A 57287-nucleotide genomic window follows, 5' to 3' on the forward strand; every position below is an offset into this window, starting at 1 on the left:
TCGGTGGAAGGATAATATTGCCGGAATGGCTTGCTTATGCTTCCAATTAACTTCGGCAAAATTATACTTCTAATCCTAAGCATAGGTTGTACTCAGTTGCCAAATGTGTTAATCATAGCCAAGAGACTGCCGAATTTCACGTAAGTAAGACCTCACCCAAAGGTTACGCATCACTCCCGGCTTGGTAAGAAGTTGAGTAACCCGACGTTGTGTAGGTTTTTGTCCTTGTGAATGAAGCAATTGAGCAACATTTTGTATTTCTTGGCATACAAGTTCTCTTTTTTTCTTACCAATTGCATTATTGTATTCTTGGTAACGCTTGGAGATAGAACGAGAAAGTTCAGGAAAATATCTGTATAAATAGCTGTTATTTTTGTAACCTAGTCGTCGAGAAATTTCTAGGAATGAAGGAGGTGGAAATTCTTGAAGTGCTAATTCGAGAATAGGTTGAATTTTTTTGCTGTCTACTCACGCTTTTATAATCAGCGTGTCTAACTTTTATTATTTGACATAATTCGGGAAAATGATTCTGTAAACAAAGCGGATAATGTTTTAGACGAAACGCGACATCTTCTAAAGAAGGTGGTGGGTACTCATTAATTACTTCTTGAAGAACTATATTTAAAACTTGCTTTCTCTCGGAATTGATTCTTTTATAGGACTTTCTTGGTTGTTCGGCTTGATTTGTTGATGAGCCACAAGCAATATTATCAAAAAATAAAATATCTGTTGTTAAAAAAATCAAGCAATTTGATTCTCATCTGATGACTTAGTAGCAAAAGTTTATCTATTTGAGGTATTACTTTTCCTTTACACCATGAACCAATTGTTGCTTGATTTACTGAAATAGCGCGAGATAAAGCAGCTTGATTTGATTGAAATGCTTGATTAATAAAATTAGAAATTGTCTGACTAATCCGATTTGAATCAATCGGAGATATGATAGTGGGTGCAGATGCGATTAATTCTCCCAATTCGTGATTCACATAAAGTTGCCAAGCAATTTCATCCGCTTTTTCATTTGGTTGACTCCACCACTTTTGTATCGGTAACTCCCCAGCCATTTACCGCATTTATTACAGTGTCCGGTCTGAGAATCACCAGAAAGTACAAGTTGTTGATTCAAACAATGGGGACACACTGATAAAAAAGGATGGTGGTGGATTGGACAAATCTGAACTACATTAATACACCAAAGAAGTGGCTCATAAATACTTTTGTTAGTATCACGCCATTCTTGGTAACAAGAAGGACACCAAACACGCTCATGGCGAAGTAAATCCCTTTTAGAAAGCACCTTTTCCCAAGGTCTAAGGGTAAGAAAATATAAGTCTGTTCGTTTCGTCAGGATGGACATTGCACGTACTAAATTAGTTGCCATTAAGCCCGTTCCATTAGTTGCTGTTCTATCTCTATTAACTCCAAGTATTTTGCCGATACTTTCATTTCTTTCATTTCTTAAGTTTGATAATTTCGGTTCTCTACCCATAAATGGGGCAATTTCCTTTATCAGTAGCCTTCTAGTAGTGATGCAATGTTGTTCAGCTAGTCTAATGACATAGCTTGTTAAACTTTCTACATAAGGAGTCCCTATACCAATTGGCTCTAGATTATACAAACGGCTTCTTGGTGGAATCGGAGATTTTTGCGTATCCCACGATGGGTAAAGTTTTAGGGTTAATGTGGACATATCACTCAAGTTCCTACTTGACGACGCTTAGGTAATGGTTGTCCGACTTTAGACTGCACTTTTCTCAAAGTTGAGTTACTCTGTTGTGGTTGAATCTCAACTTGTTTAATGTCGTTATCAATTAGCGCAGATTTTATTGGTAAGCCCAATTCCGCACGCAGTTGCTGAACTTCTCCCTCAATTTGTGCCTGATTATTCTCTCCTTCTTTAATTTTTTTGAGGATGTTTCGACATTGGGCAACCGATAAGGCGCGACGTTCTAGATGTTTAAGCTCAACAGAGTCAGATCCTTCATTAATTGCATCGAACAATGCGTTCTGAAACCAGTTTTTAAGAATGCCTACACAACCCAAACTTCGCTCATAACAGTAATCCCAATGTGATACTAAATCAGGCTCTTGCTGTAATGGCATCCTTAGTTGAAAACCCCAAACCACACTTTGGAATACTTCTCTGTCTTGTTCTATATCAGCATGGTAACGGGGAAAATGTAAGTAAACACTACGTCGGCTTAACTGGTCGCCAACATCATGTAGGGTCAATAATTCGTATGTGCCTACTAGACCATGTACAACTCCAGTTCTGTTAGCTAATGACTTTATAGCTTCAGGTAAATCTGTTAGCTTGCGTCCAGAGGCTACCATTAGCATATGATGAGCTTCATCAATAAAAAAATATTTTGGGTTTGCGATGTTTAAGAGCTTGCTCTAACGCCCATCCTAAATCTGTTTCAATAACTTTTGACTCAATCACAATTTGCCCCGAATTGTTCCGATAAATACCTCGTGTGCCGTAGTCTATCTTATGTTCAATTAATGGTTCATTAAGGGCAAATAAGCAGCGCTTAATATGGTCTTTCGAGTTAAATACCCCTGATTTTTGAACCACTGCCTCAACTGATGCGAATGGTAAGCAACCTGGGTCAATTTCGAGTTGCGGTAAATTCGACTCAACTAACCACTTTTCAATTAGTAAACGTAGGGTAGTTTTGCCAACCCCTGTTGGACCATAAATAAAGATAATTCGTGATTCCGAAGAATTACTAACCGCCAGTTTGAGAAAATTGAAGGCTTCTTCTAGCCGAGGGTGTGCCATTGTATAATTGTCGAAGTACAATAGCTTTTCCGTCGTTGATTGTGTCAGTAATGCTGTGGGAAAATGCTTTTGATTAGACATGATTAATAAGAATCAAAAATTTGGAGTTTAGTAGGTATTTGAGTAACGCTTTCTACTTGAACTGATTCTGAATTGTGATTTTCACTTGACTCAAAAGCTACTGTTTCTATCAAATTTAATGATTCATGAAATTGAATTTTATTTCTTTCACACTCAATGAGTTTAAATACTTCTTTTCCTTGATTATCTCGGAGACGTTGTGCAAGTAAAACCTCTTCTGCTTCTGCTGATGAAAGAAATTCTGCTAATTTTTTGGCTCGAACTTTAAATTCTTGATGATGATTGGTTTTACGTTTTTGCAACTCAGTTGTTGCCAGCCAAATCTCTTTTTCTGAACGCCCTTTAAAAGCTGCATAATATTCGCTAATACATTCAATCCACTGACCACGAACATAGGCATAAGCAATCCCAATATCAAATGGGTCGTATCTTATTGCCACATACGTTTTGTGAATACTAGGGTCGCGGAAAGCCGAATTCCAGTAATGAATTCCTCGAATTTGTATCCCTTGGACTGGGTGAACTTTTACTTTCTGTGATTGTGTTGTTGGTAAAGTTAAAATTCTCAAGTTTTCGTCCCAGGGTATGAGTCGGTGAGTTCTTAATCCATACTTTGCCATACCTTGATTAAATGCGTCAGAAGGAGACATCCCTAAAGCTGGATGTTCTGTTGTGTCATATTCTGAGTAAGCCCATTCGCAAAGATACAGATACAATAACCCAAGAGTCCAAATTGCTAGATTTTTAGGGTTGACTGTTTTGGTCATCAACCTGACTTTTTTGGTAATCTGCGTGTTACCAGCTAAGTTATAAACAAATTGAGTGTTAGCTGTTCCAAATAAACGCTCGCAAACGCCACTAAATCGGGATGCAGCAGGGGGACGGTGTTTGAGCGTGCATTCAAACAGAGCTAACAAGCTCTCGAAGTAGGTACTGTGGAATTCTTTACCGTTGTCTGTGACTATGATTTGGGGCAAACGTGAGTAGCGCATTACACAAATCCGCAGTACCATCATGCAACTGCGGTAACTCGGAGGGTCAAAAGTTAAATAAACTGCTAATATTCTTCTGCTGTAAGCGTCTACCAGAAATGTAGCCCAAGGTCTGCCAAGTACTTGGTTTGTATGTGAACATCGTAGCTCTATGTCCAATTTTGTGTGGTCAATATGACAAACCTCTAAAGACCTATCTCCGTGTTTTGGTGTTGTTAGCTCTAATTCCCAGTAAAACGATTGTTGTGGGTAAGCTGCTTCTATGTCCTTCTCTGCTACAAGTTTGCTGCCAACCACTACGCTTTTTTATCTCGCTAATAAATGTTTTATAGCTAGGAATTTGGTCGTCTGGAATGTCTGCATTGACGCAAGCATTACAAAAAGCTCCATATACCTCGTACTTGCGTTTTTGTTTGTGGGTTTCGTAGCTTTGCGTAATAAATTCATTGATTAATTCTAAGATTTGTTCGGGTAACTTCCGGTTGCGGTTCCCTTTTTTATGGGAGTGATTTAAAAGCCCAATATAGCCGTAGCCGTACTGTTGTTGAGCCTGTTTATATTTGGCTAGCCAATCCCTTAAAGTGCGTTCTGGGACTGTTGGATTTTCTATTTTTTGACCTAACAATATTGGTTCAATACTTCTGTAACGTCGGTTAGCATCTTCTAAATCTTTTTGGCTTGCACCCCTTAATATTGAATTTAATTCGTCGGGGTTACTGCCAGCATACATCTGTTTATTAACTGTTATTTGACCCAGCCGAATTTTACTCTCTAGTTCGGTAACTGGTAAGTCAATCAACTCTCCTAATTCAGAGCGCAGAGTAATTTGTGTATGACCAACTTTTATCAATGTATAGATTTGACCATTCCAGTTTATTTGTTCTTTGGGAACTAAATTTATGACTGGAAGAGTTATTGTATCTGCACTTCGCAATGACAAAAATATCGATTTATGGGAAGAAGCATACTCTCGGTCACAAAAAACTTGGCATTGTTCTGGCTCAACTAGTAAGCACGCCCCTAAATCTATATAAATCTGCTCGCTAGCAATTAAAAAATAAATCGAGTCGGCGCTAATTCCTAACTTATTGTCAAGCAATTGATTCAGCGTTATCCCTGGTTGGGAACGAACAATATTTTCAATTAACTCGTCTGACCTATCCCTCAGATTTTTGGATTCATCAATAGCACGATAATAATCTTCTAAAAATGTTAGATTGCGGTATAAAATCCAATTAATTTTAGCATCTGAAAAAATTTGAAAATCAAATCCAAATTGTGCGGCATACGATAAAGCAGGTGGTGATAACCAACAACCATCACTATTAAAGCTGTAACGATGAGGCTGTTTGACAAGCAACTTTTGTAATTCTTTTTCTGTTTTACACTCTACCCACCCAGCGCTCGAAGCTCTGATAACGAAAAAGTCCGGGGTATAGAAAAATCCAAGATTTCTTCCCGACTTGGACTGGTAATTTATTTTAAATGCCGGAGGTTGGTCGTAATATTCCAGAACCGACTCATCATGCTCTAGTTCATAAATAAAGGGAAGCTCGACTTTATGAGACTCAAATTGAATGCTTTTTTGATTCTTTTTGCTGGGATAAAAACCTGAAACATTCTTTCTTCCACCCCCAACTCGTCGCGCTGGCTCACTAGACCGAATATCCGTAAGAGTTAAGATTGATAATTTTGATAATTTTTGGTCGCTACACCATTTTTTAAACTCGTAATCGGTGAGCATTTTTCTTACTCCCTGAAACTTGAGTTAGACATGCAGTCTATAACAATGGCACGTCAGAAGTAGCAAACACTAATTAATTGCGAGAAACAGTAGCCGATGATGACTCAAGCCATTGCACGGGATCTGATGTGTTATTAATTGTACCTCTAGCTACAAAAGCGTTTTGAACGAGTCATCTAATTTAACAATTTTGGCACGCTTATTGTTCCATTTTTAGTTTTCGGCAGTATTATCATTCCAATTGCCAAATTTTTGGCATCAGTGATTAACGACAGAATAAATGTTTTGAGCTTTGTCGTGGCAATATTATGGTGACATTTTTGGCAATATTATCCTTCCACCGACAATTCTCCAGGAGTTGGGATAAAATCTTCCGTCGCTTCCATTGGATAGCGATATGTCTGATTGTGATTTGAAACAAAAAATGAGATTTTAACTCATGATATGCTTCAAAAATGAGTATCCAGTTTTTAGTTCACTTTTAGTATTCGAGTTTTTTTACTAATAATGATTATCGCGTAAGGCATAAAAAGGCTGACGCAAGCAACGTTTGTATCAATTCTTCGGCTTGATTATCATTATTATTTAGCTACGATTTGAGTAGGCGATCGCTCTGTTGTTGGGCGATCGCTTGGACAATGAAATATTTGATTTTTACTCAGATATCTACTAAAACAAAGGTTTTGAACCATAACATGGGCATTTGAAGCATATTTTGAATTGAAAGTTTAAAGTAGAGCAATTTTTTCAGAGATTTTTTGTGCAAGTTTTGTCCAATTGTGTTTTTTCAACTCATTCTCTAGTTATGATTCAGAATTTCAACTCTCACTCATAATTTGATTCAAAGTTTTAATTTGTGATTAGCGCAAAAGCCTGAATTTTCGTTAACTCTTTTCTAATTTATGGATCAAAATTTTTCTCACATTATGATTCAAAGCATACTGATTATATTGACTGAGATATCCTGCATCTTTTAAGAGAGACGCAAATTCCGGCTTAAATTTAGAAGCTAATCTTACCAGTGTATTAATATTTATGAGTATCTCCTGATTCGGTATCATGAAATACGAGAAAGCCTTTAAGTGCTTTTTCTGCTCCTTGTTGACAATGATAAATAGCTATATCTGGCAATTCTTCAGCTAGTTTTTGTGCTGCATTTAAATCACGTTGGGCTTTTTTAAACCAAAACTGTACCAGAATACGTTTTGCGTTGTCCATAAAGTAATTTACCTTGTTCTATTATTTTTCTGGTCAGGGATGCGGGAACTGTTTTAAAAGTTTCTATATCAGTTTTGGTTTTTATAAGAATATCAACATCAATCATTAAATCATCAAGAGCATTGATTGCCCGCACTCCCCACTCAATTCGGTCAAAGTTTGGTATATCATCCGGTAAAATAACACATAAATCTAAATCACTATATTGATGTGGAGTTCCCCAAGCATAGGAACCAAATAGGATAATTTCTTCAGGATTTAGTAATGCTACTAATCGGCGCGTAACTTCTGCAATGATTGATTTGTTTATCGGTGTCATATTACTACTCAAGTAATTTCATTTTTTAGTAAGTCAGCAACAGCCTCTCCTGTAGAGTCAGATAAGTTGGATGGCTAAAAATGGACTTATCCCACTCTTCCTTGCAATAGCTTACCTAAATTTTCTTCTACTGGCTGACTAACAGTTTCATTAGTCAAAATTGTCAGCCTTACCCTTTGTCCAGCCAATTCAGATGCGTGTTGTAGAATTTCTTCCCAAGTTCCTTCAATAATCTGTTGTGTCATAATCAATGTCCATAATTATTGAGTTGGTTATATGTGTAATATTACCACTACAATTTACTCAAAACTATAATACTTGCCTGCTTTATCAGATAAAAACGGGTTATTAATTATTTCCTGTAATTTTAAATGATTGAATCATCGCTTCAGCAGTAGGTAAATACTGAGAATATTTTGCCGACTCTGCTGTATACGTAATAAAGTAAATCTTGCCGTTCCTCACAGTGCCCATTTCCATAACCTGGAGTTTACATTGTCCTTCCTGCCGAGTATAAGTTAATCTATAAGCGTTAAAGTTTGATAGCGTTGTGGATGATTTAGTCTCATCAGTAATTTGTGAGTTTGGATTAATATTTTTAATCTTGCTAATTGCAAAATGTTTAGATTCTTCTACAGATAGCAATTGTGGAGATAAGTTATTAATATTAGTCGTTATTTCTAAAATACAAGAATCAACCTGCTTGTAATTTTCTGGTGTAAATTTACTTACTTGACCGCCAAAATCACCCCCTGCTTCCACAAAATCACCGTTTGGTTCCATTTCTTTCCAATCGCCTGGATATTTAATTGCGATGCCATTAAGCTCTTTAGAACCTGAAAGAATAGGTTTTGGATTAATTTGAGATAAAATCCCTAAAACTATAGGAGCAATTACTACTACACCTACAGTTAGGAAAATTTTCCACGGTCGAGATTTAACAGAACCGCTATCTGGAAGATTATTTGGTTGTGGGCTTAACTTTGTCCCCGCCCCTGGAGACGACGGTAGTCAGTTAAACGTAACTGGGGCATTAAATACAGTGCCTTGGAAAACATTCTTCATCTCATCTGCCAACTTCTGATAGTTGATCACACTTGGCTGTTGTGGCTGAGACTTGAGGTTATCGGCTAGTTGCTGTATCAACTGAATAAAATTAGGATTGGGTTCAGCTTTAGCTGCTGTTGCTAATTCTTGTGCAGCTTGAGCCAATTCCGAATTAACCTTAGCCGCAGATTCTACCTCTAGTACAGCCTTGCCATAATCAAGTGTTTGTTCTGGCGCTTTCTCAATAGCAACTACAGTCTGGGGAGAGTGTTTTTTAAGGGTGACGAGAAACTCACCTGTCTTATCCCATAAAGCTTGTCCAACATTTTCGCCCGTTTTTTCTAAGGCTTTGGTGGCAATTACGGTTCCAATTGCGATCGCAGCAGTAGTTAGAGGTTCCATTTGCTACTGTATCCTATGTGTATGCTATTTTTCTATTAACACATGGTTGATGTGCTAATTTCCGTAATTGTAGGGAAAAAATTGAGATTTATCACCATTTTAATCTTGCGATCGCAACGCCTCGACTTTTGGTCATGCTTTAGTCGAATACTGGACTCAACTCTTGAAGATCAGATATTCAGGTGCAAACCACAATTCCCTACCATCTGCAATCAGCCTGCATTGTTCGCCATCAAAAGCAATCACCTCACCTGACAGCCCATCAAAGCGTCCTCCAGCAGTAATCGTCACGGTTTTACCAATTAGATCCTCTGTTGGCTTTGCTTGTGACTCTTGACACTCTATATCTGTCCGTAGCTCAGTATTATTTTGATTGTCTACGTAGACAATACCCGATTGTCTACGGTCATGTAGACAATCTTTTTCCTCGCTATCATAAGGTTCTTGCTGGCATTGGAGGCTATTGTCTACATTGTCTGCATCTAATATGCCTTTTTCAAAGTTTGGTTTTTGGAATGCAACAAACCTGACAGACCGTCCTTTACGTACAACTTCTCCGTAACCCATTTGCGCCATTTTTTCAAACAAGTCAGCAACGTAAGCCCCCGCTTCTCTACCAGCCCCCTTAGCGCGGTTTTGGATGGGGCGAGAATCTTTATAAACATCACGGGCGCTGATACCATCAGGATGCTTGTTCAATGCCGCAGCGTGAATTTGCAACATGATTGAGGCAATGTCATCGCTGGTGCTAATTTTTTCCTGCAAGATATGAAAGGTGCTGCGGTAGTATTGGGCAAAGGTGACAGCCCGTTTTAAGGTGGCTAGAGACAGTGTTTTAATGTCAGTGGTAGATGGGGTGTAAAAACACTCAATCAGGTGCAAAGCCAACGCTATCCGTAGGATGTGAGTATCAAGCTTGTTCATCCAGGTGCGGATACCAGCATGAGAAATCTGCTCGATTTGGTCGCCGATACTGTCAACAATTCTGGCAAAGTAATTCTGAGCATCTGGGGCTATTTTGACTGTCTGGGTGGTTAAATTGTCGAGCCACTCATAAAGTACTGGGAGGCGGTCTTTGAGTCGGCAGTAACCCCCAGGAACATACTTTTTCTTACGCTGTTCGGGCATTGCAAACAAAAAGCGGGCTTGCATCCCATTACCGTCGTCAGCATAGTCCAGTTAATCGCTGGGATACCACCATACTCATCCAGGGTGAATGTCCCCGCTAATGAGGATACGGCGGGCAACAAAGCCTGCCAAATCATTACAGGGTCAATATTGAGTTTTTCGGCATCATGCTTGATGTCGCGGGCTAGGGGGGCGGGTAATACTTCATCCCAATTAATCCTGGTTTTGCTGTAATCCATTAAGGATTTCAGCCGTAACTCGTCTTCTGGTAGTACTTCATTCACTTTGACTCGTTGGCTGGAAACAATGCTTTCAAATAATTTCCGGTCAACTAAATCTTCATACTGATGATAGAGATTGTTAAGTTTTTGACGTTCTACAAATTCAGAGTAATGAGACTCGATAATGGTGTAGACATTGCCGACAATAGCCTGGATGATTCTCTCATCATCGTTTTTAGGTGTAGACAATGGCGTAGACAATGAGCCATTGTCTACGTAGACAATAGATTTTGTACTTAGTTCTGATTTTGTACTGGTATCATTTTTCTGCTTTTTAAGCCAAGCGGAGTAACATCCTTGGAGTTTTTCGTCATCGAGGCTGGGGCGCTTGGCGATCGCGTCGGCTTTTTTCCACCAACCTTCGCGCTCCTGTGTACTGAGTGGCGGTGTACAGCGATCGCAGAACCAATCGTACAAAACTCTTGGGTTATCCAGATGGTCAATTCCTAATTCATGGAGGCGGCGAGATGTCGCAATCAGGTTCAGGCTCAGTTTCTGGGCTGCTGTGTTGCGTCCACCGTCGCCTGTGCCATGCTCAATCAAGGCGCGGTCATCCTTGCCCAAGAAAATTTCTAAGGGCGGGTGACCAATGACTGTTGGTTTTTGAGGTTTAGGCGTGGGTGCGGGCGCTTTTGGGGGCTGATGATGTTTCAACATCAACTCAATTACCCAGTTGGGGCATTTGGCAACTTCAATATCCTGGGGCGATCGCACCCAATGATAACTACCTGTATCTGGATGTACTGATGGCGGTAGTACAGATTGCCGCCCATTCCAGCGAAATTCTAGTAACTGTTCTTTACCGTTATCACCTTTGATGCCAGTTTTGAGGATGACATTATCCAAGACTGGCCAGTATTCCTCGCTGACCAAGTAAAGTAACTGTCTGCGGCCTGCTTTGCCAGAACTAAAAATTACTGTGTCGGGTAAGTCGTTATCGGCCAGCTTTTGTAATAGGGCTTCGGCGGCGTGTCCGTCGGCATCAATGGCTAAAATTCCGCCTGAGATTTCACCTGTGCGGATGCCGTAGCCTCTGGCTTTGCCTCGTAATTCGCGGCAGATTGCATCCCTAGACAAGGGTGCTTCACTCTGCCAAGCCTCACGGTAGGGCCGCTTTTTGCCATTTACTGGGGTTAATGCCCAATTATGAGGAATTCGTTGTAAGCCGGAAATTAAGTCTTTGGCGGTTACAGTCAGACGATTGGTTGCATACATTTTTCAAGTCTCCAAAAGTTGTGTTTACTTTTGGACAACTCCTCTTGTTGAACTGCCTTTGCTTGCGATAAGATTTTTATAGCGAAAGCGGAACAACAACTGAGTAAGTCGATCAAAACTTATGGAGTTGTCCGTCTATAAATGCAAGAAGCGCACTAGTTTTCGAGGCTGAGGGCGCTTTTTGCATTTTCAGTATTTACGTCATAGCTCTGGCAGCGCCCTGGATCGCGCCACTGTTGATATTCATTTGTCCAAGAACATTGGTTTGTTTCTTTGGTGTCTTTGACATAGGACATTAGTTTTTACATAGGTAAAATATGTGCGTTTTATACAGCGTTTGACGCTGATGCATCCCAGTTAACAGAACTTTCTGTTAGCTAGCGGGCGCTTTTCATCCCAAGATTGTCACACAATTGATACATCTCACCTCCAGACTTTGCAAAAAACGTTACGTTCACTTAAGCCACTGTTTTGATGCTGTTGATACCGTGACTCATCCACTGCGCCAACAACCATTGACTAGCAGGCTTGTCCAGCGCGGGTAGGACGCGGAAGTTAAAAACTTGCTCCCAAACTTCTTCCCCATGTTGAGAAACAAAGGCTTGCTCTAGCTCAAGAAAGTGAGCGTAGTCTTTGTTACCAATAGCTGTAAGCATCCCTAATATGTCATTTATAGGTATCTGAGTAGCTGTTAATTGGGCTTCCGTCATTGGTTTTTGTCCCTAAATATACAAACGTATCTAAGTAAACCACGCTTGGTGTCGATGATTTCGATTAAGTCCTTGTCCTTCGCCCTAGCGAGAGAAAAGCAAGCAAGTTCTGACGCTGCGGCTGACCACTCCCTAGTTTCTGTTTGCCAGTCCCAATCCTCCCCTGAGCGCCTCTCAGGTTCGTTATCTTCGGTCATTACTTGTCTTTACTCTCCTTTTTATCTGTTACCGCTTTCTCTAGAAGTACTGTTATTAAATTGTTCAAGGTGCGGCGTTCATCCTCTGCCCATTGCCTCAGAAACTCATTCATTTCTGGGTCAAGGTAAATGACGACACGCGGCTTTTTACTAGGCATTTCTGCAAGTAGACATAAATAGGTGTAATTGTTGTCAATTATCACCCCCATCAAAGCATTTGGGAAGAGGGTTGCTATTTGTGCCCACTTGTTGCTATATTAGCAAGTGTAAAGAAACAACGTCAATCAACGCAAAATGCCTCGGCGGTCATCCAAAAAGGTTGTTGTAGGCGCTGTTCTGTACACCTGTACGAATGTCCATTTCACTTCCACATATCTGCATTAAGCGGTTGCGTATCTGCGATTCGCAGCAATCTTGTGTGTCTAAACTCTGAAAAATCAAGAATTATAGCCGCGTGATTTGTCGAGATGGAAAAGTTGACAGTTTGCCTGTCCTGAACTGTTCCGCGACTGTGAGAGGCTGTTTTCTCTAAGTGTGACAAGCTTGTTCCTGTTCCTCTGCTCCAACGGTTCCATCAGTGTTCCACGACTTTTTTACAGTCTGGAACGGGTATTTATCCCTGTTATCTGGAACAGGAACAAAGTAAATAAAAGTAGCTAAATATACCATGTATAGCCTCAATCGATGATTGTTCATCTCGACAAATCACGTTGTAGAAAAGGAGGTATTTTGAGCGAAGTAATAACGCCCAATAGCGACAGCAAAGTCACAAATCCCAGAAAGTCGAGAGCAACAAGAAACATTCTTAAAATGATTGTTGATGCAGGCAACGGGCGGATTAAATGCCACGCACTTGGCTATACCAGTTGTGTGGACTCCATTGTCTGCACTGTGGCTGAGGCTTCCAGTTGGGGATTGATGGGTGCATTTGAATGGAACGACCAAAATTATATAGTTGGACATGATGCCCCAAACGCCAAAACTCGCACCATCATTTCTCGTACTGAGAATGGCAAGATTAAATTCTTTCCGCACATGGTGCTGGGTGCAATCACCAGCCATCCCTACATCCTTGATAGCGTTATTGGAAAGGGCAAAAAACGTAAGCTAGTGGCAGATATTCAGTGTTTGTCAATAGCTAGAGGCGAGTCCTTGTACTCCAATCTCCAAAAAGCTTCTCAATTCTCAGTCAATGGCATGATCTACGAGATTGAATGGCGTAGTTTTATCAGTTATCCAGAAGGGTTTGGTGCTGCTCTGTCTGCCCACAAAATCATCAAAGAGAAAAATCCCAAAGCCGAGCGATTCTACACCCTAGACATTGGCAATGGGACGATCACACTTACCCCTTATGAATGCCTTGGTAAAAAGCCCATTGCCGGAACACCCTTTATTGGTAGTGGGGGTGGAGTCAGTTCCATCGTGAGATTTTTTGGCATGGCTGCAATGTACGGGGATGACGGCGAAAGCGTCGCATCTCTTGATTACATCCGCACAGCTTTACAAAGGGCTGAAGTACTGACAACAGAAGATGGTCAAAAGCGATACAGCACCTTTGCTGCCATATCGCGCCGTGATATTGGTGATTGCCTCTACAAAGCCTTAATGGACTGGAGAGACAAACACGTCAGCGCCCAAACAATTCTGCAAGCTGTGGATGATGTTTTGTTAGGTGGACATTATGTTTTCTGCTGTGGTGGGGGCTTTGAGGTTGCGCCTGTTGCTGACTTCATCCAACAACAAATGACCAGTGAGCGCCTGATTGTATTACCCACGCCTGGGACTATCTCACTAACTGGACTAGAGGATCACCAATGAAAACTGAACGACTTTGTTACCACGTACCAAATGACCTTGTTCCCATTGTGCGGGCGCTTGCAGAGCGTGACGGTACACCGCCAAGTAAATGGCTGGGTGAAATTATCCGCGCTTATGTAAGAGAGCAACGACAGAAATTAGTCAATCACCCAAGTCAACGTGGCGTGATGGCCGCTTACATCAATCTCAACAACTTGGAGGCATTGAGCAATGATTAAAGCGCTTAGTCAAAATCAATTGCGCCGGCTAGAAGCTTGCTCGCGCTGGCTCAGAGAGATTCGGGATTCAGAATCATTTGCACAACTCGATTACCACCCAGATTTGACGTTAGGTGATGCCATCCAAGCAGTGAGCGAACTTTTACAGGAACACTCGCCAGAGTGTCAAAGAAGAACACCCTTGGCAGAGGGTAAGGGAGAGAAGCCCATACCGAAAGTGGGGGCTTGAAATCCTCTTGGTAGAAGAATTTCTGAATATTTCTTCCCTGCTCCCCTGCCTATGACGGTCAAGCGTCACGTTACAGCAACTAGGAGATTGAACGATGCAGCAGTTAGAGCCAGTGCTTTGCCCAACAGAACTACAGGGCGGCGCGGTCTATCAAATAGACGGTGTTTTGTACAAGTATTTATACTCAGACCCCTATGCGCGCATAGACCACCCTAGATTCAAGTTTGTCCCACTGCCAGGGCAACGACGGACGGCTGATTTGATTCTGAACAAAGCAAAGATTCGCAAGTGTTACCTAGTACCTGGCTATAGAGCATCGCAGGTATCGACGGTTAGTGAAAAGGCGGTGCAAATGAGTTTGTTTTGAGGGGCAACGGTCGCTAGTTTTCGAGGCAGGCGACCGTAACCACAGGATGCATCTACCGCCGCAAAACGATAAATACACAACACATAGGATTTTAACAGTGGCTAAACCCGTAGGATTTTTTAGTTTGTCTGCGGACAACAAATTAATTGCAGAGATGACCCAAACCTGGGGCGAGGATTTATCCGGGATGGCTGAGAATGACTGCCTTTGGTTAATTGGTCGCATTTCCCATGACCTTTGGCTTGGGAGTGATTCTAACGAAGCAATAACCGAAGATGCTGAGGAAGTAGCAAATCGGTTGCACGAGCTAAAGTCCTGGGAAAAAGTAGCGTTGATTCGGGCGCTGATTCAAGAAGCTTAGATTCACGGTTATGTACAAAAAGCAGATGTATTTAGCCCTAATTGGTGTGGGTGTTTGCCTCATGCCCGCGCTAATTCCCTTAATACCCAGGATTGGGGCATATATCGAGGCAGAACGGGTCAAAGCAGAAACCCAGTTACTTGCACAAAACCTGAAAACCAGTGAGCAACTGAAACGAGAACGCATTGAGCAAAGAGCGAAAACCAGCGACGCACTGTACCTTGCTGGGGTAATGCCCACAACTCAAAAATTGCGAATTACCAATTACATCGACAACAGCAGACGCAACCCACGACCAGACACAACAATTTATCAACTAGATGAAATGGTTGATGTTTTTGACTCCACTGGGCGCTGTATAGGGCGAATCGAGTCAGGGGCTTGGAAGTGGAAGTACTATTACCAGGGCTTGTGCGAAGGCGTTCAAAATGTTCAACCAGTTAGGAGAAATAAGTAATGGCAGTCAGTTCTAGCGCAGGTAAAGAGACTTCGGGCAGTGGCAGCACAGGCAAAGAAGGCAAAAAGCGGAGTATAGGCGAGGTTATTGACTTTTGCGCCAAGGTCATAGTCTTGGTTGTGGGTTTACCCATTAGGTTTGCGGCTGCAATAGTCGCTCAGTTTGTAGCGACAGGCGGTATGGGTAGGGCTGTGGTCGGTGGAATTCTGTTCATTGGCGGTTCGGTAATTAGCGCGGATTCTGTGTGGCAGCTAGTTTTTCAAGGACAGCCCGTAACCCCCTGGTTTGAGCAATACTGGAACTGGTTAAATGTGCCCGCCGCAGTGTTTAACCCATTCTTTTACCTGGCGTTCATGGTTGCAGTTGGGTTGCAGGTTGTAGAAGCTCACGCTCTACGCGGCAAGAACCCCGATTCAGCAAGGCGAGAACTTCAAGACCACATGGTTTATGACCTAGAAACTAAGCCCAGCGGCAAGATTGACCTAGTAGGGGACTTGTGGCGAGATTACAAAACAGCAGGGGTACGAGATCGCTCAAGCGCTGGGTTCGTAACTATTGCTGTGTGGGTGTTCGACCTAGTAACAACCTTTGCAGCCCGTAACCCGTTCCAGTACACAGACCCGCTGATGATTTTGGGTTGCATTCTATTTAATGTCGGCACGATGCTATCTGGTGAAATGGGCTTTGCTATTTGGCGCATGACTAAAGACTAAAAACAGTATCCCCGTCATCGAAGAGGCAGAGGGGCAGAGGAGATGGGGGGCAGGGGAGAAACCCCATACATAAATGTAGTTGCTCTGAACCGAATGGCACGCTTGAAAAGGGAAAATCGTTGAGGCAGCAGGGGTGCTCTTGAGCGGAGGAGCAGGGGAGAAAGAAGAAGTTTAAGGCATTGCGTTCGGATATTTAGAAAATCCCCCCTGCGCCCCTGCACCCCTGCCCCTCTGCAATCCTTACACTGCCTACCCTTCAGCTTTTCAAGCGTGCCATTCTACTCTGAACCCTTAAAGCCAGGGGAATCCAAAATCTTTCTCCAGACCTCTGCCCCTCTGCTTCTTCTGTCAAAGCTACCAACTTTGATCGGGACTACTCACTTAGAAACAGCGAGAAACCTATGCAAAATCATCTTCCGAAAATCACAACCAAACAAACCGAATACTTGCGCGGTCAATACCCCAGTCTCTCCTACTTAGAAGCGGGAAACATCGCCGAATGGTTGCAAGAGCGAAAAGACCAGCTTTTTGAATTAGCACGAGAAGCTGAAAATGCCGCAGATTTGACTCGTGTCTTAGGGTTGGTAGCTGGCGGTATTGGAACTATCTGCTATGCCGTCAACCCTTTTATGCTGGTTGGGGGCATGATTGGCGGCGCGGCTTGGCTGTGGTTTGTTGTTGAGCATCACAGCCGCACTAAGGAGATTGCACCACTGCCTTTTGTACGCGGTAATTTCATGGACGCGATCGCAAGAGCTGGTGATTATGATGCCAGGCTTGATTACCAAGCAGATTACCTAGCGAATACAGTAAAGTTTCTGGAGCGACCGGAAGCTGAAGAATATGCCTTCCTCCATGCCCAATTTGAGAATATTAGCCAATACCTCAGCCAAGTTGAGCCGGGGAAGCGCTTTTATGCGTACCGTTGGATGTTTGGCTGGTTTGGCAAGCTCAAAGGGCGACAGTTGCCCACCTATGAGAGCATGGTTGACCATTTACAACACGTAACAATTGATAGCCGCGTCAATTATGAGGAAGTGCAGGCAGTCCAGGCGACACAGGAGCTACCGCCTACCGTTGATATCAGGCAGTTACAACCAGCTTCTACAGAGATTACCAATACCCAATCTCCTACCTTTAATCTGACTGCACTGCCCAGTTTGCCCCTAAACCAAAGGGCTGAGGCAGTAGTCAATGCGTTGACTAGGGGCGGTTTTAAGATTGATGAGTGCTTAGGTTCTCAGGTCGTTGCTATCTGCGGCACTCAGAGGGGTGGTAAGGGGACGTTAGCCGCAATTCTAGCCACAATCAGCAAAGCGCTAGATTTTAGCTTAGATGTGCAATATTTCACTGCTGGAGTCGATATTTACCCGTTTGCTTGCAATCTCACCTCGGCTCTTGATTTTCCTCAAAGAGACTCAGACGCGGCTGATAAATCGGTGGCTGATGAGTTATTGCAATTTCTCAAAAAACTGGATGGTTCACAACCTTACGCTCACAAGAACCTACTATTGGTCATTGATGAGGCGATGCGCTTACTTTCACTGCTAGAGGAAGGCGATCGCACTTGGGCGATTCAATATTTACTTAGCCGTTTTGCTAAGTGCGGCGGCACGTTAATCATTGTCCTCCACGGGTCTAACCTGACTTCTGTGGTGGGCAAGGCAACGGCGGGATTGGCTGACACTTTCAAGCAATCGGTTTCATTTATTGGCTGTGTCGCCCAATCTGTAAAGGCAAAAGGCTTGAGAAAGATTAATGTTGCCAGTGGTGCTTATTTTAAGGCTAATCCTAATAACTTTGGTGAACCTATTGCTGGTGGGGAGTTGGGGGCGATACCAGAATGGCTCAAAACTGATTTGCACCCAGGAAACGGTCAGCCAGACCCAGCACGGACGCTGCTTAAAGTCTTCCCGGAGTTGGTACAACAGCATTTTGCCGCACCAAGTTCTGTGATTAGCCAGCTGGAAAACAATTTCAAAGCGGCACCACATGAAGATATTGAACCACCACAGGAAATGGTTAAGGATGAGGATTTTGAGCAGATTATGGTGATTGTCGCTCACGCTACCAGCTTTCCTGTCAGTTTTGAAGCTATTAGAAAATCGCGGAAGTGGGGTGAGGAAAACAAGAGCGTTCGCTATTTAAGACTTGCTTTAAAGGCGCTCACAGAAGCGGGGAAATTGCACGGTAATGAGAAGGACGGTTATCGAGTTCAGGGTTGAGAACTGGGGGAGAGCGGGTGGCGACAGCGGAGTGTGGGGGGCGGGCTGCTGAGTTTTTGGCCACTCTATGAGTGAATTATTGCCCGTCCCCCACACCACCCGCTCTCAACGCAGTGTCCCCAGTTCGTCGGGGCCTCATGAGTTGATGAGTTGAAGCAATTTTGATATCACTAATAGCAACGATTTATCAACCCTTGGTGTAGAACCCAGTATAGACAGCTGCAACATGAGCAAATCCTATCGGTGCAGATTATACCTGCTATTGGTCATCAATCTGCAAGCATAAGGAGGTTTTATCAGCCAACGAGATAATGCGGGTTGTAGCGAAAGCGATTGATAAGTTGAATTTGATAGCTCGTTGTCGCGTTCGTGTCACCAACGAAGATACAATACTTTTGGGGAATGATTACACGTTTTCGGTATTTGGTGTAATGCCCTAGAAGGCGCAAAAATGAAGGTAGACGGCAACGGACAAGGCAAGATATTAAGCCAAGACGAATTGAGGCGATTGTTCACCGAGGGGTTACTTACCCCACGCGATCGCGCTCTGTTTGGCATCTGCCTGTTTACTGGTTGTCGCGTATCAGAAGCTTTGGCTCTCAACATGACTGATATCAAGTCTGGAACCATCACTTTCCGGAAGTCTACCACCAAAGGCAAGTACAAAACACGGATTGTAGACATTCCACCAACGCTATCAGCCATACTAGCGGAGTATCAGCCCAAGGGGGCGGTGATGTTTCCGGGTAAGCGTGGTGTAACTGAACGGCTGACTCGATTCATGGCAGACAAGATTCTCAGAGAAGCCTGCAAGCGCATTGGGGTAGAAGGAGTTAGCACCCACTCGTTTAGGCGAACTGCCCTGACGCAGATGTCCAGTGCGGGGATACCTTTACGAACTATTCAAGAAATCTCAGGACACAGCGATTTAGGTACATTGCAGCGTTATTTAGAGGTTACGCCGGAGCAGAAGCGGAAGGCGGTTTCGGTGATTGGGTTTTAGATGGGCTAGATTCTGCTTATCCTAAAAATAAACTCCCATGCCCCGCCAACCTCGTGAAATTAAACCCGATTACTGCTATCACATTACGACTCGTTTCAGGAGTTGAAAAACTATTTTTTGGGTGGAGGTGCTAGTTTTTTATTAATTATTACCTTTCCTTCCCATCCGTTCATCGTTTGGAAAAGATTTCTCTTACCCTCCTCCATTCTCGTAAGTATCAATTCCTGTATACTTTCATACATTTCTTTCCATCTTCCTTCTTCTTTCTCCAATCTGTTCCCCCAATCTTCCTCATCAAATCGCGATTCCAAAAATATTACTCTTTTCAATCGGTTAATGAAATCGGTTTCACAACGAACAACATCCCCCTTCCCAATACTTAAAATTCTCAAAAACTTCCCAAAAAACTCAAATTCTCTCCTCACTAAACTACTCTCCCCTATTATATTTACAAATCTACTCCACAAATACAAATCTACTTTCTTTATGTTTTCTATAAATAAATCCTTTTCTTTTGTATACTTGTCTTTTAAACTCCAAACTCTTAAATATTCTATGCTGCTTAACTCGACGATATAAATTATATATTTTGGAGAAATATTAGAAATTAGAAAACCTATAACATTCTGCCCACAAAGGGTCTGAATATAATTTTCCCACTCCCTATGTCTAACACCTAGGGATTTTTTGAAATCTCGATTTTCTAAGGCTTGAATAAAACAGATAGGTATAATGAGTTTCAAATCAAAATCTCTCAGATATAGCTGGTCTATTACCTCAACTGGGTCAATAAGTTTTTTGCTTATTATGTTAGATATTTGTAATAAAATTGTATTAAGAACTGGCTCGGCTCTATATGGTTTAACTATCCAATCATAACTGCCAAGCAGTCGAAAATAATCTTTGGGAAGTTGACAAGCATTTAGCATTGTCCTATATTTTAACTGTTTAATTAAAGAAGCTAAAAGCAATGCAGCACGCAAAGCTCTATTTTCGTCTTTATCCCACAGCCAATTAACTAAAGCTTGTAACGCACTGGGAGTAGCAATACCCACCAGAGCATCCATAACCTGATGGATAGAATCGGCGGTTACAACTTCCTCAATTTTAGGCACAGCTATATCGCCCATACGTATCAAAGCCTGATCTAAATTCAGGCGAAATTCTATATTATCCAAATTGGCATACTGCTGAGTTAATAATTCCGCCGCACTTGATAAGTTAGTCAACGACAAAGCATTTACGACAGCCTTACGACGAGCATCTGTTTCACTTGTGTTCTCAAGGGTTTCTTTTAAAAAAGAGAACACATCTGTACGTCTTCTGTCGTCCGCAGCGACTGCTGCAAAGGCATGATTTACTATATCCTCATTTCCATCTTCTCCCAGCCGGGATTTAAAGCTATTAATAATTTCCAAAGCTAATGTCGAATCAACTTTTTGAACATCAGCCAAGCACTCAAATGCAACAACTGGATCTACTGTGCGTACTTCTGTAATTAAATTTGTACTATTAGAAGCTATTCCACACCAGAGTTTAAGAGTTTCACGCCAAGCATCTGGGTCAGCTTTAAAACGACTAATTAGACCATCAGCATTGTCCCGTAATTGATTGGCTGCGAAAAATTCCTGTAAGGTCAAGTGTGCGAACTGGTAACGTTCACCGCCATCAATAGCAAGTAATAGACCATTACGTTCTACAATTTCAACCAGTATGGCTCTGGTGCAGTCAGGCTGAAGATTGAGGTCAGGAAGTATGTTCATTACCTCTGATTCAACAGTTCTCCAATCTACGCTGCGACGGTCTTGTCCTTGTTGGTTAGCATTGTCTTGGAAGAAAAGTGCTAAGTGTTGAAGTATAAGTTTTTTATCACGCGCTTGAAATTTGTTGCGTTCTCTATGCCATTGTTCTAATAGAATATCTGTTGCTATCCGATAAAACTCTGCCCTTGAATGGGGTAGTACAACAGGGGTATCAGCATAAAGATAAGCAATAATAGTAAGCATTAGCGGATTACGCGCCAAAGCCATAATTCGCGGTCTGTCTTGCAACGTTTGCATAAGTTGCTCAACAGATTTATCTGCTGGCATATCTGGCTTCCAGGGAGCTAAAAATTCCCGAATCTGTTGGTCGCTGAACTCAACAACTTCTAGAGTCTTTTCAACTACCTCATGAAATTCATCTCTGTAAACAGCCGTGCGGCAAGTAATAATAACAGGACACTTCAGATACTTATCTAATAAATTTTTGATTTCATTAACTACCCGTTCACGAGAATCACTATTCACTTCATCAAGACCATCAAATAGCAATAGCAGTCTACCTTTATCTAAACTTTCAGAGACAAAATGTTTTGCGTTCTTGAAGCCATCTCTATCAAAGGCATCCTCTAAGTGTTCTTGTATTGTCTTTTCTGAAGAGCTTAATCTGTGTAGTTCCAATAAAATTGGAATACATTGGAATTTATTAAATAAGCTAGACCAACGACCATCAGCATAACAAAGAGCAATATGCCTTAGCAGCATTGTCTTCCCAGAACCAGGAGAACCTTTAACCATAAGTCGGCGATGGTTAGTTATAGCTTGAAGGGCATCAATCAACTCATTGTCATTAGTACCTGTAACTTTTAGTGGGACATATACATCTTTTAGTTTTAGAGGTCTATCAGGTCGAAACGAAATTTTTAATTTCTCATACTTATGTTTGAGTTCGTCTCTGTATCGGTTTAGTGCAACACCACGTAGTAATTGAATTCCTGATAGTTTGCTATAAATTTGATTTCCAACAGCATCAAAAAATTTACTAACCCATTTTGTTAAAGTATCTTTAAAAATTAGAACGATAAACAAAACTATTGCAGCTAACCATCCGTTTTCCGGCTTTAGGAGTTCTCGTAAGTCCTTCTTCTTTGCTTCGGAGCGCTTTTTGTATTCATCATCATAAATTCTTTTAATTGTTTTCGGTTCTATTCCTACAGCTTCTTTACCATATAAATCAAGTAATTCTTTAGTCTGTTTTCTTGGAATATCATCTTCAACATCATATTCAGCTTGCTGCTGAATCTCCTTTTTGAGTTTTTCTGTAGGTAAGGTAGAAGTTGGGGTAGGAGTAGGAACCTGAGAATAGCTTGGAATTAATGATGTATAAAGTACTAACCACAGTGTTAGCGTAAACAGAAGTGCGTATAATCGTTGCTGCTTTAAACTATTTTTTGCAGACTTTAATTTTTTAATATATTGAACTAGTTTCATAAATTCGATGAATAGCACATTACAACTATTACCCGACTATTTCTGCCACAACTTGGCTCATCTTCAGCCCCCGCCAAGCGCAAGCTGTATGGAATCGTCTGTGATACTAATGTGCATGGCTAGGGCGGCTTTTGTATCTTTTTAAAGATTTTATAGTTAATTACGCTTAAACAAAATTACAAATGTCTAAAATTTATTTAGACAATTTTGAGCGACAAAGTTCTGGAGTGATTACCTTGGACGATATCGGGAATCGTTAATCGCTATATCCATTAAGAGCGCCGGAATTTGCGATCTCGCCCTGCTACGCCGCCCAATCCCTACACAGTAACTCTGCCTGTTGCAACACCGTCGCCTTCTCCTGCTTCTCTGGTGGATAACCATACTTCCGCAGCAGGCGTTTAACTAACCTCCGCAGATTAGCCTTAACACTTTCTTTCACAGTCCAGTCAATGATGACATTGTTGCGGATAATTTGCACTAAGTCACGGGTGATCGCCGTTGTTGTGTCGGTAAAGTAGCCAATTCCGACATTTCTATACCAGAGTCTACACAGAATGATTTTAGGCAGTGTGATTAGTTCGCTATTTCTATTAATTACCAATTCTAAACTTCTCTTTATACAACCTCCATAATTGTAGGTAAATTGTATGATTCAACAGGATAGTTAGTGATGAACAGTTCCTTGCCTTTGTCTGCCTTCTGCTGTTTGTAATTGTTCATCCCGTATTGCAACTCCCACTCATAAATGTAGGCAAAAGAAAAGTTACGCCGCACTTGTTCACAGTTATCGTAAGTAATCAACCATTTGTGTGAACACTCCGACATCAGTTTGGCAAAGCGAGAATGGTCAAAACAGGTATGCAAATCACCTTTCTTACCATAAAGCTTAGATTGAGTCTTGCTGAGATAAGGTGGATCTAGAAAGATAAATACATCTTTCCCAGGTTCTTTAAGTAAGACGCTGTAGTCGAAGTTAGTTACACGGGTATTAATAAAGCAATTATGCAAAGCTGCTAACCGCTCAATAGAAGAGGCTGTAAACCGACCTTTGAAGGAAGCCTCAGAATAACCTCCACTCTCAATGGTTCCCGAAAAGGTAATTCGGTTAAGAACAAAAAACCGTACAGCCCGTTCAAGGGGACTCATAGTATTTGTATCTGCGGCAGCGAGAGATTTAAACAAGGCACGTCCATCCGTCGTCTCATTTTTAACTTTCCAGACTTCCTCCACTAGCTTTGGCAAGTTGATTTTGGCTTGATGCCAAAAGCAGTACAATTCTTGGTTGAGATCATTGACCCAGCAAGGCATACTGGGGTATTTCTGTAAAACATGAAAAAATACAGAACCTCCGCCGACAAAAGGTTCACGGAATTCTCTAAATTTAAGAGGTAAAAAGTGAGCAATTTGAGGAATTGCCTTTTGTTTCCCACCAGGATAACGTAATGGACTTTTAAACATAGAAAATTATCGTAGCAGAAAACGTATTTTTTAGTGCTTTAGTATCAAATTTTAAACAAAGTTTTTTTCATTTGCTTTGCTGCGGTATGTAAGCGCATATAAATTTAACATCTAAACGTAATGATTGTCAGACTGTACGAAGTGAAAATCTGACAATGCCCAGATTAATTTACTTTAAGTATCATTAGATAATAAACAGTCTTGCGAATAGATACTTCAACATTTTCTCTCCAGCCTGTCGGCGGGTTAGCTATAATATCATCAAAAAGCCAAGGTAAATTACCTACATTTTTGGACAGACTAATCGCTCTTTTATGTTCAGATTCGCTCAACTGACCAATCCATGAGCGCCGAATTCCTATTCTAATATTATTTTTATATTTTTCAAAATACTCATCAAAAGTATAAATCTGTATATCGGCAGACGATTGAATCCTAGTTGGAGCTTCTAAAATAAATTCTGCTGGATGTTTAGAAACTCCATAATTTGGGCTTCCTTGTAACATCAAAAAACTTAATAATTGCTTGAATTCTAGTTCTGAGAAGAAATTCTGCCACAGCCTGTCCCTCAAAATTGTTCCTTGGTGAAACTGAGTAACTTCATGATCAAGCTGAATAATTTTATTATTAATTTCAGGTAGTCCTAAATTAGAATAAAGTTTATATAAATTTGCTCTTTGAAGCCGATTAAATAGAACACTTGCTCCTGTTTGCTTAATAGAAATACCTCGACTATTAAGATAAATATCTGCTTTTTTGCGTGCATCTGATGTTGAAATATTATCGATATCATCCTGAACTTTTAAGGGAATATAGCCTCCTTTCCTTAACGGTGCTGCTATTACGCTAAGTTGCCCCAAATGCTTCAAACTAATTTGTTTCAAATTCAAAAAGATAAATCTGCATACTGCAACTTCATTACCAGCCATTGTTATTTACGTGAGAACTCTACATAATTAGAATTCCCAAACAGACACTAATATGTTTTGTTACAGAATTTTGCTGTACTGGGTTAAGCCTCAAGTTTTTTGAAAAAATTGTACGGTAAGAAAACTCTTGAAGCTGCAAGCACGCAAGAAGCTTGCTCAGTATTGGCTTAGACAATCGCTTTCCTGGTACGACCTCGCAATACGCCTGCTCAACATTGCCTCTCAAGAACTTTGCTATATAAGGATTGTGACAACCCTTGGTAAGAAATTAATTACTATAGTTTCTTACTGGAGTTTACTTCGTTGCCTTAATATAACAATATTGATATATTTATAAAGGAAGCTGTGCCTGAAACCCGTGTTGTTTTCTACCAGGAAGAGGAAGGGAAAGTTCCTGTCCTTGAATGGCTGACGCGACTTTTGAAAGAAGACCGCAAAGGTTATGCAAACTGTGTTGCTCGAATCAAACAACTGGCGGCATCAGGCTACGAACTCCGTCGCCCTGTGGCAGATTACTTAAGCGACGGAATATATGAGCTTCGAGCAAAGCATATTCATGTGCAATACCGCATCCTGTACTTCTTTCATGGGCAAAATGTGGCGATTCTGGCTCACGCTATCACGAAAGAAGAAGCAGCTGTACCACCAATTGATATTGAACGGGCGAGCGCTCGAAAGCTTTTATTTGAAAAAAACCCAGAAGCTCATACCTATGTAGAGGAGGAAGATAATGGCTTCGACGAATGATGCAATAAAAATAATTGATAAGCTGACTAGCAGAGACCCTGAGCTTGAGGCAATGGTAGCAGAAGCTTCAATTAATGCTCTTGTGGCTCAGTTAATTTATGAAGCTAGAACTTCATCGGGGTTAACACAGAAACAACTGGCTGAACTTATTGGCACAAAACAGCCTGTGATTGCACGGCTGGAAGATGCTGATTACGAGGGACACTCTCTGTCAATGCTCCAAAAAATCGCTCAGGCTCTTAATCAGCGAGTAGTGATTCATTTGACTCCATTGTCACATGAACAAAGCGCATAGTGAAATATAGGTGACAATGCTTTCATCAGCTTAATTTTCTGATGTGAGTTTTTCTAACTCATCCAGAAGCTTTAATATGCGTGTTCTATTCTTCTGAACACTCACTCCTTTATTTTTTTGTAGTCGCTTGCTAATCTCAGCTAATCGTTGAGCTAAAACTCTATCTGGTGTTGTTTCTGTTTCAGGTGTCAGTTCTTTTATTTTCGTCTTGATTTCGCTTAGAGATAAATTTTCAGCAATAGCTATCTTGAGTAAATCAGAACGTAGCTGTTCTGATTTTACTCGTGCAATTGCTTGAGCTTTAGTGTACTCAATCTCGCCCTGCCTCAGTACAGAAAGGATATCGTCAGGAAGATTTAGCAAAGGAATTCGACTAGAGCGGAATGTTCCAGCATTGAAACGTCCTATTTGAGACAATACTGTTTCAATCTGTTCAAGTTGAATCAGAACGTTCTGATTCAATTCAATACCTCTTTGTTTCGCGTTGAAAGACTGGTGCAAAATGGACACCACTTCACTCGGTTCTATTTCTAAGGAAAGCGACAAAATCTCTAGCACTGCCTCAGTTTCTTCCACTGGATTAAGGTCTTCCCGTTGTAAGTTCTCCATCAAGGCTACTTGGAGAGCTTGTTTGTCATCCAATTCATGAGAGACAATCGGGATTTCACCTAATCCAACTTCACGCGCAGCCCGTAGCCGTCGTTCACCAGCTACTAGCTCATACTCCCCATCATGCAGTGGACGAACTAGCAATGGTTCCAAAATGCCATGTTCTCTGACTGACTGCACTAATTGGGCTAACTTCTCCGGGTCGAAGTAGCGACGTGGTTGTTTGAGCGGTAATCGAATCTTTTCAATTGGGGCTGTAGTAGATGATGAGTTAGAAGAGCTACTAAGAAAGGCATCAACCGTATTTAGCTTTGGTGCTACTCGATTAGATTTTCTTGGTGGCATTAAACTTCCTCCAGTTTCTGAGCAATGGCTTCCAGGATTTGGACAGATGGGTGTTTAGGATCATAAACCGCCAAGGGCTGTCTTGCCATCGAAGCATCAGCAAAGCTAATTGTTCTAGGAATGGCCGGAAAAATTGTCGCTATAGGACTCAGTTGTTCATTGATGCCATCAAGAATAACTTTACCTTGGCTAGTACGGCTTTCGTGCATCATAGGCACTACACCAGCAATCGCCAGTCCAGGATTAATACGTTCTCTTACTTGGCGAATAGAGTCTAGCAGTAGTTCCACACCTAAAAAAGCTTTAAAGTGGGTTTGAATTGGTACAAGTACATGAGTAGAAGCTACCAAGCTCAGAATACTAAAAATTCCCAATGTGGGAGGGCAGTCAATCAGTACAAAGTCATAACTGTCTTGCACAGTTAATAATGTTTGCTTGAGCCTCCATTCACGAGCTATTACAGAATGAAGTTGTACCTCAATGGCACTCAACAGAATGTTGCTGGGAACCAAGTCTACATCGTGTATATTCTGGTGGAGCGGTAATGGAGCATCTTTTAACAACGAATCAGCAATGGTTTGCTTCAACTCGAACGGTTCTAAACCCATGAAGGCAGTAAGTGATGCTTGAGGATCAATATCCACTAGCAAAACTCGATGTCGCCGTTGAGCCAGCTGATAACCCAAATTCTGCGTCAGGGTGGTTTTACCAGTTCCACCAGCTTGATTAAAAAAAGAAATAATCTTAAGGGACACAGCGTTCACTGATGAAGCAACTAGAGTTAGTTTAGCTTAAGCTATTGCTACTGATGACTGTCTGGAATGTCACAATAATTACATACTTACAAAATAAGGTTTGTGTTGTGAGTGGTTATCATAGACTAAAATCAGTAATTCTGTAAATTTGTCAGTAATTTATTGATAATAATTAGTGCTAGTAGGCATCACATCAGGGTTAACCATCTATTAACTATTTACTAGATGCGTAGATTTACCTTCTATGTCATCCTAGAAAACGAGAGTTAATTCGGTGAAAGTGTTTGTTTTTAGTATTCACAGGCTTCTCTCCGAAATTTAAATCTCTACACATTTATGATTTTGGAGAAAATCGATGTCAATTTATGTAGGCAACCTCTCTTATGAAGTTACAGAAAATGATCTTAAGGGTGTTTTTGCTGAATATGGTACTGTAAAGCGGGTTCAACTACCGAATGACCGAGAAACAGGCCGTCCGAGAGGCTTCGCTTTCGTGGAAATGGGAACAGATGCTGAGGAAGAAGCACCTATAGAAGCTCTTGATGGTGCTGATTGGATGGGTCGTGGACTCAAAGTTAACAAAGCCAAGCCCAGAGAAGACAGAGGTTCTTCTGGTGGTAATCGCGGGGGATATGGTGGCGGCGGTGGACGCGGACGCTACTAAGCTTTGAAACCTAGAATTTTACAAGCCAGTCTTTAGGTCAGACAAAGAGTCTGTCTTTTCTGCATTATTAGCGCCTGCTCGCATCATTGATTAAGTCAATTTAATAGGAGAGATAATGACCCAAATAGTAGTGGATGACAATGAACACATTGAGTCAGCCTTACGCCGGTTTAAGCGAGAAGTTTCCAAAGCCGGGATTTTTCAAGATATGAGGAAACATCGTCACTTTGAAACGCCGATTGAAAAATCCAAGCGCAAAAAACTTGCCTTGCACAAACAAAGTAAAAGACGTTTCCGCACTTGATAAATAACATAGATATAAATCAATGCCCTCAGATATTTTATGAGGGCTTTATTTATGGAAATCAACACAAGTAATCAAAAAATAAGAATGAAATTTTCTGAGCTAGCTGAAAATCAATATAGGCAAGAGTTCTGAGAGCCATTATCGCGCACTGTTCTTGCTCGGTCGCAGCTGGGGGCGATCGCTTCTATTTGATAAAAATCGGATTTTGAGCAGTGAAGCGGATTCAAATGGGGCGCTCCCAAGGTTCACTGTACTGCCGATATCCCAGACGCTTGAATGCAGAAATCATCCGCACGTTATTGACAGAAGTATCACAAAACACCCGCCAAACTCCTACTTGTTGTAATGTAAGTGTTCCTTGTGACAATAGATCGTTTGCAAAACCATGCCCTCGGTACTCTGGTAACACGCCAATATCGTAGATACTTCCTTCCTCTTTGCCTTCTTTGGCACATCCTGTAAAGATAACCGGAAGCACAAACCCTACAATGTCGTCATCTTCGTTAATCCCAAACTGCCACCAGTCATCTTGATACTCAAAGCCATCACTTGCCAAGTTCAAAAATTTCTCAGCCGCTTTGTCAGGCGAACTTTCTGAAATTTTTCTCTGATGACTTTCATCCATTGATGAAGCCATTACACGCGCAACAATTTTTATTAATGGATTGTCGCGCATTGCCTTGACTGGCTCAAAAGTCAATCGCCGTGGAACTTCAATTAACGGTTTAGGCTCTTCCCAAACAAAGGGTACTTTTAGGTAAGTTTGCTGACCCATAGGCAATAGCAACAAAAATTTATTACGCCTTTCATATTACACGATACTACATAATCAGCGTGACAGTTGGTAACTTAACTTGCATAAGCACTTAACTGTATTTACAAACTTTGGAATAGCCCCGACCGAGCAAGGAAGTTGCACAGCATTGGCTGCCCTAAACCTTTACTACAAACGATTGACAGCCTTTACAAGATAGCCGTTTCTTAACTGGCTTTCTTACTGAGACTGGCTTCTACAGTTGAGAGTATATGCTCTACTCTGCGCTCAAACCCAGATTCTATATAGCAATCTGCGGATATATGCACTCTGTTTACGGCATTTTCACGGCTCAATACGGTTTGATGCAGTCAGTCGTATTTAATTGGGAGACAGTGCAACGAGTCGTTGGAATGCGGATGGTGCTGGACTATTTGTGAGATGTTGGCGTATCACCTCAGCACACGCAGCCGGACTTAACAACGAGGTATCAACTTCCAGGTCATAGATGCCAGGAATGTGGACTTCACTTTGCCATAACTGAACCGGACGTGGCACCGAGGAGTCGTCCTCACTGACCACGTTCCATCCCGTTTTTTGTCGTCTTTCCATAATTATTTCAATGGGACAGCGAACGCCTACGAACAAGACCGGCAATCCGTTTAAACGCCGGACACTATCGACCAGAATGCCTCGCTTCGTTGCGTATGCGTCATGGTGTCCGACATCAACCACGACATTCAGTCCCAAGCGGCTATGGGCGGCGATGGATTCATACATGGCACTGTACAGAATGGGAACGAGGGCTTCGATGTCCTGGCGTTCTCCTCCTGGCCGCAGACCAATCCCAGGCAGGTATCGTGCGGGAGTCATTTGCATAAACCTATCGACACCCAAGTTCATCCATAGGCCATCAAACGTCTCTTGAATCACTGCGACAATGCTCGACTTCCCCGATCGCGGGGTACCATTCAAGATGATAATCTGTCCTAGCTCTGGTGTCTGTCCCATGATCAATCCTCGCATCCTTAATATATGCATTTTTAATATATATAGTTAGCAGTTCCACATAATTAGGATTTCGTTGAATCTGCAACTGAAAGTGCTTCTACCTCTGCAATGAGATATTGCAGAGGTAGAAATTTGCTTTCTTATGCTTTCGACACGCCTATGAACTTGCACCAGCTTCAGCTACAGCAGCACCTTCTTCTGGTTTAGGCTCTTTCACTTTTTTTTCAAAAATTTGGATTCCGGCATCAATCACCTCAAAACCATTCTCTGTGCGTTCGCCAAGCTTACCCGATATAGCCCCTGCCCAGTCAGCAAACTCAGATGTGTTGGCTTCAGCCAAACGAGAAGCTTTTTGCATTAACTTGAGCAGTAAAGACTATGCCGTTCTGATCGGTCAATGAGACTTCAACTTTTTTGTTCGCTGCTGGTGTAGCTGTTGGTAATTCACCACGCTCATTTAATTGTCACTTCGCTCTTTACTTGCATAGCTTGCCTCTAGCTCAATTTCACTATAATTATTGCGAAATAATATTAACAAAAACTAGCCAACGCTTTTTCAAGAGTTTCAGCAATAAATTATCTTTGCTTTTAGATAAAACTATCCGTTTTAGTAGTGAGAACTGATTGATGTCCCAATATCTCCCAATACGTCCCAACAGTCATCATCATCTTTCCAAGAAATTCTAATAACTCCCAAAGTTTCCCAAAATTTCCCGAACTTTTCAATATTTAATCTACTCTATTGACATAATTCTCATTAAGCTGAAAAGTCACCAATAATTCCCAATACTTCCCAACACAACTTCAGATATTCCCAAACAATCCCAATATTTCCCAAAAATATTGACCTGAAAAACTGACTACAAATCCCCGCACAGTACGCAAAAATGTTTTGACAGATTTTTTTGGAGAGAAAGTAGCGAAGATACCGTTGGCAAATTTGCCAACGGTATCTATTTCTTCATAGCCCTTAACGGGGAATAGTTACACTTGGATCTAATTTTCGGGCTTGATTAAATTTAGCGTTAGCACCTTTAATGTCTCTATCCAACTGCGATAAAGCTTGACCTTGGTTAACCAGAAATTGAGCCTTTTTGGTGTTGCTCCAGTTAGCATAGTTGAGACAGGTTTGGGCTGCGCCTTTAGCTTCCTCAGTTTTGGCATGTACAAGGGCGGGATGGTTGTATAAGCGATCGCACCCTATTTTTAGCCAATCTTGCCAATTACCACCAAGCCACAACCTTAGTGTGCTGTCATCGCTACCACTGACAATGTACTTGCCATCGGGACTGAACGCCAGTGCTAAGACAAATGATGTATGACCATTGAAGGTGTGGAGCAACTTGCCGTTGATATCCCACAACCGTAGTGTGCTGTCTGCACTACTACTGACAATATACTTGCCATCGGGACTGAACGCCAGTGCCGAGATAAGTTGTGTATGACCGTTGAGGGTGTGGAGCAACTTGCCGTTTGTATCCCACAACTTGAGTGTCCTGTCAGTACTGCCACTGACAATATACTTACCATCGGGACTGAACGCCAGTGCAAAGACAGATTCTGTATGACCGTTGAGGGTGTGGAGCAACTTGCCGTTGGTATCCCACAACTTGAGTGTGTTGTCTCCACTACCACTGACAATATACTTGCCATCAGGACTGAACGCCAGTGCCGAGACAGATTCTGTATGACCGTTGAGGGTGTGGAGCAACTTACCGTTGATATCCCATAACCTGAGTGTCTTGTCATAACTGCCACTGACAATATACTTACCATCGGGACTGAACGCCAGTGCAAAGACAGATTCTGTATGACCGTTGAGGGTGTGGAGCAACTTGCCGTCTGTATCCCACAACTTGAGTGTGTGATCCACACTGCCACTGACAATATATTTGCCATCGGGACTGAACGCCAGCACCCTGACAAGTTGTGTATGACCGTTGAGGGTGTGGAGCAACTTACCGTTGATATCCCATAACCTGAGTGTCCTGTCAGTACTGCCACTGACAATATACTTACCATCGGGACTGAACGCCAGTGCAAAGACAGATTCTGTATGACCGTTGAGGGTGTGGAGCAACTTGCCGTTGATATCCCATAACCTGAGTGTCTTGTCATAACTGCCACTGACAATATACTTACCATCGGGACTGAACGCCAGCACCCTGACAAGTTCTGTATGACCGTTGAGGGTGTGGAGCAACTTACCGTTGATATCCCATAACCTGAGTGTCTTGTCATAACTGCCACTGACAATATACTTACCATCGGGACTGAACGCCAGTGCAAAGACAGATTCTGTATGACCGTTGAGGGTGTGGAGCAACTTACCGTTGATATCCCATAACCTGAGTGTGTTGTCTCCACTGCCACTGACAATATACTTACCATCGGGACTGAACGCCAGTGCAAAGACAGATTCTGTATGACCGTTGAGGGTGTAGAGTAATCTACCATTTGTATCCCACAACTTGAGTGTGTGATCCACACTGCCACTGACAATATATTTGCCATCGGGACTGAACGCCAGTGCTAAGACTGATGCTGTATGACCGTTGAGGGTGTGGAGCAACTTACCGTTGATATCCCATAACCTGAGTGTCTTGTCATAACTGCCACTGACAATATACTTACCATCGGGACTGAACGCCAGTGCCGAGACAGATTCTGTATGACCGTTGAGGGTGTGGAGCAACTTACCGTTGATATCCCATAACCTGAGTGTCTTGTCTCCACTGCCACTGACAATATACTTGCCATCGGGACTGAACGCCAGTGCCGAGACAGATTCTGTATGACCGTTGAGGGTGTGGAGCAACTTACCGTTGATATCCCATAACCTGAGTGTCTTGTCTCCACTGCCACTGACAATATACTTACCATCGGGACTGAACGCCAGTGCCGAGACAGATTCTGTATGACCGTTGAGGGTGTGGAGCAACTTACCGTTGATATCCCATAACCTGAGTGTCTTGTCTCCACTGCCACTGACAATATACTTACCATCGGGACTGAACGCCAGTGCCGAGACAGATTCTGTATGACCGTTGAGGGTGTAGAGTAATCTACCATTTGTATCCCACAACTTGAGTGTGTGATCCACACTGCCACTGACAATATATTTGCCATCGGGACTAAACGCTACCGCACTGACACTTTTTGTATGCCCCAAGAAGATATTGCGCTCATGAACAGATTCTATAGCTTCCGACAAACTAGATTGAACTTCACTCAGCACTTTGTTAAGGGATGACTGACTTTCACCAGTTGCCTGAATTGCTGAAATTAATTGCTCTACATTTGTTTGTACTGAAAGCTGATACTTAATATTTGCACCTTTTTCACGCAAACTAGCAATTTTTGCTTGTTGTTTGGCATTAGCTTCCTGTTGATGTGATTCTTTAGCAAATTTTGTGGCTCTAGCTTCTTGGTTTTTGGCATTAGCTTCCTGCTGACGCGATTCCTTGGCAAATTCTTTAGCTTTAGCTTCCTGAGTTTTAGCGATCGCAGTTTGTTGTTTGGCTATACCTTCTTGCTGACGCGATTCCTTGGCAAATTCTCTAGCTTTAGCTTCCTGAGTTTTAGCGATCGCAGTTTGTTGTTTGGCTATAGCTTCCTGCTGACGCGATTCCTCGGCAAATTTTGTGGCTCTAGCTTCTTGAGTTTTGGCGTTTTCAGCCTGTTGTTTAGCGTTTTGGGCTTGTTCTTTAGCAATAGCTTCCTGTTTACGCGACTCTAAGCCAAAAATTGTAGATGCGATCGCTCCTATAGCTACTACTGCTACAAAAGAAGCCACTGCGCCTAACTGGAACCATTTATTTCGCCGACGCTGTTGAATGCTTTTTTGAACAAACTCAGATGCTAAATGCGAAAGTAAACCGAGTTCCCCATATTCTTGTAAGAAATTCTCTGCTTCTGCTAATTTTGGCCCGGTAAATAGATAATCTTTCGACTTGTTTTTACTTTCCCACTCTTCTGCTGCTGCTTCAATCTTACGTTCAATACGGATTGCGACTCGGTTTTCTGTTACCCAAGAACGCAACTTTGGCCAATAGCGAATTAGTGCTTCATGGGCTACATCCACTACTGTCACTGTCTTTTCACTCTCACCCCTTGCTTGTAGTTCTGATGTAACGACTAATCTCGCATCTGCCAATTTGCTCAGTACTTGTTCCACCACTGCTGCAGATTGCTGGGAGTTGATTAAATCTGTTTTAAATACCTGTCTGCGGGTATCTTCTGTTCCCTCTCCCAAGTGAGTTAATTCGATAAATATGCGTTTAGCAGTTGCTTGTTCTTCTTTAGTCTTGAACGCATCATAAACTTCATCTGCTCGTTTTTGTAGTGTACCTTTCACTCCGCCCATTCGGCTATATTCTGCCAGTGTTAAGCGGTTTACCTCTCGTTTGCGCCACAATTCTGTCAGGGTGTATTGTAACAAAGGCAAAGTACCAGGGCCTTCGACATCGGCTAACATTTGTTCTACTAGTTCCCGCTGTACTTCTAAACCTACTTGATAAGCAGGTTGGGTAATAGCTTCTGTCAACTCCTTTTTATTCATGGGAGTGACAGTGATGAGATTTGCTTGAATTTTCTGTGCCAATCCTGCATATTCCTGTTCTGCACATTTGCCAAAGAAATCTGCCCGCATTGTCACTACAACTGTCAACAGAGAATTATTTAATGCCCCTAAAAAGCATTCAAAAAACCGCTGTCTCTCCCTTTCATTTTGACAGAGAGTAAAAACTTCTTCTAATTGGTCAATCACCAGGATGAAACGCTGAGTGTTAGCATCAGTTTCTAGTTCATGGGATAATTCTAGCGATCGCAATGTAGTTTGAACTAATTGCGTTAATCCGCTTGCACCTTTGTTAAGTAATTCTTCAGCCGTTGCTAACTCTTCCCCATAGCCAATTACTCTAGCTAAACTCTGCAGGGGATGTTCTCCGGGGCGAAAAATCTTGATTACCCATTGATCGCTTCCGCCTAATCTTTTACCTAGTTTCAGCTGATAAAGTAAACCTGCTTTCACTACACTAGACTTACCACTTCCAGAAGCCCCAATCACTGCTAAAAAATTTCCTTGCCGAAGATTTTCTAACAGCGAATCGGTTAAAGCGGTGCGTCCGTAGAAATATTTGGGGTCTGAATCGTTAAACTCAAAAGCTGCTAAACCTTTATAAGGGCAGAATTCTGCCATTAACACCGCACGGTCAATTTTTTCTTTTTGTCCCGTGAGGATAATTTCGCCGCCAGTGTTGTGAAAAATAGGACGCTGACGGGCAGTTTTTAACTGTTGCTGAACTAAGTCAACGAGTGAGTAATTTGTCACCCAGTCTTCAGCATGATTTTCTGGTTTTAACGCTTCTACTAATGCAGCACTCAAAATCCCATGATTGCTACTCAAGTCTTCATAAGCGACTTCAAAGCCACGGGAAGCGGCAATTAAACACCTATCCTTAGTTTCAAAACTCCCCGGATCGGCATCATGGAAATTAATAAATTCGCCGCTATGACAACAATCTAACCAAACTATTTGCTGCCGTACTGGGGAAGATTGTAAGAGTTTACGTAACCAGTCTAGGGAAAGTCCCCAATCTCCCATCAAAGGACAAGTATCGCTGGTGCCTAAAAAGCCTTCTATGACTCCACCTATATCTTTGCGTAAACCATGCCCTGCAAAAAATAACAAAGCTGTATCAGGAATGCTACGTCCAGGGGGGTTGAAGAGTTGGACAATCGCTGTTTCTAATTCTTTAATTGTTAGCTGCTGTTGCGGATCGACAAACCAAGATCCATCCTGATTATAAGCTGCTGGTAATCGCTCGACATGGAACTTGCCATAGGTTTCTAAGACTTGGGCTATGGCTTCAGCATCAATTGCTGGCGCTTGGAGATGCGGCGGGCGATCGCTAGCTTTTTCAATCAGCGTCGGATAGCGATTAATCCCGATCACCAGTGCTTCTCTTTCCATAGTCGCCAATTAATTTAAGTATCGAATAAACTTAATGTTAATCATGTAACTTCAAATATTCGTAATTTTCCTCATGGAATCTACTGAAATTAACAATACTTTATTAGCGCTATTGCTTGCCTTGAAGGATTCTGACATTTCTTTAAGCAATACAGAACAATCTGATTTATACCAAGCTGCTGAACAACTTTCAGCTAACCCAAAAGCCTGGGAAATACTCATCGCACCCCGTCTGTTGATGACGATTCAAGCTAACGCCGCTTTAAATCAACGCTTTCAAGCTGCAAAATCGCAATTAGATAATTTAGGCGATCGCATTCCTCTGAACTTACTACCTAGCGAAGCTGAACTCGAACTAGCTGCACCAAAGCATAAGCCTCAACCGACAACCCGTGCTATTCCCCAAGTTAGCGCCTCTGATTTGAGAAGCAATGAAATTACCAATATGGCTATTAGAGTAATGACAACTTCTAATCCTGCGGAAACTGCTAAAAAATTAAATGGTTTTGAACAATTCCAACAATTTTTAAGCCAAAATCTTAGTCAAAATCAGTAATTTGTCGTTAAGGATGTGTTATGACATCGCTCATAACGCATCCTACTAATATTAAAAAATATAAAATTATTTTCTTAAATGACTGCACTTATCTATCCAACTATTGACCTCTTTCTCTATGACTTGAAGTATAGTTTAGGCGATACTTCAGAAGAGATCCGACAGAATCAACAATCTTTTTTTCAGAAGATACCTGAATATATTCGACCATTTTTGCTAGAAAATGGGCAAGATTTACAAGGTGAATATGTTCATCTCCTGAAAGATGTATATGCACCGACAAAACATGATAGTGAAAAATATGAAGGCTATATTTACCCTGTACTACTTGGTGATAGTTATGGTCTACTTCTAGAATGTGCTTTCAAAAATAAAACTGATGCTCAACCTGCTCAATGCTTTGCCAATATTAAAGCGGAAATTGAGCAAACTTTAAAAGGTCAAACAGCTAATATTGGACAAACTTGGATGCTCTCTGGCTGGTTATCTGCCGAGCAAACCCAAAGCCCAGAAGATATTGCTCAAGCTTGCTATCAAGCATTAATGCCAGGTTTCGATTGGGAAGGAGATTTACAAGGTCAAGGGCATTTTTTAGGAGCAGATATTTTTGAACTCACTCAAAATTGTCAGCATTTCATTATAGTAATATATCCTGACGAAGCTACTTTAAATTTATCTGGTAAATTTTATGCGGATTGGATGCGTTTGTTCTATTATCGGCACAAAATATTCTGGGCTTATAGTCAAAGTCGGATATTAAAACATTCTCTGCAAACTTATTTTTCTAAAATTCAAGCTGGCAGTAATACAGTTGAAAAAGCCAGAAAGCATGGCAGTGAGTTAAAAATACTGCATACAACATTAATTGATGTGCAAAATACCCTCAATGAATATACCAGAGAATTAACTATCATAGATTTCCAGGGTGGCACAATTGATATTAACTTAAGTAATTATGAAAAACGGATAGGTAAAATTAAACAAAAATCTCAAAAACTTCTAGTAAATCAAGAAACAGAAGTCAGATTTTTAACAGAGTTCAGTAAATTAGTTAAAGACAAATACCGCTTCCAAATAACTAAAGACTCAGAAAACCTAGAACGAGGTTTAAAATTACTTTCAGATACTATTAACGCAGTTCGCAGCCGCGTTGAAGTAGAAAAAGCTGAACGCGATCGCAATTTTCAAACCTTCGTTAGCCTGTTAGCTGCGGGTTGGACTTTTGGCTCTTTTGTCGCCGCTTTACCAGGATTGGGCGAAGATAACGATAACCCTGTCAGATCCTACCTAATTAAATCTTTCCATCTAGAATCCAGTACAGAAGGCGTAAAGACAATCAAAGAAGTCAAGACAGTACAACAATTAGATACAAAAGAAGGAAAGAAAACCCAAGAGGTAAAAACAATTACAGAGGAACCAAACGAAGAACCTTGGTGGCTAGTCCCAGCAACAACAGGAATTTACACCCTCAGCGGATTTATCATCGCTATCTTATTACTTTTGCTTTGGCGGCGTTTGTCGCGGCGGTACACATAAGATACTCCTAAAGAATTAGCCGTAACGCACCATATTACACCGCAGTGCGTAACGCACGAAGATAGTGATTTTGTGACCAATATTGTCGAAAATATGCGCCTAACTGGATGCCTAAACCAATCATGGCTGATGGATCGGGCGGGTGATTTTGATGAAACATTGGCTGTTGTCGATTTAAATCAAAATTAGTTTGTTTGCACTGTTTCGGTGATGCAGTCCCTGATGGTTATGAGCGGAGTACTGTTGAGTTATCGGCTCAATCCCCGCCGTCTTGGTTGTTCTAGCTGTTGTTCAAGTTCTTCTTCTAATTCATCTATTACCAAATCGAGCAATTCTTCTAATTCTGCTTGGGTGCGTGGGATTGAACCTAGCTTGATAGTTTCTTTAATGTCTTCTGCTGGTTCTTCTTGCTCTAGTAGGTGGGAGATAATTTTTTTATCTCGGTCGTCAGCTGACAATGCAGTTGCGCTTAGTGCTAGTGATAGTTGTTGATATCTCTGTTGCTTTGGGTTAAGTTCGGGTTGTTCTTGGGAATGTTCTTGATGTTGGTTGAGTTCAACTTGTGTTAGTTGTTGTGTGGGTTTGGCTGGATTTAATAGCAGTGAAATAATGCGGTGGTCATCGCGTTTTGGTTGATAGTCAACAGATTTATGTTTCTGCAATCCGGGGAATGTGTAAGCGGCTCCCAAAGAAGTACCGCTAAATTGCTGGTCTTTCATTGAGTAGCTGATGCCTTTACTCTTGCCGTTGCGTGTAGTTCCGTGGCGAATTTTTACACCTTGGAGTTGCAATCGCTCAATTAGTTGCGGCATTGTGGGTGAGTCTGCGGTGGCGCGGTCGATGAGTTCTTGGAGTTGTTGCTTAATGGGGGGTTCTTGTGGTGAGGAGCGATCGCCTTTTAAATACTCTTTCTGTTCTCGCTCTAGCCGTCTTTGTTGCCCAATACTTGCTTTACGCGATAATTTCTCGTGGCTACCTAGAGTTGGTTGTAAGCCGTAATCTCTTTCTAGCTGTCGGATGATACTTTCACTGCGTTTGTAGTCCCAGCTATCACGTACAATTTTCCCGTTATCTAAACGTATGCGACTGGCGCAGATGTGGATGTGGTCGTGTTGGGTGTTGTGGTGTCTGTAAACTACGTACTGGTTGCTGTCAAAGCCCATCTCTTCGAGATAGCGATTGGCGATTTCATTCCAAGTTTCATCGTCTAGTCGCTCGTTGTCTGGTAGTGATAATGATGCGTGATACACTACTCGGTCGGCTTCGGGGTTTAATTGACGGGAGATTTTGAATTCTCTAGCTAGTGCAATGGCATTGTTGCCGCCCATGTTGCCACCAATGAGTTTGGCATCTTCTTGAGATTGAAGATAGTCTAAAAGTCCGCGAAATCCTCGCCCTTTAGTCTGGTTGCCAATCATCTGTTTCTTCGTCCTCTTCTTCAATGAAGGTTTTGGCTATTTCTCGTTGGCAGTGTTGCAGCAGTTCTAGTAGTTCCTGTAAGAGTTCTGGTGATGCTGGCGGTGGCAGTTGCATTTTAATGGCGGTATTTGTGGCTTTGGCCAGTTGGTTGATGTTGTTGCCAATGCGCGAAAGTTCTATATATGTGGCTACTGTGACCCGGCTTAGTCGAGGCGGTGGTGGTGGGATTGGTCGCAGTAATAAACAGCGTCTTGTTAATTCTGCCAAGCTCATGCTCGCGTCTTCTGCTTTGGAGCGAATCATCTCGTATTCTATGGGGCTGAATAGCGCTTGCAGCCTTTTGGTGCGGACGAGTGACTGAGAAGAACGCTTGGTCATAATGTCATTCCTGACAAACTGCAACTTTTGAGGGGGTTTCCAAAGGCGGGACACTTCCCCCTTTGGCAAGCCTGTTGTGCCGAGCGCAGCGACAGCTGCACGCAGTGCAAGACATGGCTTGCTTCTAGCCCATTTTCGGGAGAGCGGAAAATAGGAAAATAATCAGGGTGGGGATGCACAGCGAGGGGGTTCGGGAAATCTCATGCGGCGGCAGTTGCCGCCATTGGGCTGATTTGTTCACGTAGAAGCGAACACAGTATTTTCAATAATTTTTAAATTAAATTTTGCTACATCTAGAAAATAGTAGATTAGGCGATATATAGCAATAATTATCAATTTTTATTAATGGCTATGGGTAGAGAGAAAAATAATGAGCGAGTTCCTGTAAGCAAGGTTGATGAGGCAATTAAATTGCTTCAGGATTTAAAACCCAAGGAACGAGATGATATTTCGGCTTTGGAGACTGTGCGTAAACTCAGACGATACATTGAGAAACTGACTTCGGAAAAATATGGCTATACCTTTGATGAAGTCTCTGAAATGTTGCAGGGACTGGGGATTAATTTAAGCGGGAGCCGGATTAAAACTTTATTGGCTGAGGTGAAGAAAAATACTCGCAGTAAAAAAAGCCAGAATTAGGGTCAAATCCTGGTGTAGCTCTTAAAATTTCTACTCAGGCTCAGGATTTATCTGCAAGTGGTGCTGATGGGAAAACACAGACTAAAAAACAGCAGAAAAATTAGTGGTTTTAGGCTGTAATCGACAGCAAAGCATAGCAGAGATTAGTGGCTGCTACATTAGAGCGAATAGGGTTAGTTTATTTGTATTGGTTTGGTATTGGTTTGCAGTCAAAACTATAACTTTATTGTCAAGTTACAGATGATTGCGATGATTGCATTGGGGCAACAGCTAGGAGAATAGATTCATTTGAGTAAACTTCAGTAGGCAGACAACTGAGTGCAGCTACCAGCAGGTTAGCCCTAACTTGGGGGGTACATTCGTGTAAAACTCGCTCCATTGCTCTATTACCAATGGTTTTGGCAACTAGCGCTACCTCGTCTAATAAGCCGTCTGGGGATAATTCAGGTTGTTGGCACAACATGGGGAAGTATTCGCTAGCTAACCACTGTTCGTCCTCCGCCAATTCTGTAAAATTTTTATTACTACCGCTATGAAGACAATCTAATAGCAGGAGTAATATTTTTTTAAACCTAGCCCAGCCGCCCCAGCGTTGGGTAAATCGGCTCACCCAGCCCTGGGTAGTGTCTATGATTTTCGCAATCTCCGTTTGGCCAATTTTCTGCTTCGACTGCCAAAGTTGGGTAAAAGCGTTGACAATGGCTAGTCCAGTCTGCTGCTCAGATCTGCCAGCTTCGGGGCATAGTTGGCAGGCATCAATGCTTTGTAATTTAACATTGGGGAGATGGTCAGCTAAGAAACTTAAGTCATAGTCAGCACAGAAGTAGAAAGTCAGCTGTTCGGTGGGGCGACGGTGAGAACGTAAGCGCCCAATTTCTTGGATGATTTCTGCTTGCACTAATTCGGTGAGATACTTTTGGAAAATGCTTTCTGGGTCGCTCAGGTTGACAGGGTGTCCTGTCATTACCTGGAGTTGTGCTGCCAAAACACCAATATTTTGGTAAGGAATGCCAAAGCTGGCTAGAGCGTCGGCATCACTAAAGCGATTAACGCCACGACCATCAACAAAGTGACCATATTCTTGGCGGTCAGCGGCAGTATCAGCGATCGCTTTCCAATCAATAATGCCCAATTGGGAGTGCAGTTTGGTCAAAGCTTCTTTGAGGGCGTTGACACGGGCTATCAGGGATGGTGAGCGATACTTGGGCAGTTTACCTAAACCAGTGACATTAATTACAGTTAAATTGCTGTAGTCTGGGCGTTGTTGCTCAATTATTAATACGGGGTCAGAGCTACCGAGTTTTAATTTTAATTTGCTCTTTGTGAGAGTAGCATCGAGAAAAATATTAAATTGGGCAGAGTTGACTAGTTCAATATGCTTGGGGTTTTTCCGGTAAATGCTCAATACGCCCCAGGAACAGCTAAAAGCACCGTCACCTTTCCAAGCTTCTAGGAAATCAGGTAGCCAGTATAAAGGCAAGTCGAGAAATTCTCTGCCAGCGTTACGGGCGCTGTCCTTGGTAATTTGTTTGGCAGCGTAACGGGCGGCGGCACTTTTTTTGAGTTGCGTGTCGCTGTTAACATCAATGGTGTCTAGGTTTTCTAGGAATTTTAAATCGGGTTCTAAAGCCTGTCGTATAGCTTCAATATCTAAATCAGGTGGGAATTGCGGCAGCATAGCCCGGATACTGGCATCATTAAAGCCATAGCGGTCGGGAGAATCGATGTCTTGAGTAAATAGCGGATGTAAGGCTTGGATAACTGGCTGGAGTTGAACTAGCAGTGATGGTGCGTTGAGTGCCAGTTGACCAACGGTTTTTTCAAAATCAGCTTGATTGACATCAAGGGAATGCACTGGTTTGATGAGTGTGCCTGCTTCTTCCCAAATGCGACCGACTGTAAAAGCTTGGTTGGCAACGTTGATTAAGTCGGTGGGGGTAGAATCGGGGTGCGCTCTGAGTTCACGTTCGGCGTGAATAGTTGTCCGTTTTTGAAAGCGGAAGCCGTAGCCGTCGCCATTGGCGAAACGGCATTGGTTTTTCAGGGAGCAACCATTACAGATGGGGCTAATGTCGCTTTCTTCAAAATTAAGAGCGGTAAAGTTTTTGTTACGAAATGCGTTGAATAAATAAGTTCTGTGACAATTGCCCACGGTGTCGGCAGTTTCACCCGGTTTAATCCAGAGTTGGAAGTCCTCGCCTAAAGGAGTTTGGCGGGTAGGGTCAAGTTTGAAGCCGTTATGTCGGACTGGCAGGTCAACAAAGTTGGTCTCGATGGGCAGTGTGGATGGGTTGCGGTGGTTGGCATCTTGGTAAATGAGTTTATCAATGCCGAATTGGGCAGATGTGAGTTGTCCAGCATTATAAGATTTGCCCAGTCCAGGATGGGAATTATCTAAAATATGCGTCCAGCCTTTGGATACAGCTTCTAGCCAAGCGTTTATGTGTTCTTCTGGCTGGCACTGGATTCTAATATCTTCTGTAACTTCGGTTTTATGGGGGATATTGCCCGGTTTGTAGATAATAATCTGGGGGGCAGAGGAAGCGGTATTAGTTTTTGGCAGGGGCGTTCGTGATGGCGGCGTTTTAAATCCCTTAAATATCGCCGCAAAAGGTGCTATAGCCTGCTTTAATAAATCTTGGAAGCTGGTTAAATCTTCTTTAACTCGTCCTAGTTCCCACTGTTGACGGTCAATTTGTCCTTTTGGGGGCAGGGATGGTTCATACTGCCGTTGTGGAAAGCGAAAGCCGTACTGCTTGGCAAAGTGAAACAGTGTGCCAATCGTGATCCCCGCACGTCGGAAACTGCGAATTTTAGCGGGGATGTTCCAGGTTGTACCTTTGATGCTGGGTGACCACTTTTCAGCAATGATTTCGGCTTCAGATGCCCCGTAGTGATTGACCAAAGCCATCAGCACTTGGCGGCATTCGTCGTAATTGCCGCTACCTGGGGTGCGTGGGGGGATAAATGAAAGTGCTTGTTGAATTAGCTGCTCAATGTCCCAGCCTTCGGTGTTGGAAATTTCGCGCCACTGTTGGCGGCGTGACTCGATTTCTTGGATGCGCTGTTGGTATTCTTCTCTTTCATGCAGCGCGATCGCAATTGCCTCAGTTACCCATTCTGTTGGTAGCGTTGCTTGGGGGTTGACCAACAGAAATTCTGCTTCTGTGTTGCCATAGAAAACCCGGCTGGCATCTTTACAGGCAGGGTCATGGGGCAACTGCTGCATGAGAGAGCGCGTACAAGCTTCTACTGTGTCAGCACCCTCAACATATTGGGGCAGAAGGAAAATCAACCGGAACTTATGCCAGTCTGGTTTGTGACTGGCAGTGGTGTACATTAAAGCGCAGTGTTTTTGAATGAAGGGATGGACTAGCGCTTCTTCAATGGTTAATTGCGGAGTGTAAACCTTGATAGAATTTCCGTTGTCATCCAGTATTGGCTTGCCATAGGCATCACGGGCGATATCAGAATTATCGATGTCAAGTAATAGCCACTGAGAACCTATAACATTGGCCTTACTGCGCCATTTACCGCCTAATAATCCAGCACAGATGGCGTGACCTGTTTTAATGTGCTGCTGGACATCAGCTAAAGTTCCTTCTGCATCTCGGAAGTTGGCGGCTAACTTTTTAAAGTCCCAGTCTTTATTTTTACCTGTGGCGTTAAATGCAAACTTGATTTTAGTATCTTCAATAAACTCAAGTTCTATTTCACGAGTTAAAGCGGTCTGTTTAGCAGCAGCAGCTTGCGATTCTACTGAGTTATTAAATTGTTGTAATTGTGGCATCAGCCCATCCTCCAGCAAGTTTTTTGGAGGAATTGGAGCTATCCTGTGGTAGTAATCTTGACTCTACAAACTTTTAGAAATATCAGAACAAAATTTAGATTAATTCCTGAGTTGTTGTTTGTTCCTGTGTGGCCAGCGTTACAATGGCTTAACACTCCAAAAGTTAGGATAAGATTACTATTAGGGATATTAATTAGGCAGTCAACCCAATACCCCAATTCCAATTGAATAAATTGAAAGCCTCGCTGTCCTTGCAGGACGTGAGGTTTTCGCCTTTTAGCCTACTCGTATTTGGCTAACCAAGCCTTAATAAACTCAGTTACTTCCTCCTCTTGAATAACAAACGCAGTGCCTTTCCTTCTGAGAGCCAGAATTTTGAGACTTCCTATCTCAGAATAGAGTTGGTCATTGTGATGGGTATCCGCCAGAGTAGGCGGCCATAAGACCAAAACTTTCGCTGTGGGTGTCTTTTGAGCTTCACGAGATGACATCCCAAACAAATTTCTATTTTTATCAAGCCAGCTTTTATAATCTGCTAGTTCAACTAGAGGGCAGGGTTCCCAGGTTCTTAAACCACTCTTGTTTTTCCGCTTAACCTGCAAAACTTCCCTTTTTTCGTTGTAGACAATCTCGCTGTCTCCTTTTGAGCGAATCGAGATAAATAAGTGAGTTTTGCGTGGAAACCTAATAAACAAGTCAACAGGGTTCTTCGACTTTATCTGAAGCACTGGAAAGACTTGTATTTCCTCACTTTTAAACTGTTCTAACAGTAAGGCTGTTAATTTTTCTAACCGAGCCAGTTTTTCAACTCGTACCAATGGCTTGTAAGCCAATGCAAAAAGTAACCAGCCCGCCGGATGAACCATGCCGCCTGTAGCCAGCGCAGCACCACTAGCCGCTAGAGCCACAGTGGACTCATAGTCTTTCGCCTCCCGAAGCATCTCTAACGCCGCTTCGTTGTGCGGCGGGAGTTGAAAATCGGTTGCTGGCTCTTTCGCGGTAGTCATTGGTGACATCAAAAATTGTTTTGGCTGATGACTAATCTCTCATCCTTTACAGGGTCGAACTTTTCTTCATCTAAGCTATATGGTTGGTTTTTCAGTCATGTATTTTGCTTGGGCTAAGTTTAAGTAAAAGTGATCGCCCTAATCTTCATCCTGCTTTTTTAATTTAGTTTTTTTTGTATGTCTTGCCGCAAGCGCTTCGGAAGCAAGAATTTTTACCATTTGACTCATAGAGCGTTTTTCAGTTTTGGCTTCAGCAGATATCAAGTCGTAAAGTGCTAAGTCATCTTCATCTGTGAAATAAATATTTAATCTAGTTCCTGTGGGCATCGTAACACTATCTGGTGTTGGAATACCCCTATTGTCAGTCTAAACCTCTTACTTGTCACTGGTGTTATGCAGTGTTATGATAGCACCAGAAAGCCAGAAAACGACACAAAACAAAGGCAATAGAAGCCGGAAAGTGGAGTTAAGGCTAACCAATAATTGGATATTAGGATTTGAGTCAATTTTCCTAAAAATTGGCTTTAATTCCTATAATTCAAGACTTTTACCAATTATCTGAACCATGACAACCACATACACCGATGCCAATTCTTGGCTAGTTCAAGCATCGTCGCTTGCCAATTCTGGGCTAAATACCCTTATCGCAGGTAAAGACCCCGGTGCTGGGTATGGGAAGGCAACCTATGGTGATTTTTGTATCATGATGCCTGCCGCATACTCAGTAGTTCGCAACCGCAACATCCACCTTCACGAAACCATTTCAAAAGATGGGTGCTGGGTGCGCTATGCAGAAGTGCGATTCGTTAGCTAGAAACTAGGCTCCGTAAGGATTCTAGGGGATTAGCTGCTAGGTAATAGCCTAGATAACTGAATAACAATGTAGGTGTGAATCCTACCCCTCAAGTGCTGAGGTGAAAGCCCTTTCCCTACTGTAGAGACTAGCCATCAATCGGTAAAGCGGGAATGAAAGGCGCTCTTACTGGGAGCCTAAACCTGGTAAGGAGCCGAGCAAGATATCCATGAGTACGAAAGAAAGACACGTTTGAATCATCGTAAAACGCATACAGCGAAATCAGGCTGAAACGCTGCGCCAAAAGGCAAAAGATAAGGGATTGGCGGGTTTCTGACCGACCAATAAGCACCCCCGATAAACTCGGTGAACAGTGTCACTCTAAAGGTATCAGTATTGTTATTCGGAACGAAGTAACCCGTCAAACGCTCTCAGGTACGCACTGAGCAAGGCGCAAGTGTGGTCGAATACCTGAGTAAGTGCTAACCGGATGCCTTGACGGGCAAGATTGAGTAAGAAGCGAACGCTTGGCTGTAATGGTCAAGATAGGCTGACGTACTCACGATGATTTGGTAGGAATGGTCACATTAGGAAGTATATATGTCTAAAACACTGAGCAATCAGATGGTGGAATGGAATAGCATTAACTGGCGAAAGCTAGAACGTGCTGTTTATAAGCTTCAGAAAAGAATATTCCAAGCCTCTCTACGTGGTGATACATTAGCAGTACGCAGACTCCAAAAAACCTTGATGAGGTCTTGGTCAGGAAAAGCCTTATCTGTCCGCAAAGTAACCCAGGATAACCAGGGTAAGAAAACCGCAGGAGTTGACGGCATCAAGTCATTAACCCCCAAGGCTAGACTTACTTTGGTACTAAGCTTGAACATTAACCAAAAAGTTAATGCTACCCGTCGTGTTTGGATTCCCAAGTCCAACGGTGACAAGCGACCCCTAGGTATTCCCACTATGCATGACAGAGCGACTCAAGCACTTGCCAAACTGGCTCTTGAACCAGAATGGGAAGCTCGTTTTGAGCCAAATAGCTATGGATTCCGACCAGGAAGAAGCGCCCATGATGCAATCGAAGCAATATTTAACAACATCAAACAATCTGTTAAGTATGTTTTAGATGCTGATATATCGAAATGCTTCGATAAAATTAACCACTCAGAATTGCTCAAGAAAATCAATACATTCCCAACAATGCACAGACTTATCAAAGCATGGTTGGAATCGGGTGTAATGGATGATGGACAATTCTTTGAGACTAAAGAAGGCACACCACAAGGCGGTGTAATATCTCCCTTACTAGCGAATATCGCCCTTCACGGGCTAGAACAGCTAGTAATAGATTATGCACATAGTCTAAAAGGTAAAAAGAGAATAAATCAACAAACCATATCCCTAATAAGATATGCCGATGATTTTGTAATACTTGCCAACAAAAAATCTCAAATCGTTGAAATGAGAGATTTAGTCTCAAAGTGGTTAGAAAAAATGGGTCTAGAATTGAGTCCTAGTAAAACCAGAATAGGGAAAACCCTGTTTAACCCGACAAATAGCCTAGAAGAGTCAGAAATGACCAAAAACTCTGGGTTCGACTTTCTCGGATTCCATGTTAGACAGTACAAGGTGGATGACAAACAGTCAGGAAAATCAACTAACGGTAAACTACTAGGATTTAAAACACTCATCAAACCCAGCTTGAAAGCGATTAAGAAACACTACGACGCAATCGCAGAAATTATCGACGCTCACAAAGCAGCCCCACAAGCCGCACTAATAGCAAAACTCAACCCCATCATTAGGGGATGGGTCAATTACTATTCGACAGTTGTAAGCAAAGAAACATTCTCTACGCTTGATTACCTAGTATACCAAAAGCTTTCCAGATGGGCGAAGCGTCGCCACTCAGGTAAATCTGGGTCATGGGTAGCCAATAAGTATTGGAATACAGTAGGCGGCAACAACTGGGTATTCTCAGTAACTAGAGATGGTCAAGTAGCCGAAACCTTAATCAGCCATGCTAGCAAGCCAATTGTTAGGCATATCAAAGTTAAGGGGACAGCATCGCCATTCGATGGAAACCTGAAATACTGGAGTTCTAGAAGAGGAGAACACCCCTAGTTCCAACAAGAGTCACAAAACTTTTGAAAGAACAGAAAGGTAAGTGCGCTCACTGCGGATTGTATTTTAGGGAAGACGATTTAATCGAAATTGACCATATCATTCCAACTTCCGTTGGCGGAAAGGACAGGTACGGCAACCTCCAATCATTACATCGTCACTGCCACGACAGCAAAACTGCCAACGATGGTAGTAGAGGTACTCATAACTTGAGCCAAGTCATTGAGGAGCCGGATGAGGTGAAAGTCTCACGTCCGGTTCTGAAGACGAGCGGGACTCGTGAGAGTTTCGCTTAGTTTAATGGTTCACGCAAAGACTTGAAAGATGTTCAATTCTTTTGGGGTAGTGCAGCTATTGCCCAAGCTGACCACACCCTGCTACACGAAGATAAAGCCAAAAAAGCAGAACTGGCATTAGAAAGCATCCTTGCAGACTTAGCAGTTCTCAATATTCCCGATGGCATGAAACTGTCAATTAGCTTGAGCAACCACAACCCAGAACGCTGGGGAGAGGAGATTAAACGCAGAGTTCAAGGTATTCACACCTTCCAACACAAACACCCCGTCAATCGAGAAATTGTCACCAAAACAGTAGAAATCGCAGTAAATGGCATTTATCCAGAGGGGTTTGGCAGTATCGCTCATTGCTTATTTGGTGAACCAACCTTAGCCCTTGAAGAGTCTGAAGTTGCTATCGCCCTAGATATCGGTTCATCCACTTGGCTAATTACCGTATTTAACGGCAATGGTGCAGTTATAGACCGTCACTTGATTGAAGGTGGATGTGGTGAGTTGCACTCAATGATTGCAGAAGCATTAGACAAGCGGAATGACAAAGTAAGTCTGCTGTCCAAAGAAGTCAAACACTCATCTTCTTTAGTGAACCGAGGGATTTTAGAAGGAACTTTAACTTATGGAGGTAATCACCTCACAGGTAAGAATTTTGAGACTGAATATAGCAAATGTCTTGATGATTGGTGGTCTACAAGAATTGAAAAATTCGCTAATTTCGTCAGTTCTAGCAATTACTTAGACCGTGCTAAATACCTTGTTGCTTGGGGTGGTGGTGTTGCTTTACCAGTGGTGGATCAAAATCTTGCGTCTTTGGGTTTTGTGGTCTTAAAAAATCCCCAATTCATCAATGCATTTGGATTAAAGCTGTTAACAGAAATTGCTACAGGAGCGTAAAAAGTGTCTGATAAAACGTCTTACGAATCTCGGCGTATAACCATTTCTTACTTAGCAGTTGAGGAACTGTGTCAGATGTTCAACATTCCTGCTGATGCGCCAACACAAGCACTATCAGCAGCAGTAGAAAAGCTCATTTTTCAAGGTGGTGGCAATTTTCAAGCATTGCCCAAAAATCAAAGTCAGGTATCAACACCAACAGCAACTCAACCGAATAAAGCAGGAATAGCTTCTATGGTCAGCCAGTTTAAGGGACTAGCTTCATGAATAACCTAAATAGAGTTTATGACAGCACATTACTAAGCCAATCTAAGGTTTACCAGATTGACTCTTCGCTGTACGAATATCGGTATAAAACAGGCACAATCCAAGCACCACAATACATCTTCCGCCCACTAGCAGGACAGCGAAAAAAAGCGGATTTAAAGCTGAATCATAAAGCTTTAACTACCCGCTGTTATGAAGTTGAGGGGGCAAAAATAAATAGTTCCGTACTCAGCCAGGAATCATTGCAATTATCAATATTTTGATGAGGTGAATTATGCAGAATCAACCACTGCCAGAATTAGTTGCACAAGCCCAACAATTACTAACCCAAATCAGGCAGCATCCCCAATTCCCAGCACTGCAAATTGATGCAGATGTCACGATAGGCGATGTTACCCAATTTCTCAACGCGCTGGGGTGGGAAGCAACAGCCACTGCTGTAGATGTATCGAAAGAAGGTTTTTTTCAGTAATGGGGAGAGCGATCGCACAGCCTGAGAAACTATTGCGATCGCCCTCAGGTTGTCAAACAACACACAGAGATTTTAGCAAGATGAACAACGAGAATCTATTTACCGCCGCATTAAACGCGCTCACTCTTCATGGATGCCCAAGAGAATTGGCACAAGAAGCAGCAGAGATAGTTGCTAACGATGATCCATTCCTACCCAATTTAGGTAGAACACCAGAGCAGCAGCAGATAATCCAAGAAACACTGCCATACTTGCAATCTGGAGGAATTTATGACCAATTTGAAACTATTGATGAAACACCAAATCCTCTAACTCACGGGCAATTTTTAGGTAATTTTGGCTCTGAATTACCAGACGAAACGATTTGGAGACTTGCAGAAGGCGATTCAACAGCACTAAATGACATTACGGATCACGCAACTAGAGACAAAGCAAACAACATCTTTACAAGACTGGAAGAACTAGGAGCGTGGGAACCATGAGCCGCACCGTAAAACTCAAACTGGATGCACCCATCACCTATGCCGCAATACATTCCCTTTCGGGCATTAGCCAAGAAACCGTATTTCAAGCCCTAGACGGCAATGAGACAGCAGCTGCAACTGTGGCAGATTTTAGAATCAAACAAACTCAACGCGCCCAAAATGCTAAGGCAGTATTCGGCAACCTATCACAAGGTTTACAGGCAACTGAAGCAGTTATGGCAGAAGAAACCAAGTTTCTCACCGACGCAGGGACTTCAATAAACCGGATGGCTGATAATTGGTCAAAAGTCAGAGTCAGCGATGCCCGTTTGGGATACGGCTTAGAGCAAAAGGTTATCGCCTCTGACAACCAATTAAGCCTTGAACAATTCCGCCACTCTAGAACACTTAACCTACTCGGTGAATCACACCGCGCCGAACTACGGGGTATTGAGATTGACTCAACTAGGGCTAAAACTCAACTTTGGCAGCAGGTTCAAGCCAAAAAATCAGAATTGACCCCAGGCGATAAAGCACGGGAAACACTGCGAGAAATCCACAGACACGGTTCAGCAGCAATGCTCCGAGTCAAAGGTTTCTTCAGACGATTAATTGACTAAATTGCCCTCATCCCCCAGCAGGCTCACTGGGGGATAGCCATTTAACAAGGTGTCCCTATGTTAACCAACAATCAGAAAACACCAATATATTTTGATGCGGAGATTGTAGACGAGCGTACACAGCATATTGAGGGCGAACAATACGACAGCGAACAGGTACAAGAAATTATCGCTCTCACTGACAGCAGCATAACTGTACTTCGTGGCATCGCTTTTGGTGCAGCACTAGCAGGTTTTCAAGTCGCATCAACGCAATCGCTGTATCTAGCTGGCAGTGTAGGACTGTTCCCGGCAGTAGTAGCAGGTTTACCAGTGGGTGCAAGTTTTGCTGCCACCCTCTGCTACTTGCGCTTTGAAAATAGTCTGATTCCCAAAGTCACCAACCGTCAAAAATTCGCCATTGGTGTTACACGTACTGCAATGCTCATGGCTAGTTCGTGGAAATTAACCGGCGATGCCCAAAACATGGATTCTATTGCCCGTGGCAGCTTCTCTGTATTCACCCAACAGGTGAGAGAGTTTGAGGGCAGAGAGCAGCCAAGCAAAGACAATTTTGGCTTATTGTTGGGCTTTTCTGTCTTCGCCGCCATCGCATTGTTCTTGTTTTTGCGGAAAAAGTGATGATAAATGACGTTAAACCATCGGAACTAAATCAACGCTCCTACAGCCTGCCACTGCGTTTAAATTGGGCAGTAAAACTATCTGTGGCAGGTGCGTTAGTTTGTGGCATAGCAGCCCATATTGGCGACGGCATAGCTAAGAAAGACATCTGTTTCTACCCGAAGTCAGCCAGAATCCACGATGCACCTATTCAAGCAGGTGACGGCAACCCAAATAAATTACTTTTGGGTAAAAAGTATTGCCGATACCAACAGAGATCGCAAATTCCAGAACCCTACCTCAAGGCTAACCAGTACCGTACCAGCAACCCAAACTATAACCCTTGGGCATTTCTTGAGCATGATGGCTTATATGTGTTCCGCTCACTGAGTGCCGATAACCCGTTTAAAATTCATTTGGGGATAGGGGCGATGATATTGGGGGGTATAGGCTTGTGGGCTACAAGTATTGCACAGGACTATCTCAGCGATATCAGACCGCATTACCGAGCAACCAAACTCTTTGAAGGTGTGAAAGCGTCTTACACTGTAAAACTAGGTGAACAGTTGTTAGACCTATCGGGTAAGGAACTGCTCAAATATTTGAGAGGTATTAAAATCGCTGAGGCCAGACAGCAATTCCTAGCCAGCATCACCCCACAGCAGGTAACAGCTTTACTCATGGCGATGTCGGCTGATGACTATTACGAATTTGGACACCTGCTCGACTCTGGGCAAAGCTTTGAAAAGTTTGAGCCTCAACAGCAGCCAGCTCCACAGCTACCACACGGCACACCAGGAACTGTGGAGGAGCAAATGCAGCAACCAGTAATCGCACCCGACAGCAACACCGCATGGGTGCAAAACCTCATCAAACAAACTGCCCTGATTTGGGGCAACCAAGGCGGCGGTAAATCGTGGCTGGCTCGTTATGTCGCCAAACAGAAAAAAAGAAACAGGCTACCGAGTTGTTGTGCTTGACCCGGACAGCAACCGCGCCGAATGGCGAGGGGTTGAAAGTTACCATTCTTGGTCGGACATCGAACAGCAGATCCGCGATTATGTTGAGGAATTGGAATCAAGACTGACTACTTTTAATAATTCGTCCTTAAGTGAGGAGCAATGGCGGCAGAAACTTTGGAGCGAAGGCAAAGCTTTATCCCTAATTTGTGAGGAAGCAACCACCTACGGCGACTTTATTAAAGATGAGGAATTGCTGTCAAAATTTGGCAAGTTAGCACTGACCAAAAGCCGTAAACAAGAGATGCCTTTAACTGTGGTTGCTCACAACAATACTCAGACTTGTTTGTTTGGCATCAAAGGGCTATATAACCTTGTTTCTAAAATGCTGCAAGTTGAATGTTTAGCGCAAGTAGATCCAATTACACTGCAACCAAAATCTACGGGTAAAGCCAAAGTTAAACTCGATAGCTCTAACGAATGGATATTGGTTGAACTGCCCACAATGACTGCAAAAATATCTGATTTTAGTGACAGTATCTCGGCAGCAGAAGCTAACCCAAATCCCCGCATTGATAAAGCCACATTGGAACGTATTTATGAACTAGAAATCAATATTGGTGAGCAGGCATGTGACACCCAAAATCCACCTAATAAACTTTCAACAATGGCGCAAAAGTTATATGAATATCTCACCAGAACTGAACGAGTAGAAGCTGATGTTAGGGAGTTTAAAAGTAACTTTAAAGTCAACGGTGAAAGATTCACTGTGGAGCAAATCAAGGGCTGGATGTACGAAATTGTTGGGGCTAACTTAGCAGACTGGATAGGCGAGGGTGTTATCAGACTCAATCAAATTTGACTGCTTTTAGTTGCTGGTGTCTACTCTCAAAATTACCCTTTTTCGTGGACACCGGATACCAGACATCACAGACACGAAACCTTGAAACCCTTATACAGTATAGACATTGGCAGACACTACCCCAGACCAAAAATGTCTTTGTCGTGTCTGCTAGACACCAATAATAAATCAGTTATTTAATCAAATATCTATCTCCCAATCTGAGATCACCAAGTTATTAATACGTTGAAATTCTCTTGTGTTATGGGTGATGAGGGTTAAGTTATTTGTCAGTGCGATAGCGGCAATTTGTAAATCATACGCTCCAATGGGCGTGCCTAATACTTCTAGTTGAGAGCGAATTGTGCCAAATGTCATTGCTGCTAAATCATCAAAGGGTAGTGATGTGAATTGGGCTAAAAATTGTTGTTGTAAGCTCAGATTCCGTTGTGGGTTGGCACTTTTCATTGACCCATAAAATAGTTCAGCTTTGACGATTGAGCAAACGGCAATATCTTTAGTGGCAGTGGATTCTAGTTTCTGTTTTAAAGTGGCATTTTTACCACGCAAATAGATAATGCAGGTGTTAGTATCAAGCAGGAATTTCACTCTATTGGTTGGCGGGATGGTTGTTGTCCTTGGGGATGGCGGAAGAATGTTTCATCTTCGATACATCCATAAAATTGAGGCTGGGGATATTCTCTGATGAAGGTTGGGTTTTCTGGTTGTAGGGACTCAATGAGGGTTTTGAGCAATCGGGTCAGGTCTAATTCTTTTGTGAGTTCAGCTTGGGGGGTTTGATGTAAGGATTCTCTTAGTTTATTTGGTTGTGTTTGGTGGGTGTTGTTATTGTTTGTAGTTAGGCTTTGTGCCAGGAGTTGGATAATATACAGTTTGTCGTTAAATGAAAGCTGAAGTAGTTGCTGTTCGAGTTCTGGGATAACCATTACGGATTTTTAGTCGAGGATAATTTTATTTTACTTTCAGCATTTAAGGTAAGGCTCTTAACCTTGCTCTTCATAAATACTTGAGAGTATCAGGGTATATGCCAGGGCATACCCCGTCAATCTCACACAATGCAGGAAATATTGTATATCTCGGCAGATTTCTAACATGAATGCTAGTTTGCTGTATACTTTGCGTATCGTTTAAATGCACTCAGCGAAAAAACTACGAATATAGCTATAAGAGCAACCAAAACTTGCTGAATTGCAATAGATAAAGGAACAAAAACTAATAAACCTATAAGAATAAGAAACAAAAAGGAAAAATAAAATCCTATAATCATTGAACTATAACGTTTAATAAAAGATTGCTGTGTAAGGTTTTCTCTAGTGGAATTTATGTTATTTATATAATGTGTCTGATTGTTGTTTGAAATATTAGATTGCAAATAGCGTTCATTATTTTCTGCCATAGTTATATTCACAACATTATTTAGAACTTGTAAAAGAATTTCTTGATTTGATTCTGATTTAATTGCTTCGCCTAGATTTATAACAGCTTCCGCAATTTCAGGATCTCTTTCAGCTACTGTCTCAATCTCTATTAAAGTTTCACGATAGTTTGATTGTCCTTGCAAATCTTTTTCAACAACCTCTGGATATTTTTTTCTCATCACTTCCAGAAGTTTTTTACCAGCAGTTTCATATGCTCGATCACCGACTTGCTCACCAATTTTTTCAAAATTTTTAGTTAAAACCAAGCTTGCAATTGCTATTGCGACAGATGTTAAAGGTTCCATAACTGCTTGAATCTAATGTCAACATTAAAGATTATTTATCAGATTTAAAAAAAAAGTTCGATGTAATTTTATCGTAAAGTTTTTCAAAAAAATCTAAAAAATTATTAGATAATTCATCAAAAGGAATCCTCAGTAATGTTGCTAATCCTAATAGTAAAATAAATGTACCTACTAACGGAGAAGCTGAATATATTAAACCTAAACCTATCATAACAGCTAATAATGAACCAGCGTTGATAGTTCTTTCTTTATTTTTTTGACTTACCAGTTCATAATCTTGTTGTTTATTTATTTGTTCAATTTGATTTTGCTGCAACTGTTGTCTGAGAATAGTTTCTCTCAATGCTAAAAGCTCTCTTATCTTGTCTGGAGAATCTTCTTTAGCAATTAATTTATCCAAACTATCCAAAGGAGGTTGAGATTTTAAAGGAATTATAGATCCTCCTCTTTCCTGGAAAATTTGTAGCTCTTGCTTAATTTTCTCAATTTTGTCATTCTCTGGAGCTTGATCTTCCATAAACTTTGCATTAAATAATTACCACCTTAATATACGGCCAGTTAGAGTAATCATTAGCTAAACTGGCAAAAATGCTACAACTAGAAACTCGGATATTACCATCGCTAGCTATTGAGCTATGCTTTATTGACTACGAAGGAATGTAACGCTGATAAGTAGCTTTTTTAGTATCGCCACTAATAGGTTGCTATCAGTGACTCATAGCAACGATTTATCAGCCAGGGGTATAGAAGGAGTATAGACAGTTGGGCAAGCCGCAACATGACTCGCTTCATATTGGTACGGATTATACCTGTTTTTGGTCATCATGCAGCCTAGATAAGCAAGTTTAATCAGCCTACGGAATAATGCGGGTTGTGGCGGTCGTGCTGTCAGGCTGATTGATAAGTGTAGCGAACTGCAAACATAAACGCTTCAAACTGCAAACAAGGCAATTGTCGGTGGAACCATAATATTGCCGTTTTGGTACGCTTATGCTTCCAATTGACTTCGGCAACATTACGCTTCCAATGTCTTAAATCCTTGCAGGCTCTATATTCGAGGTCAAGGCATTGAAATGCATCAACTTAAAAATGAAGTTTTGAAGTACCCTATTTTGGCAAGTTTATCGTTCCATTTTTAGTTCCCGGCAATGTTATGGTTCCGATTGTTTAATTAGGGTTGCGATCGCACTTCGGAAAGAATGAACATTACAGCCCCAGTCGCGGCAGTATTATGGTTCCAGTTTTGGCAATATTATCCTTCCACCGACAGCAATTG

The 57287-nt window shown here is 42.2% G+C and carries 60 protein-coding genes and 2 pseudogenes; 26 read left to right on the top strand and 36 right to left on the bottom strand.

Annotated features, from left to right (window positions below; genetic code table 11):
• Positions 1–982: 982 nt before the first annotated feature.
• The 16 genes from HG267_RS40020 to HG267_RS40095 all read right to left on the bottom strand — a co-directional run bounded on the left by HG267_RS40020 (position 983) and on the right by HG267_RS40095 (position 12277).
• Positions 983–1690 (bottom strand): TniQ family protein, encoded by a 708-nt coding sequence (locus HG267_RS40020; protein ID WP_263420176.1) that lies wholly within the window; start codon positions 1688–1690, stop codon positions 983–985.
• A gap of 5 nt (positions 1691–1695) precedes the next feature.
• Entirely contained in the window at positions 1696–2340 is a 645-nt protein-coding gene (locus HG267_RS40025) for a hypothetical protein (protein ID WP_263420177.1), read from the bottom strand.
• A gap of 13 nt (positions 2341–2353) precedes the next feature.
• The gene (locus HG267_RS40030; RefSeq protein ID WP_263420178.1) at positions 2354–2866 is read right to left on the bottom strand and encodes a hypothetical protein; all 513 of its coding nucleotides are present in this window, start codon (positions 2864–2866) and stop codon (positions 2354–2356) included.
• 2 nt (positions 2867–2868) lie between these two features.
• The gene (locus tag HG267_RS40035; RefSeq protein WP_263420179.1) at positions 2869–4155 is read right to left on the bottom strand and encodes a transposase family protein; all 1287 of its coding nucleotides are present in this window, start codon (positions 4153–4155) and stop codon (positions 2869–2871) included.
• Entirely contained in the window at positions 4052–5602 is a 1551-nt protein-coding gene (locus tag HG267_RS40040) for a heteromeric transposase endonuclease subunit TnsA (protein ID WP_263420180.1), read from the bottom strand. Before HG267_RS40040 ends, HG267_RS40035 begins: the two co-directional genes overlap by 104 nt.
• Before the next feature lie 1026 nt (positions 5603–6628).
• Positions 6629–6820: a HEPN domain-containing protein gene (locus HG267_RS40045; protein ID WP_228045744.1), complete on the bottom strand. Its 192-nt coding sequence runs from the start codon at positions 6818–6820 to the stop codon at positions 6629–6631.
• Entirely contained in the window at positions 6780–7139 is a 360-nt protein-coding gene (locus HG267_RS40050) for a nucleotidyltransferase domain-containing protein (RefSeq protein ID WP_045873513.1), read from the bottom strand. Before HG267_RS40050 ends, HG267_RS40045 begins: the two co-directional genes overlap by 41 nt.
• 86 nt (positions 7140–7225) lie before the next feature.
• On the bottom strand, positions 7226–7384 hold the full coding sequence (locus tag HG267_RS40055; protein WP_155539565.1) for a hypothetical protein: 159 nt from the start codon (positions 7382–7384) through the stop codon (positions 7226–7228).
• Between the two features lie 103 nt (positions 7385–7487).
• A complete protein-coding gene (locus tag HG267_RS40060; RefSeq protein ID WP_309227768.1) occupies positions 7488–8060 on the bottom strand; it encodes a PsbP-related protein in 573 nt (190 codons plus the stop codon).
• Positions 8061–8150: 90 nt separating this feature from the next.
• The gene (locus tag HG267_RS40065) at positions 8151–8588 is read right to left on the bottom strand and encodes a hypothetical protein (RefSeq protein WP_045873511.1); all 438 of its coding nucleotides are present in this window, start codon (positions 8586–8588) and stop codon (positions 8151–8153) included.
• A 156-nt stretch (positions 8589–8744) separates the two neighbouring features.
• On the bottom strand, positions 8745–9716 hold the full coding sequence (locus HG267_RS40070) for a DUF3987 domain-containing protein (protein WP_168161033.1): 972 nt from the start codon (positions 9714–9716) through the stop codon (positions 8745–8747).
• Positions 9623–11212 carry a bifunctional DNA primase/polymerase gene (locus HG267_RS40075; RefSeq protein ID WP_052335368.1) on the bottom strand — a complete coding sequence of 530 codons (1590 nt, stop codon included), beginning with the start codon at positions 11210–11212 and terminating at the stop codon, positions 9623–9625. Before HG267_RS40075 ends, HG267_RS40070 begins: the two co-directional genes overlap by 94 nt.
• Before the next feature lie 155 nt (positions 11213–11367).
• Positions 11368–11508 carry a hypothetical protein gene (locus HG267_RS40080; protein WP_155539563.1) on the bottom strand — a complete coding sequence of 47 codons (141 nt, stop codon included), beginning with the start codon at positions 11506–11508 and terminating at the stop codon, positions 11368–11370.
• 162 nt (positions 11509–11670) lie between these two features.
• Positions 11671–11922 (bottom strand): hypothetical protein, encoded by a 252-nt coding sequence (locus HG267_RS40085; RefSeq protein WP_045873509.1) that lies wholly within the window; start codon positions 11920–11922, stop codon positions 11671–11673.
• Complete coding sequence (locus tag HG267_RS40090; RefSeq protein WP_045873508.1) at positions 11919–12119, bottom strand: hypothetical protein; 201 nt, start codon at positions 12117–12119, stop codon at positions 11919–11921. Before HG267_RS40090 ends, HG267_RS40085 begins: the two co-directional genes overlap by 4 nt.
• Entirely contained in the window at positions 12119–12277 is a 159-nt protein-coding gene (locus HG267_RS40095; RefSeq protein WP_071989472.1) for a ribbon-helix-helix domain-containing protein, read from the bottom strand. The genes HG267_RS40090 and HG267_RS40095 overlap by 1 nt, the downstream gene beginning before the upstream one ends.
• Positions 12278–12848: 571 nt before the next feature.
• On the opposite strand from HG267_RS40095, the gene HG267_RS40100 reads away from it, so the two are divergent.
• From HG267_RS40100 to HG267_RS40135, 8 genes are all read left to right on the top strand, one after another.
• Positions 12849–13937 (top strand): hypothetical protein, encoded by a 1089-nt coding sequence (locus HG267_RS40100; RefSeq protein WP_155539561.1) that lies wholly within the window; start codon positions 12849–12851, stop codon positions 13935–13937.
• Positions 13934–14155 (top strand): hypothetical protein, encoded by a 222-nt coding sequence (locus HG267_RS40105; RefSeq protein WP_045873505.1) that lies wholly within the window; start codon positions 13934–13936, stop codon positions 14153–14155. Before HG267_RS40100 ends, HG267_RS40105 begins: the two co-directional genes overlap by 4 nt.
• Entirely contained in the window at positions 14148–14384 is a 237-nt protein-coding gene (locus tag HG267_RS40110; protein WP_045873504.1) for a hypothetical protein, read from the top strand. Before HG267_RS40105 ends, HG267_RS40110 begins: the two co-directional genes overlap by 8 nt.
• A gap of 521 nt (positions 14385–14905) precedes the next feature.
• Positions 14906–15112, top strand: coding sequence for a hypothetical protein (locus HG267_RS40115; protein ID WP_155539560.1), 207 nt, complete (start codon positions 14906–14908; stop codon positions 15110–15112).
• Positions 15113–15122: 10 nt separating this feature from the next.
• Entirely contained in the window at positions 15123–15569 is a 447-nt protein-coding gene (locus tag HG267_RS40120) for a hypothetical protein (RefSeq protein WP_045873501.1), read from the top strand.
• On the top strand, positions 15569–16282 hold the full coding sequence (locus HG267_RS40125; RefSeq protein ID WP_045873500.1) for a hypothetical protein: 714 nt from the start codon (positions 15569–15571) through the stop codon (positions 16280–16282). Before HG267_RS40120 ends, HG267_RS40125 begins: the two co-directional genes overlap by 1 nt.
• Positions 16283–16683: 401 nt before the next feature.
• The gene (locus HG267_RS40130) at positions 16684–18507 is read left to right on the top strand and encodes a hypothetical protein (RefSeq protein WP_045873499.1); all 1824 of its coding nucleotides are present in this window, start codon (positions 16684–16686) and stop codon (positions 18505–18507) included.
• A gap of 451 nt (positions 18508–18958) precedes the next feature.
• Positions 18959–19510 (top strand): tyrosine-type recombinase/integrase, encoded by a 552-nt coding sequence (locus tag HG267_RS40135; protein WP_045873498.1) that lies wholly within the window; start codon positions 18959–18961, stop codon positions 19508–19510.
• A gap of 110 nt (positions 19511–19620) precedes the next feature.
• Here HG267_RS40135 and HG267_RS40140 read toward each other — a convergent pair whose 3' ends face one another.
• The 4 genes and pseudogenes from HG267_RS40140 to HG267_RS40155 form a co-directional block, all read right to left on the bottom strand.
• A complete protein-coding gene (locus HG267_RS40140) occupies positions 19621–22761 on the bottom strand; it encodes an NACHT domain-containing protein (protein WP_155539558.1) in 3141 nt (1046 codons plus the stop codon).
• Positions 22762–23065: 304 nt separating this feature from the next.
• Positions 23066–23269: pseudogene (locus HG267_RS40145) on the bottom strand (type I restriction enzyme endonuclease domain-containing protein); the annotation flags it as partial.
• Between the two features lie 110 nt (positions 23270–23379).
• The gene (locus tag HG267_RS40150; protein WP_045873496.1) at positions 23380–24222 is read right to left on the bottom strand and encodes a DNA adenine methylase; all 843 of its coding nucleotides are present in this window, start codon (positions 24220–24222) and stop codon (positions 23380–23382) included.
• 164 nt (positions 24223–24386) lie between these two features.
• Positions 24387–25151, bottom strand: coding sequence for a hypothetical protein (locus tag HG267_RS40155; protein WP_045873495.1), 765 nt, complete (start codon positions 25149–25151; stop codon positions 24387–24389).
• A 345-nt stretch (positions 25152–25496) separates the two neighbouring features.
• Between HG267_RS40155 and HG267_RS40160 the strand changes: the two genes are divergently transcribed.
• Positions 25497–25898 (top strand): type II toxin-antitoxin system RelE/ParE family toxin, encoded by a 402-nt coding sequence (locus tag HG267_RS40160; protein ID WP_045873494.1) that lies wholly within the window; start codon positions 25497–25499, stop codon positions 25896–25898.
• Complete coding sequence (locus tag HG267_RS40165) at positions 25882–26193, top strand: helix-turn-helix domain-containing protein (RefSeq protein WP_045873493.1); 312 nt, start codon at positions 25882–25884, stop codon at positions 26191–26193. The genes HG267_RS40160 and HG267_RS40165 overlap by 17 nt, the downstream gene beginning before the upstream one ends.
• A 30-nt stretch (positions 26194–26223) precedes the next feature.
• Here the strand turns inward: HG267_RS40165 and HG267_RS40170 are convergent, their stop codons facing one another.
• A complete protein-coding gene (locus HG267_RS40170) occupies positions 26224–27147 on the bottom strand; it encodes a ParB/RepB/Spo0J family partition protein (protein ID WP_045873492.1) in 924 nt (307 codons plus the stop codon).
• The gene (locus HG267_RS40175) at positions 27147–27902 is read right to left on the bottom strand and encodes a ParA family protein (RefSeq protein ID WP_235623115.1); all 756 of its coding nucleotides are present in this window, start codon (positions 27900–27902) and stop codon (positions 27147–27149) included. The genes HG267_RS40170 and HG267_RS40175 overlap by 1 nt, the downstream gene beginning before the upstream one ends.
• 355 nt (positions 27903–28257) lie before the next feature.
• On the opposite strand from HG267_RS40175, the gene HG267_RS40180 reads away from it, so the two are divergent.
• Positions 28258–28566, top strand: a complete 309-nt coding sequence (locus HG267_RS40180) for an RNA recognition motif domain-containing protein (RefSeq protein WP_045873490.1) — start codon at positions 28258–28260, stop codon at positions 28564–28566.
• Between the two features lie 115 nt (positions 28567–28681).
• Complete coding sequence (gene rpsU / locus HG267_RS40185; RefSeq protein ID WP_045873489.1) at positions 28682–28870, top strand: 30S ribosomal protein S21; 189 nt, start codon at positions 28682–28684, stop codon at positions 28868–28870.
• A 226-nt stretch (positions 28871–29096) separates the two neighbouring features.
• On the opposite strand, the gene HG267_RS40190 is transcribed toward rpsU, so the two are convergent.
• From HG267_RS40190 to HG267_RS40205, 4 genes are all read right to left on the bottom strand, one after another.
• Positions 29097–29648, bottom strand: a complete 552-nt coding sequence (locus HG267_RS40190; RefSeq protein WP_045873488.1) for a GNAT family N-acetyltransferase — start codon at positions 29646–29648, stop codon at positions 29097–29099.
• Between the two features lie 360 nt (positions 29649–30008).
• Positions 30009–30638 (bottom strand): chloramphenicol phosphotransferase CPT family protein, encoded by a 630-nt coding sequence (locus HG267_RS40195; protein ID WP_045873643.1) that lies wholly within the window; start codon positions 30636–30638, stop codon positions 30009–30011.
• 157 nt (positions 30639–30795) lie between these two features.
• Positions 30796–30996, bottom strand: coding sequence for a hypothetical protein (locus tag HG267_RS40200; protein ID WP_228045686.1), 201 nt, complete (start codon positions 30994–30996; stop codon positions 30796–30798).
• A gap of 612 nt (positions 30997–31608) precedes the next feature.
• Entirely contained in the window at positions 31609–36612 is a 5004-nt protein-coding gene (locus HG267_RS40205; protein ID WP_263420173.1) for an eIF2A-related protein, read from the bottom strand.
• 73 nt (positions 36613–36685) lie between these two features.
• On the opposite strand from HG267_RS40205, the gene HG267_RS40210 reads away from it, so the two are divergent.
• Both HG267_RS40210 and HG267_RS40215 read left to right on the top strand, forming a co-directional pair.
• Positions 36686–37168, top strand: a complete 483-nt coding sequence (locus tag HG267_RS40210; RefSeq protein ID WP_045873487.1) for a hypothetical protein — start codon at positions 36686–36688, stop codon at positions 37166–37168.
• A 78-nt stretch (positions 37169–37246) separates the two neighbouring features.
• Positions 37247–38704, top strand: a complete 1458-nt coding sequence (locus HG267_RS40215) for a hypothetical protein (protein ID WP_045873486.1) — start codon at positions 37247–37249, stop codon at positions 38702–38704.
• Between the two features lie 34 nt (positions 38705–38738).
• Here the strand turns inward: HG267_RS40215 and HG267_RS40220 are convergent, their stop codons facing one another.
• From HG267_RS40220 to HG267_RS40230, 3 genes are all read right to left on the bottom strand, one after another.
• Complete coding sequence (locus HG267_RS40220) at positions 38739–38864, bottom strand: hypothetical protein (RefSeq protein ID WP_255325334.1); 126 nt, start codon at positions 38862–38864, stop codon at positions 38739–38741.
• 88 nt (positions 38865–38952) lie between these two features.
• Positions 38953–40122 (bottom strand): relaxase/mobilization nuclease domain-containing protein, encoded by a 1170-nt coding sequence (locus HG267_RS40225; RefSeq protein WP_045873485.1) that lies wholly within the window; start codon positions 40120–40122, stop codon positions 38953–38955.
• Positions 40103–40501 carry a plasmid mobilization protein gene (locus tag HG267_RS40230; RefSeq protein WP_045873484.1) on the bottom strand — a complete coding sequence of 133 codons (399 nt, stop codon included), beginning with the start codon at positions 40499–40501 and terminating at the stop codon, positions 40103–40105. The genes HG267_RS40225 and HG267_RS40230 overlap by 20 nt, the downstream gene beginning before the upstream one ends.
• A 345-nt stretch (positions 40502–40846) precedes the next feature.
• Between HG267_RS40230 and HG267_RS40235 the strand changes: the two genes are divergently transcribed.
• Complete coding sequence (locus HG267_RS40235; protein WP_052335364.1) at positions 40847–41140, top strand: hypothetical protein; 294 nt, start codon at positions 40847–40849, stop codon at positions 41138–41140.
• Between the two features lie 229 nt (positions 41141–41369).
• On the opposite strand, the gene HG267_RS40240 is transcribed toward HG267_RS40235, so the two are convergent.
• The 3 genes from HG267_RS40240 to HG267_RS40250 form a co-directional block, all read right to left on the bottom strand.
• Entirely contained in the window at positions 41370–44930 is a 3561-nt protein-coding gene (locus HG267_RS40240) for a PriCT-2 domain-containing protein (protein ID WP_045873483.1), read from the bottom strand.
• A 281-nt stretch (positions 44931–45211) separates the two neighbouring features.
• Positions 45212–45946, bottom strand: a complete 735-nt coding sequence (locus HG267_RS40245) for a hypothetical protein (protein ID WP_045873482.1) — start codon at positions 45944–45946, stop codon at positions 45212–45214.
• Positions 45947–46075: 129 nt separating this feature from the next.
• Entirely contained in the window at positions 46076–46264 is a 189-nt protein-coding gene (locus HG267_RS40250) for a ribbon-helix-helix domain-containing protein (RefSeq protein WP_045873481.1), read from the bottom strand.
• Positions 46265–46502: 238 nt separating this feature from the next.
• Here HG267_RS40250 and HG267_RS40255 point away from each other — a divergent pair, with 238 nt between their 5' ends.
• The 11 genes and pseudogenes from HG267_RS40255 (at position 46503) to HG267_RS40305 (ending at position 54288) form a co-directional block, all read left to right on the top strand.
• Positions 46503–46751 (top strand): hypothetical protein, encoded by a 249-nt coding sequence (locus tag HG267_RS40255; RefSeq protein WP_045873480.1) that lies wholly within the window; start codon positions 46503–46505, stop codon positions 46749–46751.
• Positions 46752–47330: 579 nt separating this feature from the next.
• Positions 47331–49153, top strand: a pseudogene (gene ltrA / locus HG267_RS40260) (group II intron reverse transcriptase/maturase).
• A gap of 21 nt (positions 49154–49174) precedes the next feature.
• Positions 49175–50044 (top strand): ParM/StbA family protein, encoded by an 870-nt coding sequence (locus HG267_RS40265; RefSeq protein ID WP_228045773.1) that lies wholly within the window; start codon positions 49175–49177, stop codon positions 50042–50044.
• Positions 50045–50047: 3 nt separating this feature from the next.
• Positions 50048–50311: a hypothetical protein gene (locus HG267_RS40270; RefSeq protein WP_235623116.1), complete on the top strand. Its 264-nt coding sequence runs from the start codon at positions 50048–50050 to the stop codon at positions 50309–50311.
• Entirely contained in the window at positions 50308–50574 is a 267-nt protein-coding gene (locus HG267_RS40275) for a hypothetical protein (RefSeq protein ID WP_045873522.1), read from the top strand. The genes HG267_RS40270 and HG267_RS40275 overlap by 4 nt, the downstream gene beginning before the upstream one ends.
• An 11-nt stretch (positions 50575–50585) precedes the next feature.
• Entirely contained in the window at positions 50586–50783 is a 198-nt protein-coding gene (locus HG267_RS40280; protein ID WP_045873521.1) for a hypothetical protein, read from the top strand.
• Positions 50783–51265, top strand: a complete 483-nt coding sequence (locus HG267_RS40285; RefSeq protein WP_228045772.1) for a hypothetical protein — start codon at positions 50783–50785, stop codon at positions 51263–51265. Before HG267_RS40280 ends, HG267_RS40285 begins: the two co-directional genes overlap by 1 nt.
• Entirely contained in the window at positions 51262–51867 is a 606-nt protein-coding gene (locus tag HG267_RS40290) for a hypothetical protein (protein WP_045873520.1), read from the top strand. The genes HG267_RS40285 and HG267_RS40290 overlap by 4 nt, the downstream gene beginning before the upstream one ends.
• 57 nt (positions 51868–51924) lie before the next feature.
• Positions 51925–52488 (top strand): hypothetical protein, encoded by a 564-nt coding sequence (locus tag HG267_RS40295; RefSeq protein ID WP_045873519.1) that lies wholly within the window; start codon positions 51925–51927, stop codon positions 52486–52488.
• Complete coding sequence (locus HG267_RS40300) at positions 52488–53447, top strand: hypothetical protein (protein WP_263420174.1); 960 nt, start codon at positions 52488–52490, stop codon at positions 53445–53447. The genes HG267_RS40295 and HG267_RS40300 overlap by 1 nt, the downstream gene beginning before the upstream one ends.
• Positions 53398–54288: a hypothetical protein gene (locus HG267_RS40305; protein ID WP_263420175.1), complete on the top strand. Its 891-nt coding sequence runs from the start codon at positions 53398–53400 to the stop codon at positions 54286–54288. The genes HG267_RS40300 and HG267_RS40305 overlap by 50 nt, the downstream gene beginning before the upstream one ends.
• A 180-nt stretch (positions 54289–54468) precedes the next feature.
• Here HG267_RS40305 and vapC read toward each other — a convergent pair whose 3' ends face one another.
• The 4 genes from vapC to HG267_RS40325 all read right to left on the bottom strand — a co-directional run bounded on the left by vapC (position 54469) and on the right by HG267_RS40325 (position 56528).
• Positions 54469–54876, bottom strand: coding sequence for a type II toxin-antitoxin system tRNA(fMet)-specific endonuclease VapC (gene vapC / locus HG267_RS40310; protein ID WP_045873518.1), 408 nt, complete (start codon positions 54874–54876; stop codon positions 54469–54471).
• Positions 54873–55214, bottom strand: a complete 342-nt coding sequence (locus tag HG267_RS40315) for a hypothetical protein (protein WP_194007927.1) — start codon at positions 55212–55214, stop codon at positions 54873–54875. The genes vapC and HG267_RS40315 overlap by 4 nt, the downstream gene beginning before the upstream one ends.
• Positions 55215–55387: 173 nt before the next feature.
• On the bottom strand, positions 55388–56011 hold the full coding sequence (locus HG267_RS40320) for a hypothetical protein (RefSeq protein ID WP_052335369.1): 624 nt from the start codon (positions 56009–56011) through the stop codon (positions 55388–55390).
• Between the two features lie 31 nt (positions 56012–56042).
• Positions 56043–56528, bottom strand: a complete 486-nt coding sequence (locus HG267_RS40325) for a hypothetical protein (RefSeq protein ID WP_096622414.1) — start codon at positions 56526–56528, stop codon at positions 56043–56045.
• Positions 56529–57287 lie beyond the last annotated feature (759 nt).

The organism is Tolypothrix sp. PCC 7601, from assembly GCF_025677855.1.
GTDB lineage: Bacteria > Cyanobacteriota > Cyanobacteriia > Cyanobacteriales > Nostocaceae > Aulosira > Aulosira diplosiphon.

Excerpts from the sequence above, each read along its gene's own strand:
- HG267_RS40165 (WP_045873493.1), top strand. The coding sequence starts at position 25,882 with ATGGCTTCGACGAATGATGCAATAAAAATAATTGATAAGCTGACTAGC.
- HG267_RS40195 (WP_045873643.1), bottom strand. The coding sequence starts at position 30,638 with ATGGGACAGACACCAGAGCTAGGACAGATTATCATCTTGAATGGTACC.
- HG267_RS40155 (WP_045873495.1), bottom strand. The coding sequence starts at position 25,151 with ATGGCTGGTAATGAAGTTGCAGTATGCAGATTTATCTTTTTGAATTTG.
- HG267_RS40305 (WP_263420175.1), top strand. The coding sequence starts at position 53,398 with ATGTCGCCAAACAGAAAAAAAGAAACAGGCTACCGAGTTGTTGTGCTT.
- HG267_RS40020 (WP_263420176.1), bottom strand. The coding sequence starts at position 1,690 with ATGTCCACATTAACCCTAAAACTTTACCCATCGTGGGATACGCAAAAA.
- HG267_RS40105 (WP_045873505.1), top strand. The coding sequence starts at position 13,934 with ATGAAAACTGAACGACTTTGTTACCACGTACCAAATGACCTTGTTCCC.
- HG267_RS40045 (WP_228045744.1), bottom strand. The coding sequence starts at position 6,820 with ATGGACAACGCAAAACGTATTCTGGTACAGTTTTGGTTTAAAAAAGCC.
- HG267_RS40300 (WP_263420174.1), top strand. The coding sequence starts at position 52,488 with ATGATAAATGACGTTAAACCATCGGAACTAAATCAACGCTCCTACAGC.
- HG267_RS40210 (WP_045873487.1), top strand. The coding sequence starts at position 36,686 with ATGGAATCTACTGAAATTAACAATACTTTATTAGCGCTATTGCTTGCC.
- HG267_RS40170 (WP_045873492.1), bottom strand. The coding sequence starts at position 27,147 with ATGCCACCAAGAAAATCTAATCGAGTAGCACCAAAGCTAAATACGGTT.
- rpsU (WP_045873489.1), top strand. The coding sequence starts at position 28,682 with ATGACCCAAATAGTAGTGGATGACAATGAACACATTGAGTCAGCCTTA.
- HG267_RS40250 (WP_045873481.1), bottom strand. The coding sequence starts at position 46,264 with ATGCCCACAGGAACTAGATTAAATATTTATTTCACAGATGAAGATGAC.
- HG267_RS40230 (WP_045873484.1), bottom strand. The coding sequence starts at position 40,501 with ATGACCAAGCGTTCTTCTCAGTCACTCGTCCGCACCAAAAGGCTGCAA.
- HG267_RS40205 (WP_263420173.1), bottom strand. The coding sequence starts at position 36,612 with ATGGAAAGAGAAGCACTGGTGATCGGGATTAATCGCTATCCGACGCTG.
- HG267_RS40235 (WP_052335364.1), top strand. The coding sequence starts at position 40,847 with ATGGCTATGGGTAGAGAGAAAAATAATGAGCGAGTTCCTGTAAGCAAG.
- HG267_RS40125 (WP_045873500.1), top strand. The coding sequence starts at position 15,569 with ATGGCAGTCAGTTCTAGCGCAGGTAAAGAGACTTCGGGCAGTGGCAGC.
- HG267_RS40065 (WP_045873511.1), bottom strand. The coding sequence starts at position 8,588 with ATGGAACCTCTAACTACTGCTGCGATCGCAATTGGAACCGTAATTGCC.
- HG267_RS40130 (WP_045873499.1), top strand. The coding sequence starts at position 16,684 with ATGCAAAATCATCTTCCGAAAATCACAACCAAACAAACCGAATACTTG.
- HG267_RS40080 (WP_155539563.1), bottom strand. The coding sequence starts at position 11,508 with ATGTCCTATGTCAAAGACACCAAAGAAACAAACCAATGTTCTTGGACA.
- HG267_RS40285 (WP_228045772.1), top strand. The coding sequence starts at position 50,783 with ATGGGGAGAGCGATCGCACAGCCTGAGAAACTATTGCGATCGCCCTCA.
- HG267_RS40055 (WP_155539565.1), bottom strand. The coding sequence starts at position 7,384 with ATGACACAACAGATTATTGAAGGAACTTGGGAAGAAATTCTACAACAC.
- HG267_RS40295 (WP_045873519.1), top strand. The coding sequence starts at position 51,925 with ATGTTAACCAACAATCAGAAAACACCAATATATTTTGATGCGGAGATT.
- HG267_RS40150 (WP_045873496.1), bottom strand. The coding sequence starts at position 24,222 with ATGTTTAAAAGTCCATTACGTTATCCTGGTGGGAAACAAAAGGCAATT.
- HG267_RS40215 (WP_045873486.1), top strand. The coding sequence starts at position 37,247 with ATGACTGCACTTATCTATCCAACTATTGACCTCTTTCTCTATGACTTG.
- HG267_RS40135 (WP_045873498.1), top strand. The coding sequence starts at position 18,959 with ATGAAGGTAGACGGCAACGGACAAGGCAAGATATTAAGCCAAGACGAA.
- HG267_RS40140 (WP_155539558.1), bottom strand. The coding sequence starts at position 22,761 with ATGAAACTAGTTCAATATATTAAAAAATTAAAGTCTGCAAAAAATAGT.
- HG267_RS40095 (WP_071989472.1), bottom strand. The coding sequence starts at position 12,277 with ATGCCTAGTAAAAAGCCGCGTGTCGTCATTTACCTTGACCCAGAAATG.
- HG267_RS40040 (WP_263420180.1), bottom strand. The coding sequence starts at position 5,602 with ATGCTCACCGATTACGAGTTTAAAAAATGGTGTAGCGACCAAAAATTA.
- HG267_RS40225 (WP_045873485.1), bottom strand. The coding sequence starts at position 40,122 with ATGATTGGCAACCAGACTAAAGGGCGAGGATTTCGCGGACTTTTAGAC.
- HG267_RS40315 (WP_194007927.1), bottom strand. The coding sequence starts at position 55,214 with ATGGTTATCCCAGAACTCGAACAGCAACTACTTCAGCTTTCATTTAAC.
- HG267_RS40290 (WP_045873520.1), top strand. The coding sequence starts at position 51,262 with ATGAGCCGCACCGTAAAACTCAAACTGGATGCACCCATCACCTATGCC.
- HG267_RS40070 (WP_168161033.1), bottom strand. The coding sequence starts at position 9,716 with ATGCCCGAACAGCGTAAGAAAAAGTATGTTCCTGGGGGTTACTGCCGA.
- HG267_RS40280 (WP_045873521.1), top strand. The coding sequence starts at position 50,586 with ATGCAGAATCAACCACTGCCAGAATTAGTTGCACAAGCCCAACAATTA.
- HG267_RS40240 (WP_045873483.1), bottom strand. The coding sequence starts at position 44,930 with ATGCCACAATTACAACAATTTAATAACTCAGTAGAATCGCAAGCTGCT.
- HG267_RS40220 (WP_255325334.1), bottom strand. The coding sequence starts at position 38,864 with ATGTTTCATCAAAATCACCCGCCCGATCCATCAGCCATGATTGGTTTA.
- HG267_RS40075 (WP_052335368.1), bottom strand. The coding sequence starts at position 11,212 with ATGTATGCAACCAATCGTCTGACTGTAACCGCCAAAGACTTAATTTCC.
- HG267_RS40325 (WP_096622414.1), bottom strand. The coding sequence starts at position 56,528 with ATGGAAGATCAAGCTCCAGAGAATGACAAAATTGAGAAAATTAAGCAA.
- HG267_RS40190 (WP_045873488.1), bottom strand. The coding sequence starts at position 29,648 with ATGGGTCAGCAAACTTACCTAAAAGTACCCTTTGTTTGGGAAGAGCCT.
- HG267_RS40110 (WP_045873504.1), top strand. The coding sequence starts at position 14,148 with ATGATTAAAGCGCTTAGTCAAAATCAATTGCGCCGGCTAGAAGCTTGC.
- HG267_RS40085 (WP_045873509.1), bottom strand. The coding sequence starts at position 11,922 with ATGACGGAAGCCCAATTAACAGCTACTCAGATACCTATAAATGACATA.
- HG267_RS40275 (WP_045873522.1), top strand. The coding sequence starts at position 50,308 with ATGAATAACCTAAATAGAGTTTATGACAGCACATTACTAAGCCAATCT.
- HG267_RS40320 (WP_052335369.1), bottom strand. The coding sequence starts at position 56,011 with ATGGAACCTTTAACATCTGTCGCAATAGCAATTGCAAGCTTGGTTTTA.
- HG267_RS40180 (WP_045873490.1), top strand. The coding sequence starts at position 28,258 with ATGTCAATTTATGTAGGCAACCTCTCTTATGAAGTTACAGAAAATGAT.
- HG267_RS40050 (WP_045873513.1), bottom strand. The coding sequence starts at position 7,139 with ATGACACCGATAAACAAATCAATCATTGCAGAAGTTACGCGCCGATTA.
- HG267_RS40245 (WP_045873482.1), bottom strand. The coding sequence starts at position 45,946 with ATGTCACCAATGACTACCGCGAAAGAGCCAGCAACCGATTTTCAACTC.
- HG267_RS40115 (WP_155539560.1), top strand. The coding sequence starts at position 14,906 with ATGACCCAAACCTGGGGCGAGGATTTATCCGGGATGGCTGAGAATGAC.
- HG267_RS40030 (WP_263420178.1), bottom strand. The coding sequence starts at position 2,866 with ATGTCTAATCAAAAGCATTTTCCCACAGCATTACTGACACAATCAACG.
- HG267_RS40025 (WP_263420177.1), bottom strand. The coding sequence starts at position 2,340 with ATGCTAATGGTAGCCTCTGGACGCAAGCTAACAGATTTACCTGAAGCT.
- HG267_RS40090 (WP_045873508.1), bottom strand. The coding sequence starts at position 12,119 with ATGACCGAAGATAACGAACCTGAGAGGCGCTCAGGGGAGGATTGGGAC.
- HG267_RS40255 (WP_045873480.1), top strand. The coding sequence starts at position 46,503 with ATGACAACCACATACACCGATGCCAATTCTTGGCTAGTTCAAGCATCG.
- HG267_RS40200 (WP_228045686.1), bottom strand. The coding sequence starts at position 30,996 with ATGCAAAAAGCTTCTCGTTTGGCTGAAGCCAACACATCTGAGTTTGCT.
- HG267_RS40120 (WP_045873501.1), top strand. The coding sequence starts at position 15,123 with ATGTACAAAAAGCAGATGTATTTAGCCCTAATTGGTGTGGGTGTTTGC.